Origin of the sequence: Acinetobacter sp. 12966 (genome assembly GCF_031196995.1) — a bacterium.
GTDB lineage: Bacteria > Pseudomonadota > Gammaproteobacteria > Pseudomonadales > Moraxellaceae > Acinetobacter > Acinetobacter geminorum.
On sequence record NZ_JAVIMC010000098.1, the window covers coordinates 1 to 57,671 of the forward strand.

The 57,671-nt window shown below is 38.9% G+C and carries 50 protein-coding genes, 4 tRNA genes and 3 pseudogenes; 14 read left to right on the forward strand and 43 right to left on the reverse strand.

Going from position 1 to position 57,671, the window contains the following annotated elements; genetic code table 11:
• The 3 genes from RFW85_RS15460 to RFW85_RS15470 all read right to left on the reverse strand — a co-directional run.
• On the reverse strand, nt 1–2,094 hold a 2,094-nt coding region (locus tag RFW85_RS15460), incomplete at its 3' end, for a hypothetical protein (RefSeq protein WP_309171659.1).
• Nucleotides 2,055–2,375 carry a hypothetical protein gene (locus RFW85_RS15465; protein ID WP_309171660.1) on the reverse strand — a complete coding sequence of 107 codons (321 nt, stop codon included), beginning with the start codon at nt 2,373–2,375 and terminating at the stop codon, nt 2,055–2,057. The genes RFW85_RS15460 and RFW85_RS15465, both read right to left, overlap by 40 nt.
• A 239-nt stretch (nt 2,376–2,614) precedes the next feature.
• Entirely contained in the window at nt 2,615–3,172 is a 558-nt protein-coding gene (locus RFW85_RS15470; protein ID WP_309171661.1) for a TetR/AcrR family transcriptional regulator, read from the reverse strand.
• A gap of 694 nt (nt 3,173–3,866) precedes the next feature.
• Here RFW85_RS15470 and RFW85_RS20070 point away from each other — a divergent pair.
• Nucleotides 3,867–4,283 (forward strand): NF045616 family extracytoplasmic (lipo)protein, encoded by a 417-nt coding sequence (locus RFW85_RS20070; protein WP_375143866.1) that lies wholly within the window; start codon nt 3,867–3,869, stop codon nt 4,281–4,283.
• Nucleotides 4,284–4,336: 53 nt separating this feature from the next.
• On the opposite strand, the gene RFW85_RS15480 is transcribed toward RFW85_RS20070, so the two are convergent.
• From RFW85_RS15480 to RFW85_RS15495, 4 genes are all read right to left on the reverse strand, one after another.
• A complete protein-coding gene (locus RFW85_RS15480; RefSeq protein WP_000249487.1) occupies nt 4,337–4,828 on the reverse strand; it encodes a flavin reductase in 492 nt (163 codons plus the stop codon).
• Between the two features lie 185 nt (nt 4,829–5,013).
• Nucleotides 5,014–6,057 (reverse strand): methionine synthase, encoded by a 1,044-nt coding sequence (locus RFW85_RS15485; RefSeq protein ID WP_309171662.1) that lies wholly within the window; start codon nt 6,055–6,057, stop codon nt 5,014–5,016.
• 21 nt (nt 6,058–6,078) lie between these two features.
• Nucleotides 6,079–7,065, reverse strand: coding sequence for a DUF1852 domain-containing protein (locus RFW85_RS15490; protein WP_309171663.1), 987 nt, complete (start codon nt 7,063–7,065; stop codon nt 6,079–6,081).
• Between the two features lie 368 nt (nt 7,066–7,433).
• A complete protein-coding gene (locus tag RFW85_RS15495) occupies nt 7,434–8,306 on the reverse strand; it encodes a LysR family transcriptional regulator (protein WP_309171664.1) in 873 nt (290 codons plus the stop codon).
• Nucleotides 8,307–8,561: 255 nt separating this feature from the next.
• Between RFW85_RS15495 and RFW85_RS15500 the strand changes: the two genes are divergently transcribed.
• Complete coding sequence (locus RFW85_RS15500) at nt 8,562–9,170, forward strand: LysE family translocator (protein ID WP_309171665.1); 609 nt, start codon at nt 8,562–8,564, stop codon at nt 9,168–9,170.
• 102 nt (nt 9,171–9,272) lie between these two features.
• Here RFW85_RS15500 and RFW85_RS15505 read toward each other — a convergent pair whose 3' ends face one another.
• The 5 genes and pseudogenes from RFW85_RS15505 to RFW85_RS15525 form a co-directional block, all read right to left on the reverse strand.
• The gene (locus RFW85_RS15505) at nt 9,273–10,526 is read right to left on the reverse strand and encodes a DcaP family trimeric outer membrane transporter (RefSeq protein ID WP_309171666.1); all 1,254 of its coding nucleotides are present in this window, start codon (nt 10,524–10,526) and stop codon (nt 9,273–9,275) included.
• A gap of 109 nt (nt 10,527–10,635) precedes the next feature.
• Nucleotides 10,636–11,682 (reverse strand): AbrB family transcriptional regulator, encoded by a 1,047-nt coding sequence (locus RFW85_RS15510; RefSeq protein WP_170248438.1) that lies wholly within the window; start codon nt 11,680–11,682, stop codon nt 10,636–10,638.
• A gap of 49 nt (nt 11,683–11,731) precedes the next feature.
• The gene (locus RFW85_RS15515) at nt 11,732–13,231 is read right to left on the reverse strand and encodes a tripartite tricarboxylate transporter permease (protein WP_170248439.1); all 1,500 of its coding nucleotides are present in this window, start codon (nt 13,229–13,231) and stop codon (nt 11,732–11,734) included.
• Nucleotides 13,232–13,243: 12 nt separating this feature from the next.
• The gene (locus tag RFW85_RS15520; RefSeq protein ID WP_005803309.1) at nt 13,244–13,690 is read right to left on the reverse strand and encodes a tripartite tricarboxylate transporter TctB family protein; all 447 of its coding nucleotides are present in this window, start codon (nt 13,688–13,690) and stop codon (nt 13,244–13,246) included.
• A 54-nt stretch (nt 13,691–13,744) separates the two neighbouring features.
• A pseudogene (locus tag RFW85_RS15525) lies at nt 13,745–14,796 on the reverse strand (Bug family tripartite tricarboxylate transporter substrate binding protein).
• 792 nt (nt 14,797–15,588) lie between these two features.
• Between RFW85_RS15525 and RFW85_RS15530 the strand changes: the two are divergent.
• The 6 genes from RFW85_RS15530 to tcuB all read left to right on the forward strand — a co-directional run bounded on the left by RFW85_RS15530 (nt 15,589) and on the right by tcuB (nt 22,687).
• Nucleotides 15,589–16,518: a LysR family transcriptional regulator gene (locus RFW85_RS15530; RefSeq protein WP_170248441.1), complete on the forward strand. Its 930-nt coding sequence runs from the start codon at nt 15,589–15,591 to the stop codon at nt 16,516–16,518.
• A 277-nt stretch (nt 16,519–16,795) separates the two neighbouring features.
• Nucleotides 16,796–18,106, forward strand: coding sequence for an MFS transporter (locus RFW85_RS15535; protein ID WP_170248442.1), 1,311 nt, complete (start codon nt 16,796–16,798; stop codon nt 18,104–18,106).
• Between the two features lie 91 nt (nt 18,107–18,197).
• The gene (locus RFW85_RS15540; protein ID WP_216076531.1) at nt 18,198–18,992 is read left to right on the forward strand and encodes a substrate-binding domain-containing protein; all 795 of its coding nucleotides are present in this window, start codon (nt 18,198–18,200) and stop codon (nt 18,990–18,992) included.
• 132 nt (nt 18,993–19,124) lie between these two features.
• Complete coding sequence (locus RFW85_RS15545) at nt 19,125–20,054, forward strand: LysR substrate-binding domain-containing protein (protein ID WP_170248443.1); 930 nt, start codon at nt 19,125–19,127, stop codon at nt 20,052–20,054.
• Between the two features lie 103 nt (nt 20,055–20,157).
• Nucleotides 20,158–21,564, forward strand: coding sequence for an FAD-dependent tricarballylate dehydrogenase TcuA (gene tcuA, locus RFW85_RS15550; RefSeq protein ID WP_309171667.1), 1,407 nt, complete (start codon nt 20,158–20,160; stop codon nt 21,562–21,564).
• On the forward strand, nt 21,554–22,687 hold the full coding sequence (gene tcuB / locus RFW85_RS15555) for a tricarballylate utilization 4Fe-4S protein TcuB (RefSeq protein ID WP_170248445.1): 1,134 nt from the start codon (nt 21,554–21,556) through the stop codon (nt 22,685–22,687). The genes tcuA and tcuB overlap by 11 nt, the downstream gene beginning before the upstream one ends.
• Nucleotides 22,688–22,765: 78 nt before the next feature.
• Here tcuB and RFW85_RS15560 read toward each other — a convergent pair whose 3' ends face one another.
• The gene (locus RFW85_RS15560) at nt 22,766–23,299 is read right to left on the reverse strand and encodes an HPP family protein (RefSeq protein WP_170248446.1); all 534 of its coding nucleotides are present in this window, start codon (nt 23,297–23,299) and stop codon (nt 22,766–22,768) included.
• 97 nt (nt 23,300–23,396) lie between these two features.
• On the opposite strand from RFW85_RS15560, the gene RFW85_RS15565 reads away from it, so the two are divergent.
• Together RFW85_RS15565 and RFW85_RS15570 are read left to right on the forward strand one after the other, a co-directional pair.
• Nucleotides 23,397–23,945, forward strand: a complete 549-nt coding sequence (locus RFW85_RS15565) for a TetR/AcrR family transcriptional regulator (RefSeq protein ID WP_032042435.1) — start codon at nt 23,397–23,399, stop codon at nt 23,943–23,945.
• A gap of 14 nt (nt 23,946–23,959) precedes the next feature.
• Nucleotides 23,960–24,619 carry a VOC family protein gene (locus tag RFW85_RS15570; RefSeq protein WP_170248447.1) on the forward strand — a complete coding sequence of 220 codons (660 nt, stop codon included), beginning with the start codon at nt 23,960–23,962 and terminating at the stop codon, nt 24,617–24,619.
• An 86-nt stretch (nt 24,620–24,705) separates the two neighbouring features.
• On the opposite strand, the gene RFW85_RS15575 is transcribed toward RFW85_RS15570, so the two are convergent.
• The 3 genes from RFW85_RS15575 to RFW85_RS15585 all read right to left on the reverse strand — a co-directional run bounded on the left by RFW85_RS15575 (nt 24,706) and on the right by RFW85_RS15585 (nt 28,756).
• Complete coding sequence (locus RFW85_RS15575; protein WP_170248448.1) at nt 24,706–25,935, reverse strand: CaiB/BaiF CoA-transferase family protein; 1,230 nt, start codon at nt 25,933–25,935, stop codon at nt 24,706–24,708.
• A 52-nt stretch (nt 25,936–25,987) separates the two neighbouring features.
• Nucleotides 25,988–27,310 carry an MFS transporter gene (locus tag RFW85_RS15580; RefSeq protein ID WP_170248449.1) on the reverse strand — a complete coding sequence of 441 codons (1,323 nt, stop codon included), beginning with the start codon at nt 27,308–27,310 and terminating at the stop codon, nt 25,988–25,990.
• 225 nt (nt 27,311–27,535) lie between these two features.
• Entirely contained in the window at nt 27,536–28,756 is a 1,221-nt protein-coding gene (locus RFW85_RS15585; protein ID WP_170248450.1) for an acyl-CoA dehydrogenase, read from the reverse strand.
• Between the two features lie 245 nt (nt 28,757–29,001).
• On the opposite strand from RFW85_RS15585, the gene RFW85_RS15590 reads away from it, so the two are divergent.
• Nucleotides 29,002–29,949, forward strand: a complete 948-nt coding sequence (locus RFW85_RS15590) for a LysR substrate-binding domain-containing protein (RefSeq protein WP_170248451.1) — start codon at nt 29,002–29,004, stop codon at nt 29,947–29,949.
• A gap of 105 nt (nt 29,950–30,054) precedes the next feature.
• Here RFW85_RS15590 and RFW85_RS15595 read toward each other — a convergent pair whose 3' ends face one another.
• Complete coding sequence (locus RFW85_RS15595; RefSeq protein WP_170248452.1) at nt 30,055–31,230, reverse strand: zinc-binding dehydrogenase; 1,176 nt, start codon at nt 31,228–31,230, stop codon at nt 30,055–30,057.
• Between the two features lie 402 nt (nt 31,231–31,632).
• Here RFW85_RS15595 and add point away from each other — a divergent pair, with 402 nt between their 5' ends.
• Complete coding sequence (add, locus tag RFW85_RS15600) at nt 31,633–32,628, forward strand: adenosine deaminase (RefSeq protein WP_170248453.1); 996 nt, start codon at nt 31,633–31,635, stop codon at nt 32,626–32,628.
• A gap of 158 nt (nt 32,629–32,786) precedes the next feature.
• On the opposite strand, the gene RFW85_RS15605 is transcribed toward add, so the two are convergent.
• The 14 genes and pseudogenes from RFW85_RS15605 to rpe form a co-directional block, all read right to left on the reverse strand.
• A tRNA-Pro gene (locus RFW85_RS15605) sits at nt 32,787–32,863 on the reverse strand.
• A gap of 4 nt (nt 32,864–32,867) precedes the next feature.
• A tRNA-His gene (locus RFW85_RS15610) sits at nt 32,868–32,943 on the reverse strand.
• A gap of 33 nt (nt 32,944–32,976) precedes the next feature.
• Nucleotides 32,977–33,053, reverse strand: a tRNA-Arg gene (locus RFW85_RS15615).
• A gap of 56 nt (nt 33,054–33,109) precedes the next feature.
• Nucleotides 33,110–33,186, reverse strand: a tRNA-Pro gene (locus tag RFW85_RS15620).
• A 142-nt stretch (nt 33,187–33,328) separates the two neighbouring features.
• A complete protein-coding gene (gene nadA / locus RFW85_RS15625; RefSeq protein ID WP_002115913.1) occupies nt 33,329–34,393 on the reverse strand; it encodes a quinolinate synthase NadA in 1,065 nt (354 codons plus the stop codon).
• 144 nt (nt 34,394–34,537) lie between these two features.
• Entirely contained in the window at nt 34,538–35,758 is a 1,221-nt protein-coding gene (gene argJ / locus RFW85_RS15630) for a bifunctional glutamate N-acetyltransferase/amino-acid acetyltransferase ArgJ (RefSeq protein WP_068529833.1), read from the reverse strand.
• Between the two features lie 133 nt (nt 35,759–35,891).
• The gene (locus RFW85_RS15635) at nt 35,892–36,371 is read right to left on the reverse strand and encodes a methylated-DNA--[protein]-cysteine S-methyltransferase (protein WP_170248454.1); all 480 of its coding nucleotides are present in this window, start codon (nt 36,369–36,371) and stop codon (nt 35,892–35,894) included.
• Between the two features lie 12 nt (nt 36,372–36,383).
• On the reverse strand, nt 36,384–36,704 hold the full coding sequence (locus tag RFW85_RS15640; protein WP_002115842.1) for a multidrug efflux SMR transporter: 321 nt from the start codon (nt 36,702–36,704) through the stop codon (nt 36,384–36,386).
• Between the two features lie 149 nt (nt 36,705–36,853).
• Nucleotides 36,854–37,849: a cation transporter gene (locus RFW85_RS15645; protein ID WP_216076532.1), complete on the reverse strand. Its 996-nt coding sequence runs from the start codon at nt 37,847–37,849 to the stop codon at nt 36,854–36,856.
• Nucleotides 37,850–37,877: 28 nt separating this feature from the next.
• Entirely contained in the window at nt 37,878–38,633 is a 756-nt protein-coding gene (locus tag RFW85_RS15650; RefSeq protein WP_216076533.1) for a copper resistance protein B, read from the reverse strand.
• Nucleotides 38,620–40,555 (reverse strand): annotated as a pseudogene (locus RFW85_RS15655) (copper resistance system multicopper oxidase). Before RFW85_RS15655 ends, RFW85_RS15650 begins: the two are co-directional and overlap by 14 nt.
• A 41-nt stretch (nt 40,556–40,596) precedes the next feature.
• A complete protein-coding gene (locus RFW85_RS15660) occupies nt 40,597–40,992 on the reverse strand; it encodes a hypothetical protein (RefSeq protein WP_170248456.1) in 396 nt (131 codons plus the stop codon).
• A 103-nt stretch (nt 40,993–41,095) separates the two neighbouring features.
• Complete coding sequence (locus RFW85_RS15665) at nt 41,096–41,917, reverse strand: Cof-type HAD-IIB family hydrolase (RefSeq protein ID WP_170248457.1); 822 nt, start codon at nt 41,915–41,917, stop codon at nt 41,096–41,098.
• Between the two features lie 356 nt (nt 41,918–42,273).
• Nucleotides 42,274–42,960 (reverse strand): ribulose-phosphate 3-epimerase, encoded by a 687-nt coding sequence (gene rpe / locus RFW85_RS15670; protein WP_000043044.1) that lies wholly within the window; start codon nt 42,958–42,960, stop codon nt 42,274–42,276.
• 184 nt (nt 42,961–43,144) lie between these two features.
• Between rpe and RFW85_RS15675 the strand changes: the two genes are divergently transcribed.
• Nucleotides 43,145–43,417: a DUF2218 domain-containing protein gene (locus tag RFW85_RS15675; RefSeq protein WP_000843456.1), complete on the forward strand. Its 273-nt coding sequence runs from the start codon at nt 43,145–43,147 to the stop codon at nt 43,415–43,417.
• A gap of 5 nt (nt 43,418–43,422) precedes the next feature.
• On the opposite strand, the gene fghA is transcribed toward RFW85_RS15675, so the two are convergent.
• From fghA to RFW85_RS15705, 6 genes are all read right to left on the reverse strand, one after another.
• Complete coding sequence (fghA, locus tag RFW85_RS15680; RefSeq protein WP_170248458.1) at nt 43,423–44,268, reverse strand: S-formylglutathione hydrolase; 846 nt, start codon at nt 44,266–44,268, stop codon at nt 43,423–43,425.
• Nucleotides 44,237–45,688, reverse strand: coding sequence for a C13 family peptidase (locus tag RFW85_RS15685; protein ID WP_309171668.1), 1,452 nt, complete (start codon nt 45,686–45,688; stop codon nt 44,237–44,239). Before RFW85_RS15685 ends, fghA begins: the two co-directional genes overlap by 32 nt.
• A 136-nt stretch (nt 45,689–45,824) precedes the next feature.
• Complete coding sequence (locus RFW85_RS15690; RefSeq protein ID WP_170248460.1) at nt 45,825–46,616, reverse strand: class I SAM-dependent methyltransferase; 792 nt, start codon at nt 46,614–46,616, stop codon at nt 45,825–45,827.
• 11 nt (nt 46,617–46,627) lie between these two features.
• A complete protein-coding gene (gene tsaB / locus RFW85_RS15695) occupies nt 46,628–47,293 on the reverse strand; it encodes a tRNA (adenosine(37)-N6)-threonylcarbamoyltransferase complex dimerization subunit type 1 TsaB (protein WP_170248461.1) in 666 nt (221 codons plus the stop codon).
• A gap of 134 nt (nt 47,294–47,427) precedes the next feature.
• Nucleotides 47,428–47,955, reverse strand: a complete 528-nt coding sequence (locus RFW85_RS15700; protein WP_104080176.1) for a gamma carbonic anhydrase family protein — start codon at nt 47,953–47,955, stop codon at nt 47,428–47,430.
• A gap of 22 nt (nt 47,956–47,977) precedes the next feature.
• Nucleotides 47,978–48,604, reverse strand: coding sequence for a CoA pyrophosphatase (locus RFW85_RS15705; protein ID WP_014208431.1), 627 nt, complete (start codon nt 48,602–48,604; stop codon nt 47,978–47,980).
• A 114-nt stretch (nt 48,605–48,718) separates the two neighbouring features.
• Here RFW85_RS15705 and RFW85_RS15710 point away from each other — a divergent pair, with 114 nt between their 5' ends.
• Nucleotides 48,719–49,267 carry an NUDIX hydrolase gene (locus tag RFW85_RS15710; protein ID WP_002115876.1) on the forward strand — a complete coding sequence of 183 codons (549 nt, stop codon included), beginning with the start codon at nt 48,719–48,721 and terminating at the stop codon, nt 49,265–49,267.
• 55 nt (nt 49,268–49,322) lie between these two features.
• Here RFW85_RS15710 and RFW85_RS15715 read toward each other — a convergent pair whose 3' ends face one another.
• The 6 genes and pseudogenes from RFW85_RS15715 to RFW85_RS15740 all read right to left on the reverse strand — a co-directional run bounded on the left by RFW85_RS15715 (nt 49,323) and on the right by RFW85_RS15740 (nt 57,355).
• Nucleotides 49,323–51,251 (reverse strand): protein FilF, encoded by a 1,929-nt coding sequence (locus RFW85_RS15715; protein WP_309171669.1) that lies wholly within the window; start codon nt 51,249–51,251, stop codon nt 49,323–49,325.
• 18 nt (nt 51,252–51,269) lie between these two features.
• Complete coding sequence (filE, locus tag RFW85_RS15720) at nt 51,270–52,433, reverse strand: putative pilus assembly protein FilE (protein WP_375143867.1); 1,164 nt, start codon at nt 52,431–52,433, stop codon at nt 51,270–51,272.
• 14 nt (nt 52,434–52,447) lie between these two features.
• A pseudogene (locus RFW85_RS15725) lies at nt 52,448–54,111 on the reverse strand (OmpP1/FadL family transporter).
• A gap of 18 nt (nt 54,112–54,129) precedes the next feature.
• The gene (locus tag RFW85_RS15730; RefSeq protein WP_216076534.1) at nt 54,130–55,299 is read right to left on the reverse strand and encodes a transporter; all 1,170 of its coding nucleotides are present in this window, start codon (nt 55,297–55,299) and stop codon (nt 54,130–54,132) included.
• 45 nt (nt 55,300–55,344) lie between these two features.
• Nucleotides 55,345–56,178, reverse strand: coding sequence for a C39 family peptidase (locus RFW85_RS15735; RefSeq protein WP_170248487.1), 834 nt, complete (start codon nt 56,176–56,178; stop codon nt 55,345–55,347).
• 301 nt (nt 56,179–56,479) lie between these two features.
• Complete coding sequence (locus RFW85_RS15740) at nt 56,480–57,355, reverse strand: DUF6160 family protein (protein ID WP_216076535.1); 876 nt, start codon at nt 57,353–57,355, stop codon at nt 56,480–56,482.
• Between the last annotated feature and the right edge of the window lie 316 nt (nt 57,356–57,671).

The window sequence follows — 57,671 nt, forward strand, 5'->3', positions numbered from 1 at the left end:
CACGATACTGTCTAGGATCAGCCTAATTCTCTTACTTAGAAAAAAGTCTAGACCAAAAGTTGAGTTGAATAAGAAAGCGTTTTGCAACTTTCTAACTATTGTCATTAGTAAAGCATCTGCATCACTTATTGGTTTAAATGAGGTTTCTGAACGGCCACTATCAATCATATTTTGAAGAATTTCAGAATAATCTGTATTTTCAACATGCCCTTCAATTTTCAAAAGATCCAGATATCTTTCAAAATCTTCACTAATTTCATCTATTGCCCATTTTTTAAAACTTTCAGTATCTACATGTATTCTTGATGCTGCAACTAAACGCTGCCCTTCATCCAGCAACATCCGATATCTAATCTTCATAATTTCTTGTTGATAAATTTCACTATATTTCTTATCAACTAATGTTAAATTTTCTAAAATCGTTATTCGTTCTTGGTTAACCCGTTCCGTACTACAGAGAATTCTTATTCTTGATAACTCTAGGTTACTAGGAATACAAACATTACTTAAAAAGTTAATTAACTCTTCATCTTTCTCAGAAATATTTGTTATTTCAGAAGGTAAGTTTACATTATAAATATTACATACTTGCTTTATACATCTTCTTGTATAAGTAGATAAATCATCATTGTTTAATAAAATTGAAGCAAAATGCAGTAAATTAACTTTTTTCAAAGGATTTTCAATTTCAATATAATGCTGTTCAGTAAATTCATTTAAAAGTATCTTTAGATAAGAGCTTCTCTCCTTGTATTCAGTTATTATACTTTTCTCCAAAATTAGCTTTAAAATATCATCAATATTATTATTTAAAAAATAATTATTTATTAGAACTTGCTCTTTAAAATTGTTAATTATAGAAGAATCACTTTTTATTGAATTTAAAATTTGGATAGATTCTAAATAATTCAACTTTTTAGATTGATTTATAGACTCTATTAAATTTGAAATATCAACAGCAGTCTTTTTATCATCCAGAGAAGTTTTATTATTCCAAACTCTATAAGATAATGATTCTGCATTAGTACTACACCCTTCTTCTACACCTAAAAAAGGGCTATTAAGAGAGATTTTTCGAATTTCATATTTATTACTAGGCCGTTCACCATACACTTGATCCAAAAAATTTTTTAGATCTTTTATTGATTTAATTAAATTGAAGTTAGTAGCTATTTTTATCAAATCATTATGGGTTTTACCTCTATTTCTGTTAGAGCTTAAAAAGATATAGAGATTTTTAATTAAAATATCTATAAAATCTTCTTCATTCTCATTCCCAATAAAACTTAAATAGATGAGAGACCAAACATCATTATAATATTTACTAGAAAGTAATTTATTTTTTTGTTCTAAATAATCCAACTTTCTTTCATTAAATATTTTATCTGCCAGCACTGTTTCTCTAAATTTAATTTCAAAAAAACTATTAGTTTTATTCTTTTTACTTTTTAAATTAGAAAGAATTTTTTCTAATCGACAATCTTCAATACCATCAAAATAAAACAAGCAATTATCAATCAAGTTAAAAAAGGTAGTTTTATTTTCATAAATACATTTTTGAAAAAAATTAATTAAAGTCTCATAAACATCTACAATAGAATTTGTTTGCTCTACCATAAAAATATCTGCAATATCCAAAATATCTTCTGGCCAAATATTTGCTAAGCGATATAATAAATAGTTTTGTGTCCATGGGCTTTTTTTATAATAGACATGATTGTTTAATCTTTCTTTTATATCATCTACATATTTTGAAAATATAGTTTTATCTTCATTCCTAACACTTGTGAAATACATTATAAATGAGAGAAGCCCCTGTTTATGCTTAGTTCGAATATAGTTAGAATATTTTTTTTGTGCTTGAAGTCCATTAAAATATTGCTCAACTGCTATCCTAAATTGTATTGTAGTGAATGAAGCCCCATATTTCAGATCAAATTCCTCTAAACCTTCCACTATATGAGAATAATTATTATTAAAAATATAATTTTCCAAATCAGAATTCAATTTTACAAAAGCATTAATTATATCTTTATTGTTTTTTATTAAAGAGGTTACCCACTCAATCTCTTCATGTAAAGACAGCTTCTCCATTTTTTATAGAGACCAGCCATATCACAGTAAGTAACGTTCGTAAAATTATTGTAATCTTTGATTTGTGATTTTACTTGAGTATAGGTCCAATTGATAAAGTAGTTTCTCTTACTTGCAGGCAGCACTAATCTTGCATTAAATAAAGTTTCGGAAATATTTCTTCTTAAACTTTCATTTAAAAGATCTACACTTTTTCCTTTATATGCTTTTGATGAATCTTTTCTAGTAGCAATATGCCCCCGAATTTTATTTTGAAATTTTAGGACTTTCTGATCTTCCATTGTTAATCTTTAATTAAGTTATAGTTCTCCAAATTATATGTAATTTTATGTAAATTACACAATAAATTTAACATTTAAATTCTTTCAAAAATGCTTTACATCAATAGAATTTAAAACAAGTTATATCATAAAAGCTTGAATAATATTTTTTTTGATTCAATACATATAAAAGTTCAACTCCTTTATAGCCTATATTTTCGATCTTAAAGTTTGTTTTTTGATTTTAGGCTTGAGTAAGATTAATATCTTTCCCTCCCCCAAAACCTCTCCAATACCACATCCCGTTCATCCAAACGATTAGAGCTTAAAACCTGTAGCATCAAGCCATCAATTAAGTTTAAAACCATGTTGGCATCGGGTTTGAGTTTGTTGGTTTCCAGACTAAAGACTAGATCAAAAATTTCTTTAAGTAGCCATTTTCTATATTCAATCGCCATGCGGTAAGCCCTTGGATAAAGCAGTTTTAATTCAAAAATGGCTTTAAACAAAAGATGGTAAAGACTATTCACATCGACATGTAAGCGGACAATTTCTTTGAGTTTATCGGCTGCGGTTGGGTAGCGGTGTGAATAGACAATTGCCAGCACTTCTTCTTTGAGTCGACTTTTTTGAAAGATTAGACACATTTCAACCAGCCGTTCTTTCGAGTGAAAGTAGTTATAAAACGTCGCTTTCGGTATTTTGGCTTCTTTGATAATCAGGTCTACGCCTGCACTATGAAATCCATGCGTGGTAAAGAGTTGGATGGCGGTTTGAATAACCTGTAATTTTTTGGAAGATCTTTCTAAAGTTGGCATCGTTTTACCGTTATAAATTCTTGTTGTTTCTAAATGAGATAAAAAGCCTGTGTCCTTTTTGGGAGAAAAAAAGGCACAGCAAAGCCGTAAGACGGTGCTTGGCACATCTCAAGTTTTGTTTTGCTAAGTTTTAAGTAAAAATGACTTAAAGCCTGAAAACCTTATGGCGTTCAAGCTGCTGTAAATTTTTAAGCTGTGTCGTTATAGCTTTTGGCACTGAGGGCCAAAAAATGATAGATGTGCATAGCCAACTCCTGATTTTGGGAGTTCTGCCAAAGCATTCATTTGGAATTATGGTGGCAGAACGAAAGAGGGTTGACAGACTGGCTTCGAGAACCCAGCACGCACAAAGGCGTCCCCCTTCCGTCCTACCGCTACAAAAAGGGAGACGAGTGGGTCTACATCAAAAAAACGAGTTTTTTCAATGTTCTCAAAGATCAGCCTGTCAAAGCCGGCTGGCAATGTGGCCAGCACGCAAAGCATAATCTGAGAGTTTAGAGGTGTCAATGTAGCTTTTATGCCAAGTATTTAAATTTCTTATTGTTTTTCATTAGATTAACTAAATTATTATTTTATATATTATATTTAATTGTATTTATATATTTTTTAAAAAGAGTCAAATGCAGTAAGCTAATACTTATAATTTTTTACTTTATGATTTTGATCATTTTTATAGAACTTTACGAGATCATAAATGATAAGACTATCTTCAAAGTCCATTTTAATATTAACAACTGGGTGTTTGTTAAATGGTTGTAGCCAAGGCCCTCTTCCATTAGAAGTTACGCTACATCAGGATTATGTATGTGCCTTTACCAATGACCCTAAAAAAACGAATTATTCTTTTGATAATAAATTTTTGATTTTTATAGGGAAAGTTGACTATACAAACGGCTTCAAAAGCACTTATGAGAAAGAATATTCCAATGCTCCTTTGCCAATAGAAGAAAAAGATTGTGTAAAAATTCCTCTAAAAGAGTTTGAAAAGAATGTAGCTTATGATATTACTTTGGATATATACAAAACTTTCGATACACGTATTTGTGTAGTAGAACATAACAATAAGCTAGAAATCCGAGAGCCTGAACCCGGTGAAACAACTTGTAAATAGGATTGCTCCTAGCCCCTCATTTCGCTATCTCAGAAACAACTAAACAAGTGAGATTAGACAATCTCGGTCTGCCCCACTTGGTGATAAGCACGGTTAAAATAAACCAAGCTTTGGTCATGTTGGCTTTGTTTAATCGCCACAATCGGACATATAAAAATCGTGTGTGTGCCGACTTGTTGAATTTGCTCAATCTCACAATCGAAACTTACCAAAGCATCGTCTAACACAGGTGAACCCGTTTCTAACTCAATCCATGCGCCATGTTTAAAGCGCTCTTCTGGTGTGAGTTTAGATGAAAATGCTTTTGAAATATGTTCGTGGTGCGCGCCTAACACGTTCACAGTTAAGATTTTGTTATCTAGGAAATGTGCATGTGAACTCGCAGATTGGTTCATACAGACCAATAATGTCGGAGGTGTGTCAGTCACACTACAAACAGCAGAGGCAGTAAATCCAAAACGGCCAGACATGCCTGCCGTAGTCACAACACTAACTGCACTTGTGAGTAAAGACATTGCATTTCTAAAGTCTGTTGCTTGAACCATGACATTATTCCTAAATTGAACCGTACCTTATCCTGTGTGTTTGCTATACCGCCCAACTCCATCAGGAAGGTACTATCGACATGCGATCTGATTAGAGCGACATGTAGTAAGTAAAATGAGGGTTACTTGTTTGATTATCAACCACCATCAAAAAAGTAACCCTTTATACCACTTATTGGTAAATATTAAGCAGTAAGATCATAACCAGTGAGTTCTCGGCGAACGATTTCTGCACCTGCACTTAAGGCATTTAGTTTGCCGCGTGCCACTTCACGAGAAAGAGGCGCCATACCGCAGTTTGTGCACGGGTAAAGCTTGTCTGAATCTACAAACTGAAGCGCTTTACGTAGTGTGTTGGCAACTTCTTCCGGTGTCTCAATCTGGTTTGTTGCAACATCAATCGCACCGACCATGACTTTTTTACCACGAATAAGTTCGAGTAAGTCGATTGGCACACGTGAGTTGTGACATTCTAACGAGATGATATCAATGTTAGAAGTTTGAAGTTTCGGGAAAGCTTCTTCGTATTGACGCCATTCAGAACCAAGAGTCTTTTTCCAGTCAGTGTTGGCTTTAATGCCGTAACCATAGCAAATGTGGACCGCAGTTTCACACTTAAGACCTTCAATTGCACGCTCTAAAGTCGCGATGCCCCAGTCATTTACTTCATCAAAGAATACGTTAAATGCAGGTTCGTCAAACTGAATAATGTCTACACCAGCAGCTTCTAACTCACGCGCTTCTTGGTTCAAGATTTTGGCAAATTCCCAAGCTAACTTTTCACGGCTCTTGTAGTGTCCATCGTAAAGCGTATCAATCATGGTCATTGGGCCAGGTAATGCCCACTTAATTGGCTGATTGGTTTGCTGACGTAAAAACTTCGCATCTTCAACAAACACAGGCTTTTGACGAGACACCGCCCCTACAACAGATGGCACGCTTGCATCGTAACGGTCACGAATACGAACTGTTTCGCGCTTCTCAAAATCTACGCCATTTAAGTGTTCAATAAACGTGGTCACAAAGTGTTGGCGGGTTTGTTCACCATCGCTCACAATGTCGATGCCAGCAAGTTGTTGTTCGTGTAACGCCAAACGTAACGCGTCTTTTTTACCTTCGGCTAAGCCTTCGTTTTCAAGTTTCCAAGGCGACCAAAGCTTTTCAGGTTCTGCAAGCCAAGACGGTTTTGGTAAGCTGCCAGCAGTTGAAGTTGGTAATAATTTTTTCATGATCAATGACCCGTATGTTGATTAATTAGGAGCGTAATTAGCAGACCACTGCTCAAGAATCGCTTGGTATGGTTTGATAAATTGCTCTTCAACAAACTTCCCCTGCTCAATAGCCAAACGGCTACGTTCTTCACGGTCATACACAATTCGAGTAAGTGAATAATCTTCGTGTTTCAAGCTTGGTTGATAAGATTTTCCAGCTACTGAATTTGCGTTGTAAATTTCAGGACGGTAAATCTTTTGGAATGTTTCCATCGTACTAATGGTACTAATCAACTCAAGGTTGGTGTAATCACTCAACAAATCGCCTGTAAAATAGAACGCTAACGGCGCAACGCTATTTGGCGGCATGAAGTAGCGAACTTTTAAGCCCATTTTTTGGAAATATTCATCAGTTAATGAATAGTCTTCTTGCTTGTATTCAACACCTAAAACTGGATGTTCGTTTTCAGTACGGTGGTACTCTTTAGTCGTCGAAACGCTTAAGCAAATCACAGGCGCCTTTTTAAAGTTGGCTTTGTAAGTTTCAGAGTTGATAAAACTCTTAAACAAGTTACCGTGCAATTCACCAAACTTTTCTGGCGTGCTAAAAGTCGACCTGTTTTTGTTGTGATCTAACAACAGCACACTAAAGTCATAGTCACGTACATAAGACGAGAAGTTGTTGCCCACAATACCTTCGATGCGTTCATTGGTTTTCTTATCAACAATATTGGTTTTCAATATTTCGATTAAAGGAAGCCCGCTGGTACGGTTTTCGGCATCAATGTTCATTTCAACTGAAATGATTTCAAGTTCAACGCCATAGCGGTCGCCTTTAGGGTTGTCCCAATGAGCTAAGGCATTGAAACGATTGTCGATCATCTGCAATGTATTGCGCAAATTCTCTTCGCGGCTCATCCCTCTCGCTAAGTTAGCAAAGTTGGTTGTAATACGTGTATTGTCTGCTGGACGATAGTTCTCATCGAAACAAATACTCTTAATCGTAAATGTAAATTCTTTACTCATTGTGATCAGTACCCTAATTTCTGAGATAAAACCTAAATAAAAACTTTTTGCTCTTTTTAAACTTTCCAGACTTGTCAGATTTGTGCCTTATGGTCTTATCAAAGTGAATTACTGGAGCGCTTCAGAGCATGAATAGATTTATACCGCAATCACAACATGAATAAAAATGATTTAGTCTCATTACAAACTGAGTGAAATTCATGTTTATGGTTTAATAAATAAGTAGGAAGTTAAATTTTTTTCATCTTCGGGAATTTTAGACAGCAGAAATTCAATATGCAGCGCTCACATGGCACCTTAATTATTTTAAATATTAACTATTATTTTCAGATACTTAATAGCAAAAATTTAAGTTAAAAAGAATCAATCTAAAGTAATGTGTGCTGACTCTCATTCATCTCTGCTTTGAGCCATTCTAAAAATATAGTTTTGCGTGAATCTTCCTCAAAAGCGCTATGAGAAAGTAAAAAATAGGCTGAATTATCTTGTACAACAGGTGAAATTTTTTTCAGTAAGTTCCACTCAAACTCTTTTTCAATCATATAAATTGAGATGACTGTTGCGCCAAGTCCCGCCAAACAGCCTTCTAAACATAGATAAAAATGTTCGAGTTCAACTTTGGTGTAGCCTTTTAAACTCTGCTTTAATTCAACAATGCGACTCATGCTTTTGAAAAAATTGGGTCTAGAGGTCGAAATGAGTACGTCGTTTGTTTCCGATGGCTTAGTTGCTTGAACTAGAGCGATATATTCATCGGCAATCTTTTCGCTATAAATATGTTCTTCCCAATCAAAGTCATTTCTGCGAATCGCGATATCAATATTATCTTTTTCAAAATCGACCACGCCGCCTGCTGTGAGTAGCACAACCTCAAAATCATGACCGAGCTTTTTAAATTTTGATAACCGAGGGATGAGCCATTTCATGGAAAGAGTCGGTTCACACGACAAAACCAGTTGTTTATTGTGAGTTTTAGGCTGGCTTAGCTGTATTAAACATTCATCGAGTTGACCAAACACCTGATGGCAACAACTTAATAAAATTTCACCCTGCTCGGTCATCACAAGTGTTTTGTTTTTTCGATCGAACAAAGTCATATTTAAAGCTTCTTCTAAATTATAAATCTGTTTACTAACCGCACTTTGCGTCACAAATAATTTCTTTGCAGCTAAAGTGACGCTGCCATACTTCGCCACAAAGTAGAAAAATTTTAATGAATTCAGCGATATTCTTTCAATCATTCCAAAAACTCATAAATGTGTAGTCGTTTTTATCGATTTTTATTTTTAGATTTCTGTTCAAAATAAAAATCATCTTGATTAAACCCCATTTTAGATGATGAAAAGCATATTGAATATCTATATCTATCTTCACAAATGTAAAGCCCTAATCTTTCTAACGAAGAGAATAACAGCTTTAAGTAAAACAGCTCTCCTCTCAAATACATTCCAAAAAGTACAGAGTATTCCCCTCGCTTTCAGTGAAGGTACAAGATAATGGCAGAGTTTATTGCGGTTATTCTCATTACGATTTTGGCGGTGGTTAGCCCCGGCGCTGACTTCGCGATCGTTACCAAAAATAGTTATCTGTACGGCAGAAAAATAGGTGTGTTCACTTCACTTGGAATATCGCTTGGCGTGTTGGTACATGTGACCTATACGCTAGTCGCCGTTGCCCTTGTGATGACTTATACGCCGCAAATTTTGAATATTGTTAAGTATATTGGCGCGCTTTACCTGATCTACATTGGCTATAAAACTTTTACTCAAAAACCTGTTTTAGACACTGCGGCTTTAACTTCTATAGGTACTTTGCAAGCCATAAAATACGGCTTTTTTACCAATGCCCTGAACCCTAAAACCACGCTATTTGTGATTAGCACCTATACGCAAATTGTGAGTTTAACCACGCCTAAAACCATACTTTTGGCTTATGGCTTTTTTATGTCATTTTCCCATTTTGTATGGTTTTCACTGGTGGCGGTGCTGTTTTCATCCATGCTACTGAGACAGCAAATGTTAGCCAAGCAAGTACAGATTAATAAGGTGATTGGTTCAATCTTATGTGTCTTAGGTGTAATTCTGCTTTTTACTAAGTTTCAGTAGAGGTACTTGATTGCTAAAGCGATAATAAATACAGAGCATCGCTTTAGCTTATTTTGGTCAATAAATTAAGACATTACATGACTTAACCATATAAGCGCTGATCTAAAATTCATATTTCGCCATCATCTCTATACGCTTATCTTTTCCTACTTGCTGGCTGACAGTGTTACGCTCACCATAAACATATTCAACCCCAAAAGTTAGTGGTTTATTGGGTTTAAACATCAGATTCGCCCAACTCTGTTGTAACTTTTTATTGGCATCTTTTGTTATTAGGTCTTTATCTTCATAGATCAATGCACCATGACCTATTGTGCCCCTTAGCTTTTCATTAAATTGATAAGTAAGACCCAATTGAAATGCGTCAAAATCAATTAATTCGACATCATCTCCGTTTTGGATATGACGGACATTATCTGAAGTTGCCAGTAATAATTTATTGTCTCCAGAAACATGCGAATAGTTGCTATTAAATAATAAGGATGGCGTGATTTTATAGCGAAGACCTAATGCAGCCCCCCATCCCGTTTTAGTTTCATCATTTTCATTGCGTAGACGGACTTCTTGGATCAAACCACGTGCAGTCATTACACCTTTGTCCGTGGCAAATTCATATTTCAATTTACTCGCCAATAAAGGCAGACGGTTCTCGTCATTGCCTTTTTCTAAGCTTAAGAAATAAGAGGTTGATGTATTGATTGGCCCTGAATAACGCACCATTGGATTACGATTGGTACCTCCACCTAATGCGGTATTTGAATCTAGCATTTCTGGTGCTGTTTCAGTTGAAAGAAAAGTAGACGTCGTTTGACCGATCAACCAACGATCATAATTTAAATAAACATGTCGCAGACGGGCATTGTCTTTATTTGTCCCACCACGAAAGTCTATTTCAATTTTCCCTTTTAACGTCTTTTCCCCTACAGCAGTATTAAAATCTAGACCAATACGAGAGGCATTTACGGTCGAATCCAAGCGATCTTCAGTCGATTTTTTATCAGGATCACCTTCTAGTAATACACCATTAATGCGGTTAAACATACCTTTCGCGCCTTCAAACTGATATGCAGCATCAGCACGAACAAAACCATACAAATTAACATCGGCACCTGATTTTGTTTGCCATTTGAATATAGCTTGAGTATTTTTTTCAGGCGGCGTGATAACACTTGCCGTAGGTACGTGTGGAACCTGTACGCTATTTGTAGGTATTGCTTGCTGAGCCTGAAGCATTTGTCGGAGTTCATTCACTTCTGCACGTAACTGTTCAAGTTCACTGCTCTGATTGGCATGGGTAAATGTAGTAATCGTGGTCAAGCTAACGATTAACACTGTCTTAGCTGAGTTAAATTTCATTTTGCATTCCTTTGTTTTATTTAAATAAAGCGTGCTGTTCATCCATTTACAAAAATTGTAGATATAATCCCCCCTTAAATAGCTTTTCAGCTCTTTAAAAATGTCTTAGTTACTTTTTAGATTTAAAAAACAATTGCAGACTGTATTGATAAAAAAAGCGTGTAGTGAGAATGACGAAAATTAATCTTGAGAGTTGAAAGGAAACGACGATGGGTACTGCGAGTCCGAGAGCTTTAGCCATCAGTGACATTTCTGCGATGCCTCCGGGTGAAAGCCCTAAAATCAAGATTTGTTTTTCTGTATGACTTAAATTTACCAGTAATAAAGCAACGCTGATCGATAACGCTAAAGCCAGTAAATTGAATATCAGTGTGATTCCAATAAATTTTTTATTTTTCCTTAAAAAGCTAAATGGAAATTTGCTACCTAATGACCAGCCAATACAGACTTGACCAAAGGCAGTAAACCACTCAGGCAATTTCATCTGAAGTATTCCGCAAAATGACAACAACCCAATAATGGCAAGTGGTCCCAAAATCCAAGCATTCAAAAGATTAAAAAATTGAAAAACCTGACCCACAAACAGAGCCAGACAAAACAGCAATACAACCTGAAAAAAGCTAAATTGATCCGACACTGGTATCTTTAAACCAGTCCATTCAACATGAAAATAAAGCTCCATAAAAATTGGAACCAGCACAACCAAAATCACAATTCTCAAACTATGGGCAGCAACGACTTTATCGACTTGAGCTTGATATCGTTCTGCAATATTCACCATTTCACTGGCGCTACCAATCGCAGAAGAAAACCATGCAGTTGCCCAATCCAAGGCATTAACTCGATATTGCAATCCAGCCAGCAACGTACCCAACACAAGTGACCATGCCAACCCAATTAGAATAAAGCCCCAATATGCCGCCACTGCCTGTACCAAGGCTGGTGTAAAGTATAAGCCTAAGGCCATACCAATAATGACCTGCCCTATGCGTCGCCAATGGGGATCACAAGCAAGTGGATGACCAACGCTACCGAACAATAAGGCCGTCAATAGAGGTCCAAGCAACCAAGGCAAGGGAATATGCAAATATTTGGCAATTAAAGCTCCGACAAGAGCAATTGCTAATCCTTTGAGATTTGAGCTTATTTTTTCCATAATTCTGAGCAATAATAGTCAACGAATGCTGACTATTATTGTTGTCCTATTAAGCTTGCTGTTTTTTGATAAACAAGTACTTACGAACGATTGGCAAGATCAATAATAATCCTGACATGATCCAAAGTCCTATACTAATGTTACTGCTCCATAAGACATTAAGTTCCCCTTGAGAAATTGAAAGTGCACGGCGCAGATTCGATTCCATTAATTCGCCAAGTACAAAACCTAAGATTAATGGAGCTAAGGGAAAATCAAATTTTCTGAGAATATATCCAAACACACCCAAGCCCATACATAACAGCAAGTCAAAGATATTGCTATGAATAGCATACACACCAACAAAACTTACACTTGCAATGATCGGGATCAAAATGTAATTAGGAATACTCAGCATGCGGGCAAAGAAGCCTACCAATGGCAAGTTCAATACCAATAGAATGATATTACCCACCATAAGCGATGCAATCAGTGACCACACCAATACAGGTTGCTGAACAAATAACTGTGGACCTGGTGCGATGTTGTACATAAGCAAGGCGCCCATCATGACCGCTGTCGTTCCCGAGCCCGGCACACCTAGTGTCAACATAGGTACAAATGAACCACAAGCCGCTGCGTTATTCGCACTTTCTGGTGCAGCAAGCCCACGTAAGTCACCTTTACCAAACTTGCTATTATCCTTTGCCATTTTACGTTCAGTGGTATAGGCCATCGCGCTTGCGACTGTTGCACCTGCTCCAGGAAGAATGCCCAAGAAGAAACCAATCACTGAACTGCGGATAATGGTAGCCAATGAACTGAATAGTTCTTTAAGATTAAACAAGGTACGTTTGCCTTGCTTCAATGCAACTTTACCAATTGTCGTACGTTCGAGCATTAATAGGATTTCACTTACACTAAATAGGCCAATAACCAAAGTAGTAAAAGCAATTCCGTCACTTAACCCCACACTGTTAAAGGTAAAGCGATATACACCTGTAATTGCATCCATTCCCACAGTTGAAAGTGCTAGGCCCATGAGTGCCATAATTAAGGTTTTAAAAGGCTGCGTACTGACCAGACCAGTTAAACACACAATTGCAAAGACCATCAGAGCAAAATATTCAGCGGGACCAAACGCAATTGCCCATTTCGCCAGTATAGGAGCAAACAAAACAATCCCAATAAAGGCGACAGTACTTCCAACAAAGGAACTGACCGATGACAAAGACAATGCAATCCCTGCCTTACCTTGCTGTGCCAATGGATAACCATCTAACGTGGTCATAATGGCCCCAGCATCTCCGGGGACGTTTAACAGAATCGCTGAAATACGTCCGCCATATTCACAGCCTAAATACACTGCTGCCAATAAAATCAAGGCACTATCTACGGGTAAACCCAAAGCGTAAGCAAACGGCAATAAAATTGCCACACCATTAATTGGACCTAAACCCGGTAATAAGCCAACAATTGTTCCAATAAATGCGCCAATCAAAGCAATTAAAAGATTCTGTGGTTGTAAAGCAACCTCAAACCCCATCATTAAAAAACTTAATACATCCATAGCGGGTCATCCTTAACCAAAAAATCCAAGTGGTAACGGCACATCCAAGAAACGGTCAAACATATAGTAGGTACTCATGCTCAGTACCAAACCTGTCACCAAAACCGGTATGGTTTTGCCATGGAAAAGTTTGCCCACTGCAATGGTCATCAACAGGGTTGCAACAATAAAGCCTAGCCATTCAAAAACTAATGCATATAGCGTTAAAGCCACCGCACATAACGCTAACTTAACGACTAGATGTTTTGTCCATCCCAATTCCACGGGCTCAAACATAATGGCCGGTCGAATAGTGAGATACGCTGCACTCGCTGTAATTAAGCCCATTAATAAAATAGGAAAAGCTTTAGGGCCCACTGGATCGTAGGAAATTGGGGCTTCAAAATTGCTCGCATAAATCAACAAAAATAACCCACAAACCGTAATAATGGCGGTAAGAATCCGTTCAGATTTCATCATCTATCCTCAGAAAAAAACTGAGCTGAAAAATAGCTTCTCAACCCAGCCGATTTGTTATTGTGATAATTTATATTCTTGCGATAACTGCCGCATTTCCGCGGTTTGTTTATAAACATAAGCAGTGAGTTCTTCACCTGTCAGCTGAAATGGGAGTAGATCCTGATTTTCACGGACTGCATCAAATTTCTGGTTAGCCATCATTTTATCGAAGGCATTTTTCCACCAACCATAAGCTTCATCACTGACCTTTGGTCCCATATAGAAACCACGAATCACCGGCCACTCAATGTCATAGCCTTGCTCTTTTGCAGTAGGTAATTTTGAGAACTTTCCGTCTAAACGCTTGTTAGCAAAAACTGCCAATACCCGAATATCACCAGACTCTAGGTATGAACTGATTTCACTAATATTGCCTACCCCAACTTGAATATGCTGCCCCAGTAATGAAGTCAGCACTTCCCCACCGCCTTCAAGTGCAACAAATCTTAAATCGGCAGGACTAATACCTGCTTTTTTTGCCAACATTGCTGTTTGCATCCAGTCTTGACCACCCACACTTCCGGCACCACCAAAGCTAAGTGCTTTTGGGTTTTCTCGGAGTGCTTTCATCAAGTCATCAAGGTTTTTCAATGGTGAGTCTTTATGTACCGAAACCAGACCATAATCGACGGCGACGCCAGACAACCATTTCACATCTTTTTCAGTGAAGTGTCCGAATTTTCCTTGTGCTAAGTTCAAGAGTGAACCAGTGGAAAATGCAACCACGGCATTATTATTCGCAGGATCACTGTTTACGATCTTATTATAGGCTACGGCACCTACCCCACCCGGCATATAGGTTACGCGTATTGGATCTTTGAGCTGGTCTGTTTGTTTAAAGCCAGATTGAATCAGTTTACAGGTCATATCAAACCCGCCACCCGGCTTAGCTGGGGCTATACATTCCGGACGTTTTGGCTGACCCGCCTCTTTAGAAGCATTTCCTGAACCACACCCAGCCATTGTCACACTGACGCATGTTAATGCGAGTAAAGTTAAATTTTTCATGTTACATACATCCTTATAACGTTTGCTCTATTCATATTTTGATTTTTACCAATCTCCATAATCGACCTCCTTGGCACAATCATGCTTATTGGTTTTTAGTTTTGGTCTTATGTTTGAAATGCGCTTTTCACAGCGAACTTCAGTAATGCAGCGTTACTATAAAAATTACGAATCAATCGACTGAAAGAAATAGCTAAGGAGAGGGAAAGTTAGGACAATCACCAGATCTATAATGAGAATTAAAACCTTTGCAGAAATATCTAAGAATGCTACGGTTAAATAATACTGATTAATAACAATAAGATAGTAAAAAATAATCCATTGTGTTGTCTTTTGCATATCCATGCTATGGGTAACGTTTAATGTTCAAATAAATAACCCTGTTTACCCAATCTTCCCTTCTGATCAAATGAGCGAAATACTCATATATTTTTCCAATAGTTATTGAATCAGTTAATCTTCTTCATAATTTGAAAATCCATCATATTTTTTAATGCATCATGCATTTAATGCTCTCCTTTTCTCATTTGAAAAGATTAAAGCACAGATCAAGAAAACATCGTGATACCAATAAATTAAAGGGGGCATTAGTAAAATTAAATAGGTTAAAACTCTAAGAAAAGAGAATGGGAGAGACTGAAAATTTAAGGGTAAATTTATCGTAATAATAAATAAAAGTTAGAGGAGAAATTTTAATATTAAAGTTGAAAAAGATCGTTTTTATTGTTTTTAGAATATCAAATTAAAGATCTTTTTTATGGATTGCTGTTAATATTAAAGCACATGATAGATTTCCCAATCCTTCATATCTGTACAAATTAAATCAAGGATGATGAGCGAACACATTTATTATGGAAATCAAACAAATAAAGTATTTTTTGACTGTGGTTGAAGCAGGTAGTATTGGTAAAGCTGCCCAAAAACTCGATGTGGGTGCTTCTGCTATTAGCCAGCAAATTAGTAAATTAGAACAAGAGCTAAGCATTCGCCTATTACAGCGTAATGCCTTTGGTGTAACCCCTACTCCAGCAGGTCTCGCCTTTTTAAAACATTCTCAACTTATTTTACGTCAAGTGAACTTCGCGGTAGATGCTGCTCATTCTGCACGACTATCTGGACATGTCAGCCTTGGCTTTCCACCGACCATTACTGCTTTGATTGGTATCCCTTTAATGAAACTAATGTCTGAACGTTACCCAGATATTCGTTTAGAGATTGTGGAAACGCTATCGGGTAATCTAATTCAATCCATTAACTCCCGTCAGCTCGATATCGCCATTATTTTTACCAATGAAATTGATAAACAGTGGTCGATTCAACCCTTGGTACGCGAGCAAATGTATTTAATGGCACGCAAGGAAGTGCTAGAAGAATATGGTCTTGCCGATTGCATCAAAAGTGGTGTGATTCAGTCTCAACAAATTGGAGACCTTCCTTTAGTACTACCACGTCAACGCCATAGCTTAAGAAAGTTGCTTGAGCACAAGATTGGTCAGCTTAATGTCGTCTATGAAATTGATGGCCTACACTTACTCATGGACAGTCTAATTCACCTCGACCTTGCCAGTGTCCGCCCAGGTAGCGCTTGTCTACAAGAGTACAAACATAAGCTTCAATTACTCAAGTTAATAGACCCTGAAGTTGAACGAATCAATTACTTGGTAAGCCTTGCCGAAGAAGAATTATCACCTGCCGCACTTGCCGCAAAGTCAGCCATTAAGGCTTGCGTGAAAGATTTGATTCAAAACCAGATTTGGCCATGTTCGGAAATTATTTTATAAAGAGTCATTAATTTTATTAAATACCTAATTAATTTTGCCCTCTCACTCCCTCCTGCTTTTTGAGATTACATTTTCGTCCGAATGATAAGTGGTTTGCTGCTTATCGAAATATAGATGTGTAGTTTGAACTGGAAACAAGGCATCACATTTTCTGCAAAGGACCTCGCTAAATCTCATCTCTAACCCATTTGCTCTTTAGATTTATTGATTGAATCAATTTAGGTCCAGCCTCGAAAATCGTGAATGTTTCCATTTTGTCAGGCCAAGGAGGTCTCCAATGGATGTCGTGAATAACCGTAGGGCTACTTTTAAAAAAATATTAAATGTAACAAGTGGCAACTTTTTAGAGCAGTACGACTTTTTTCTTTTTGGTTTCTATGCCACTTATATCGCGGCAAAATTTTTCCACTCTGAAAATGAATATGTCTCTTTAATGATGACATTTACCGTATTTGCTGCGGGTTTTCTGATGCGTCCTCTCGGCGCTATTTTCTTGGGCGCTTATGTCGACAGAGTTGGTCGACGTAAGGGTCTTATTGTTACTTTAAGTCTTATGGCCATCGGAACCATCTTAATTACCTTTGTACCAGGTTATGAAACCATAGGTATTATTGCCCCGATTTTGGTGGTGATTGGACGTCTATTACAAGGCTTCTCGGCAGGTGTTGAATCTGGCGGTGTTTCTATTTATCTAGCAGAAATTGCAACAGATAAAAATCGCGGATTTATCACAAGCTGGCAGTCTGGCAGCCAACAAGTTGCTGTTGTGTTTGCTGCATTACTTGGCTACTGGCTCAACACCATCTTAACTACGGCTCAAGTGGGTGAATGGGGCTGGCGTATTCCGTTCTTGATCGGTTGTTTGATTATTCCGTTAATCTTCTTGTTCCGTCGTACTTTAGAGGAAACTGAAGACTTTAAATCGCAAAAGACCCATCCTTCAACAAAAGAAATTTTTAGCACACTGGCGAGCAACTGGCGCATCGTCCTTGCAGGCATGATGATGAGTGCAATGACGACGACCACGTTCTACTTTATTACGGTTTACACCACAGTGTATGCAAAACGTAATTTAGAAATGTCAGTAACAGACAGCCTTTTAGCAACAGTGTTTGTTGGTTTGTCTAATTTCTTCTGGTTACCAATGGGTGGTTTGCTTTCAGACAAAATTGGTCGCCGTCCAGTTCTAGTCGGTATTACCACACTTGCTCTCTTTACAAGTTATCCAGTTTTAAATTGGTTAGTGAGCAACATTAGCTTCTCAAACCTTCTAATTACGCTTGCTTACTTCTCGTTCTTCTTTGGTATGTACAACGGAACCATGGTCGCAACGCTTGCAGAAGTGATGCCGAAACGTGTGCGTACAGTTGGTTTTTCTTTAGCCTTCAGCCTTGCAGCCGCTATTTTTGGTGGTATGACCCCAATGGCTTGTACCTTCCTTGTCGAAAACACAGGCAACCCAAGTACCCCTGCTTTCTGGCTCATGCTTGCTGCGGTCTGTAGCCTCATCTCAAGCTTGTATCTATGCCGGGGTTCTAAACAGAAAAATACTGACGCGATTGCTGAACCTGCAAAAATTAGCGCTTAAAACAACTACTACTTAACCTGAAATTTTAATGAACAGTACGGCAGATCTTAAATCTCCGTACTGTGTTCTCCTGTCATTAAAGCGAGATACTATGAAAAAGTCCCCTATCTTCATGACCATTTGCCTAGCTAGTGCTGGCTTAGGCTCAACTCTTGCTAACGCAGATACTATAGAAGTAATTAGCTCAGGTGGTTTTTATTCATCTATGGAAAAGCTCATTCCATTATTTGAAAAACAAACAGGCCATACCGTGCATCTCTCGTCTGGTTCATCAATGGGTGCATCACCGACTGCAATTCCAAATCGACTCGATCGTGGTGAACGTTTTGATGTGGTGGTCTTGGCTGCTCCTGAACTCAACAAGCTCGCAGAAAAGGGTTATGTAGACCCAAATTCACAAAGTGCATTAGTGAATTCAAGCATTGGTATGGCTGTGCCTAAAGGTGCACCAAAACCAGATATTAGCTCTGCGGCAAAATTTGAAAAAGTTTTATTAAATGCCAAGCACATCGGCTATTCAGCAAGTGCGAGCGGTACGCATCTTGAAAAAGATGTTTTCCCAAGCTTCCCGCCTGTCAAGTACAAAGTAATTTCGAGTAAGGCAGAAAAAGTAGTTGGTGATCGCGTTGCAAAACGTATCGCCGAAGGCCAGTTTGATATTGGTTTCCAGCAAATTAGTGAAATCAAACCTTTTACAGGCAAATATGGTCAAGTTGAATTAGTCGGCCCAATCCCTGCACCTTATCAAAAAGTGACGGTATTTGCGGCAGGCATTGGTAAAAACTCGGAACATGCAAAAGTCGCAAAAGAGTTAATTAAATTTGTGAAATCGCCACAAGCAACACAAATTATTGAAGAACAGGGTCTTGAGCAGGTTAAAGAATAAAAGCTCTAAAAGGCAACATCTTGAGGTGATGTTGCCTTTACTCTATTGCCAGTTTACTCAAAGCAATAGAGTAAAAACTATAGCGACAAACCAGTGTAGAATTAATCCATAAAGGTTAATGTAGTATTTGCCGTGGAACTGAAACAATTAAAGTATTTTATTGCAGTGATCGAGTCAGGAAGCTTGGGTAAAGCTGCAAAAAATCTCGATATTGGAACTTCTGCATTAAGCCAGCAAATCTCAAAATTAGAAAGTGAACTTTCCATTCGCCTTTTACAACGTACCGCTTTGGGTACGGTTCCCACCCCTGCGGGCTTAGCTTTTTTTCAACAAGTGCAACTGGCACTTAGACACCTAGACCATGCTGTAGACTCTGCGCATTCTTCGCGTTTAAGTGGTCACGTCACCGTCGGTTTTTCGCCGAGTGTTGCAGCAGTTATTGGCACACACTTTTTAAAACTGATGAGAAACCGTTACCCCGACATTAAAGTCCGTTTAATTGAAGGTTTATCAGGTGATCTCAAAGCCTTGGTGAATGCAAGGCAGCTCGATGTTGCCATCATCTTTAGTGATGATGTTGACCCACAGTGGGCTATACAGCCTTTAGTCAAAGAACAGATGTTTTTAATCTCGCCTAAAGAAGTGCTGAGTCAGTACGATCTTGAAAACTGTATCGACACTCAGACCATTAATCATTCACAGCTTAAAGAACTCCCTCTGATTTTACCGAGTCAACGACATGGACTGCGCTTGTTGCTCGAACAGCAAATTCATCAGCTTAAAGTGGCATATGAAATTGATGGGCTGCATTTGTTAATGGAAAGCATTAGCCAACTCGAAATGGCAACCATCCAACCTGCGGGTGCATCGTTAAACTCGCGGCAAGACCTATGTTTGCTACGCGTTGTAGAACCTGCCATTGAACGTATTAACTATTTAATTAGTCTCTCTGAAGAAGAACTCTCGCCTGCCACCTTAGCCACGAAGGTGGTGATTCGTGCCTGTGTAGCAAACTTGATTAACGAAAAGCGCTGGCCCGGTGCGGAGCTCATAAACACTTAAGCCATTAGTGTTTATTTTTACTAAACACCTATTCAAGCCTAGCCTCTCACTTCGCCTTCCCTTTTAAAGCTACATTAGCCCTAGCTGAGAAAGGGAGAAATCCATGCATGATGTGATTGTAATTGGTGGTGGGAATGCCGCACTGTGTGCCGCGCTCACGGCAAAAGAAAGCGGTGCTTCTGTGCTTGTCATAGAAGCAGCACCTAAAGAATGGCGTGGTGGTAACTCACAACATACTCGTAACCTTCGCTGCATGCATGATGCTCCTCAAGATGTATTGGTTGATGCCTACCCCGAAGAAGAATATTGGCAAGACCTACTTAAAGTGACTGCGGGCAAAACCAATGAGCACTTAGCCCGTCTGGTCATTCGTAGCACGGCGACCTGCCGCGACTGGATGCGTAAACATGGTGTGAATTTTCAGCCGCCGTTATCGGGTGCTTTGCATGTTGCACGTACTAATGCTTTTTTTATGGGTGGTGGTAAAGCCCTCATTAATGCGTACTACCGTAGTGCCCAAGGACTTGGTATCGAAATTTTATACAACACAAAAATTAAAGATCTAAAGTTAAATCAAGGACATTTTGAAGCTGCAATTGCTGAAGATGGCCGTGTATTTAAAGCAAAAAGCTGTGTATTGGCCGCAGGTGGTTTTGAGTCAAATCTTGAATGGTTAAGAGAAGCATGGGGACAAAATGAAAACGGCGAATGGCCTGCCGATAATTTCATTATTCGTGGTACCCGCTTTAATCAAGGCAACTTGCTTAAATTTATGATAGATCAAGGCGCCGATATTATTGGTGATCCATCACAATCGCACTGTGTCGCCGTAGATGCACGCGCACCCTTATATGACGGTGGTATTTGTACTCGTATTGACTGCGTTTCCTTGGGAATTGTGGTCAATAACAAAGCTGAACGTTTTTATGATGAAGGCGAAGACTTCTGGCCAAAACGTTATGCGATTTGGGGCCGTCTTGTTGCCAAACAGCCACAGCAAATTGCTTATTCGATTATTGATTCAAAAGCCATTGGTCGCTTTATGCCACCTGTATTTGCTGGCGTAAAAGCAAATAGCATTCAAGAGTTAGCCGAAAAAATCGGGCTAGATGTCAAAACCTTATGCCATACCGTAGAAGAGTTTAATCAAGCCTGTGTGCAAGGCACCTTTAACCATACCGTTTTAGATGACTGCACCACCGAAAATATTGTTCCCAACAAAACCCATTGGGCTGTTCCTCTCGACCAGCCACCCTTCTATGCCTATGCGCTTAAACCCGGCATTACCTTTACCTATTTAGGTTTAAAAGTCGAAGATGAGGCTGCTGTACGTTTTAACAATAAGCCAAGCCGCAACCTGTTTGTCGCAGGTGAAATGATGGCAGGTAACGTACTTGGTCAGGGTTATACCGCGGGCGTTGGTATGTCGATCGGAACGACATTTGGGCGAATTGCCGGAAAAAATGCCGCCCGCTATGCACTTTCACAAGGAGTTGAACATGAATGCTAATAGCAAAGCCCTAATTCCAGTTGTTCAGCTCTCAGACCACGAGCAAGAAGTCCAAAGAGCCCTACAGATTTGTAATGCTTGTCGCTACTGTGAGTCATTTTGCGCTGTTTTTGCGGCGATGACTAAGCGTCTTGAGTTTAACCAAGCCGATATTCATTACTTAGCAAACCTATGTCATAACTGTGGGGCTTGTTTACACGCTTGCCAATATGCTCCACCGCATGAGTTTGGCGTAAACATTCCTAAAGCGATGGCACAAATACGTTTAGAGACTTACCAAGAATTTGCGACTCCTCAGCCTTTAGGTCGACTTTATAAATCTGTGGGTATTCCTTTTGTCTCGGCTTTAACACTTATTTTCTTTTTTTGCATGTTAGCCGTAGTGTGGTGGAAAGGCACTGACTTATTTGCAGGTTACCAAGGTAATTTCTATGCGATTTTCCCGCATAACTTTTTAGCACTATTGTTTGGAACGACCTTTACAGTTGCGATTGTTTTGCTCGGCATTGGAATTAGCAAATTCTGGCGACAAACTTCTAAAGTCATTCATGGCAAAGTTGAGAAACCCGATCTGGTTCAAGCTACCCAAAATGTATTAACGCTTAAATATTTAGATGGCGGTCATGGTAAAGGCTGTAATGAGCAAGATGACCGTTACACACAAATCCGCCGAGTGTTCCATCACCTGACGTTTTATGGCTTTATGCTCTGCTTTGCAGCTACAGGTGTAGCGACTTTATATCATTATTTTCTTGACCTACATGCGCCTTATCCTTACCTAAGCTTGCCTGTAATTTTAGGAACTTTGGGTGGAATTGGCTTAGTGATTGGACCATCCGGCTTGCTCTATTTAAATCTTAAACGCCATCCGTTGCATGGTGACCGTGAGCAAAAACCTGTAGATCGAGGCTTTATCTTCCTTCTGCTTATCGTTAGCGCTTCAGGGTTAGCACTCATGGCATTTCGCAATACCCCTTACATGGCACTTTTACTGATTTTCCATTTAGCCACAGTCATGACCTTCTTTATTACCATGCCATTTGGAAAGTTCGCACATGGTTTTTACCGCAGTGCTTCTTTACTCAAATTTGCCATCGAAGAACGTATTTCTAAGAAGTCATAATTTCATTCAAAAGTATTCACTATCTTGGCATAGTGAATACTTTTATTATTTTTAAGCTCAAAACATTTCATACCGTCTCTACTTTTTACTATTTAAAATTCCTAAGCCATACATCGGCCATTTCGTACTCGCTTTAATATTATTAATGAACATCGCCACTAAAACTAAAGACACTGCACCGACCAAAACAGGGAAAATTAAGAAATTCCACTCGTAATGTATGCTGCTTGCGGTGAGCAAAATAACCAAAGGATTAGCTCCAGCAGGTGGATGAACGCATTTAAAAACCTGCATGAGCGCAATTGCACAGCCCACTGAAAAAGCAATTGTAAAAATGGAAACACCGACAAATTTTAGAAAAAACAAACCCACAAAAGCCGAAATAAGATGCCCAAATATAATATTTCTGGGCTGTGCCAAAGGTGACTGCGACACGGTATAGAGCAATACACAGGTTGCACCAAACGGCGCCATGATAAAGATATTGTGTGTGAGCTTACTCAACCACAACAGTATAAAAATACTGAGCGTCCCCCCAACAAGGCTTCTTAAGACATCAACTTTAGTGGGCGACGGAGCCAGTTTTTCTTTGCCATAAAAGATCGAGAACATGGTTTTATTCCTTAAACAGACATTGCTTTTTAAAAAGCATATAGATAAAATTTCAAATAGTACAGATCTGTACTATTTTATTTTTTGGAAAAGACACATGTCAAAATCTGCCTTAAAAATATTAGATACAGCCGAGAAGTTATTTAATGAAAATAGTTTTGTCGGGGTTGGCGTTGACCTGATTCGCGATGAATCTGGCTGCTCTAAAACCACCATGTACACGTACTATAAAAATAAAAATCAACTGGTTAAGTCTGTGCTCGTTGCACGTGATGAGCGATTCAAGCAAAGCCTTTTGGGCTATGTGGGAGATGCAACAGGGCTAGAGGCCATCAATAAAATTCTGGATTGGCATACCAACTGGTTTAGACAAGATTTTTTTAAGGGCTGTTTATTTGTAAGAGCTGTCGCTGAATCTAACCAAGATGATCAAGACATTATTTCTATTTCTAAAGCCCATAAACAATGGATTAAAGTATTGATTGCACAAAACTGCAATATACCCAATGGTGAAGCTTTATCTGAGCTGATCTATACGGTGATTGAAGGGCTAATTAGCCGCTTTTTAGTCGATGGTTTCGATGAAACACTTGCGACAAACATGAAAAACTCTATTAATCAATTATTTAATATTCATAAACATTAGCATGAGAACTTAAAATGGAAGTGGACCATATTTTTATTTGTGTACAATCAGGCGCTCCCGAAGCTGAAACTTTAAAAAAATTCGGTCTAACAGAAGGTTCATCCAACAAGCACCCGGGTCAAGGTACCGAAAACAGACGATTTTTCTTTAAAAATAGCTTTATCGAATTAATCTTTTTAAATAATCCAGAAGAAGCCTCAAGCGATCTCACCAAACCAACTCTGCTTTTTGAACGACTCAGTGCTCAAGATAATATCGCATCCCCTTTTGGAATTTGCTTTAGACCTAAAAATAAAGATGATAACGGCGCAAAATTTCCTCATTGGGTTTACAAGCCAAGCTATTTACCAGCCAGCTTAGAAGTAAATGTTGCCAAAGATGCTGTGGTATCTGAACCGATGTGGTTCTTCCTTTCATTTGCTTCACGACCAGACCTTGCTGTAAAAGACAAACAACAACCACTTGTGCATAGCAAAGATTTATCAGAAATCACCGCGATTAAGGTTTCTGTTCCAAACCTTAAGCAGCATCCTACTTCATTACTGTTCAATACAGTTGATAATTTTGAAGTAACTGATGGATCGGAGCATTTAATGGAAATTAGTTTTGATCATGAGCCTCAAGGAATGATTCATGATTTCAGACCAGAGTTGCCGCTTATTTTTAAATATTAAAGCTCTTACTTTTTAATAAAAAAACTGTGATTTATTGCGAATCACAGTTTCCATTTAAATTGAATCACATTAAAAGCGACAATAGCTTAAGCAATTTTCCCATCAATAATGCCCTTCTCCTTTAATGCAGCCAGCTCTTCTGCTGTTTTAAATCTCGATAAGATTTGAGCGGTATGTTCACCTAGTTCTGGTGGTGCATGATGATATTCAACTGGAGTATCAGACAGTTTGATGGGTGAACCAATCGTTTGAAAGTTTTCATTTAAACGATGAGGAATGTTCACCACCAAATTGCGATGTACGATTTGTGGTTCAGCCAAGGCATCTTCAATAGAGTTGATAACACCTACGGGTACTTTTAAAGCATGAATCATCTCAACCCATTCTTTGGCAGTTTTCTGCAGAAAGTGCTCCGACAATAAAGGAATCAGTTCATTTCGATATTTGACACGATCTTGATTGCGTACAAACTTTTCATTTTCGAGTAACTCTGGATAACCAATCGCAATACACAAATCTTTAAACTGTTTATCGTTACCGCACGCAATAATAAATTCTTTATCTTTAGCCTTAAAAGTTTGATACGGCACAATACTCGGGTGTTGATTACCCATGCGCTGTGGGGCTTTACCCGAAGCTAAATAGTTCATTCCCTGATTTGCCAGTGCCGCGACCTGTACATCAAGTAAGGACATATCAATATACTGACCGCGCCCCGTGTGCGAGCGTGCAATCAATGCTGCCTGAATCGCAATGGTAGAATATAGACCAGTTTGAATATCTACCACAGCCACACCAACCTTTTGTGCACCACCACCAGCCACATCATCAGGCTCGCCAGTAATGCTCATTAAGCCAGACATACCCTGAATAATAAAATCATAACCGGGTTCTTCTGCACGTGGACCATCTTGCCCAAAACCAGTAATCGAGCAATAAATAATATTTGGGTTTAACTCATTTAAGGAAGCATAATCCAAACCATATTTAGCCAAAGATCCTGTCTTATAATTTTCAATTACCACGTCGGCAGTCTTGGCAATTTCATAAATTAAGGCCTGACCTTCAGGTGTGGTTATGTCTACCGCAACCGAATATTTATTGCGGTTGGTACACTGAAAATAGCCAGATTCACGAGTCATGTTACCGTCTTGATCGGGCATCCATGGTGGACCCCACATGCGGGTGTCATCACCGACTCGAGGACGTTCAATTTTAATCACTTCCGCGCCAAGGTCTGCCAAGATTTGCCCACACCATGGCCCCGCAAGCACACGACTTAAATCTAAAACTCGAATTCCTTGTAATGCGCCCATAACGATACCCTTATCTTTTTAGAAAGTACTCAACGCACCTTCTTTTCATTGTTTATGATTGTCTTTGTGGATCGTACTGACGATCTTTAATAAATAAGCCCGGCAATACACCCGCAACAAAATACGCAGCTCCCATCACAATAAAGGCCATGGTAAACGTACCTCCCGACGCTAAGAATCCAATGGTGGCTGGTGCAATCGCTGCCCCGACACGACCAATGTTATAAGCACCGCCAATGGCTGTTCCGCGCACATCGGTTGAAAAACTTTCAGCCATATAAGTCGCGTTCACACCATATGGAATGCCGTATAAAAAGCCAAAAGTGATCAATAAATACAAAATATTGTCAGGGGTATTGAAGAAAATAATGATTGGCAAGAATACAGCGCTGGCAATTGTTCCAAACACAAAAACAGCACGGCGGTTAAATTTGTCAGCAAGATAACCCGCTAAAATTTTGCCTAGAATCATTGCAGTATATGAACCCACCATATAACTGGTTAAGTTTTTAAAGTTCATATGTACTTCTGTTTCTAAATAACTTGGCATCCAGTTGTTAATGCCGTAATAACCAAACTGCAAGAAGAATGCTGTGGTCATCCACAACAAAAACATTTTACGGTGCTTAAAGTTATTAAAGATTTGTTTGTAAATACTGCTACTTTTTGGCTTTTCAGCCACGACCATTTCTTTAGGTTGTCTGTTGCCTTGTAAGCTTTCAATTTTGGTGAGCTGCCAAGATTTTGGCTCTGGCACAAATCGTTGTAGGAAAATATTAACAAAAGCAGGCACTACGGTCAGGAAGAACAAAACACGCCAGCCATGATCTGGAATAATTGCACCAGCTAATAACGTCGCAGCAATATAACCTACGGTCTGCCCCGTCTGTAATGTGCCCAAGACCGTTGTACGGTAAGTTGTCGGCACATATTCAGCCATTAAGGTATTACAAGCCATATAGAGTGCTCCGATTCCCAAAGCACCAATAAAACGTAAAGCCATAAATTGCTCGAAGCTTTGCGTAAAGCCTAACAAACAAGTCGCTACCGAAAAGAAGGTTACCGAGTTGGCAATCGTTCGTACACGGCCAAACTTATCACATGCCCAACCACCCAAAATACCGCCAATCCCCATACCTGCCAAAGAAGCACTGCCTAAAGCACCCGCTTGAAAGGTACTTAAACCAAACTCTGCCTTTAAACTGGTCAAGCTATAAGACAGCAGCATAATATCAATGCCATCGACCACCATCGCAAAATAGGCAAATAACAACGCCCATTTCCATGTATGAGGTCCAATTTTTTCATATGTTCCAAGGTTACTTGAAAATGTATTTCTTAATTCTTTCGATATTACTTGAACGTCATTGTTCATCTTTAGTTCCTCATTTTCCCAAATGAGTCATCGATAGCTTACTTATGTTTTCTGTATGACTTAATCTTCTTTACTTTTCATCGTCTTACATTTACTTTTAAGTACACAGAGGACATCTTCACATGAGTATCCTTACGATGAATCTTGTCATTTTCCATAAATTTTTGCGTAAAAATCCCTAAAGGTGCTCCCGAAAGAACACCTCTATTTTTAAAAATGAGTGAGTTAGTTACTAAATGCGGCTATGCCTGTTTGTGCACGACCTAAAATCAAGGCATGAACGTCATGTGTGCCTTCATAGGTATTTACGACTTCAAGATTGACCAAATGACGTGCCACACCAAACTCGTCACTAATACCGTTTCCACCCATCATGTCACGTGCCATGCGGGCAATATCAAGCGCCTTTCCACAGTTATTGCGCTTAATTAGGGATGTGCCTTCAACTGATGCAATACCTTCATCTTTCATACGGCCAAAACGTAAAGCTGCCTGTAAACCCAAAGCAATTTCAGTTTGCATATCTGCGAGTTTCTTTTGAATCAACTGATTTGCAGCCAACGGACGACCAAATTGTTTACGGTCCATGGTGTATTGATGTGCAGTATGCCAGCAGAACTCGGCAGCACCCATTGCACCCCATGCAATACCATAACGGGCACTGTTCAAACAGGTAAATGGGCCTTTTAAACCTCGAATTTCAGGGAATGCATTTTCTTCAGGTACAAAAACGTTATCCATTACAATTTCACCTGTAATCGATGCACGTAAACCAACCTTGCCATGAATGGCAGGCGCAGATAGCCCTTCCCAACCCTTTTCTAAAATAAAGCCGCGAATATCACCCACATTACCTTCAGCAGAAACTTCTTTTGCCCAGACGACAAATACATCGGCAATTGGGCTATTAGTAATCCACATTTTTGCGCCAGTTAAACGGTAACCACCATCAACTTTTTTAGCACGGGTAATCATACTGCCCGGGTCTGAGCCATGGTCAGGCTCGGTCAAACCAAAACAGCCAATGTATTCACCCGTAGCTAGTTTAGGTAAGTACTTCTGCTTTTGTTCTTCACTACCAAACTCATGAATTGGAACCATCACCAATGAGCTTTGCACGCTCGCCATAGAGCGGTAACCTGAGTCAACATATTCAATTTCACGCGCAACCAAACCATAACTCACATAGTTCAAACCCGCGCCGCCATATTGCTCAGGAATGGTTGGCCCCAGTAAGCCAAGCTCTCCCATTTCACGGAAAATAGATGGATCTGTTGTTTCATGACGGAATTGTTCAAGTACACGTGGTTGCAAACGTTCTTGGCAATAGGCATGAGCCGCATCACGAATCATGCGCTCATCTGGGCTAAGCTGTTGCTCAATTAAAAATGGGTCTTGCCAGTTAAATTGAACTTTTGCTTTTTTTGTTGTCACCATGTGATTCATCGCATCCTCTGCATGATTTGATCTTCTTTATTTAACTCGATGTTATGCGTGAAAAATGCAGTAATCAAACGATAAATGTTCATGCAGATATGCGACTTACGCATATTTAAAATAAGACGCATAAACTTTAGATATTTAATTCGTTGTATTTCATTAAAAATGGCTTATTTTTATACTAAACTTAGATACCTGCATGTAGATCATATGCTGTTTTGAAATATGACGACAAATAAAAGGATTTATTTATGCGAAGAAGCATCCCTTCCATTCAGGGTCTAATTTGCTTTGAAAGTGCAGCAAAACATCTAAGCTATACCTATGCTGCGCAAGAGCTATGCATTACTCAAAGTGCAGTTTCGCGCCAAATTCAGCAGTTAGAAGACTTCTTGGGCGTTGAACTCTTTATCCGTACTCGGCATGGTGTTGAACTGACCATTGCAGGACAACAATATTTTAAAAGCATTAAACCCTACTTGTTAGGGCTAGAGAAATGTACGGCCGATGTGATTTCTCATAAGGGTTTAGGTGGAACATTAAAGTTAGGTGTGGTTCCTACCTTTGCAACGCGATGGTTATTACCCAAGCTCCATCTTTTAAATCAAAAACACCCTGAAATTACAGTTCACTTAGAAACTAGTACCAAGCCCTTTTTATTTAATGACAATATTTTTGACGCTGCCATTTTTGCAGGTACGCAGCAGCAAATTGACCACTGGCCCGGCATACAAGCACATTATTTAATGGATGAAGAAATTGTACCTGTATGCTCACCAAGGCTCATCGAAAAGTATTTTCCAGATGCTGTGATGATTAATGAAAATACCTATGATCTAAGCTGCGAGGATTTACTAAAAATTCCCCTACTACAACAAACCACTCGGCCTAGCATTTGGCAAGAATGGTTTCTAACCCATCAGATGAAACACCCTAAGCCTTTTGATGGACAACGCCATGAGTTATTTTCAATGCTTGCGGTTGCCGCGAGTCATGACATGGGAATGGCTTTAATTCCACAAATGCTGATTGAGTCTGAACTACAAAAAAAAGAACTGGTGATTGTTTCCAATAAGAAACTAAAAGGTAGCCGAAAGTACTATCTCATTCATTCGAGCCAAGATATCTCACCGACTATTCAAAAATTTGTTGAGTGGATTTACCAAGAGTTAGAGCAGCTAAAGAGTAATTCAAATTAGCCCAATAGCCTTTATTTATGCCCAATAACGCGAACTATACTCATAAAAAAAGATTGTGATTAATCAAATCACAATCTTTTTAGTTAAGTGTAAATGACTTTGAAATTAATGACTCATTAATTGAATATCTGAACCGCTACGTTTCGGGTCAATCAAAATTTTTGCATGCTGTTCAGGATCACGTAATGCTTCAAATGCATTAGTTACGCCTTCTAGGCCAACAACACCAGTAATGAGCGGTGAGCAATTTACTTTACCTTCTGCAATCATATGTAGTGCATCTCGGAACTCAAGCGGTGTATAGCCCAACACGAACTGAATTTCTAGCTCTTTATTAATCGCAAGTGCTGGTTCTATTTTGTCACTTTGCATGCATACGCCTACCCCGACAATTCGGGAAAACAAAGGCGCCCCTTCAATAATTTGCTGCAAAACACCCGGTACACCGACACACTCAAAAATAACAGGGCGTTTTGGCAGAGCACCCAATTTATCAATCATGCGCCATCCATGCCACCACGGTAAGCGAGTCGCTTGTAACTTATCAAACAGTCCCATCCCCATGTTAATGGCATCAGAAACATTACCAAGCAAACCAAACTCTTTCCAGTTGGCAAATGGCGATGTCTCTTTAGGGTCTACCACAATATCTGCACCACATTGCTCGGCAAGCTTACGACGGTTTGGTGAAAAGTCGCTGGCAACCACAGTTTTAACCCCAGCCGCTTTAAGCATTAATATGACACCTAGCCCGACAGGTCCACAGCCAATCACAATAGCAGGTTCACTAGTTTTTACACGGCTACGGCGAACAGCATGCAATGCAACCGCCATAGGTTCAGTCATGGCAGCACTATCCGCATCTAGACCATTCGGGACTTCAAACATCAAGCTTGATTGAGCCAATACTTGCTCGGCATAACCACCCGAAGCATTTGGCGAAAGTCCCGTAGACAAATAACCATGCTGATCAACGTTTAAAAGCGGCATTGCGCAAACAAGTGTATCAGCTTTAAATTTGTGACGTGTTTTTGGGCCGTAGTCTAAAACCCTGCCACAGAACTCATGCCCCAATACAAACGAATCTGTAGACTTGGCTAAACCATTAAACCCGACACGTGCAGCTAAATTATGCATGTGGTCGCAGTGGTGCTGCATATGTAAATCTGAACCACAGATCCCGCATCGCACCACTTCCAATAAAACCTGCCCTTTTGCAGGCATTAAGTTCGGTTGGTCCACGACTTGCAACGTTGCTTGATGACAAAGTACCGACTTCATTTGAGCGCTTCCTATTTCTTCTTTTTCATTTACTTGCCAGAAATAGATTTCTACAGATAAATTAATCGCCTTATCAGTTTGGTCTTTAGCAAGCCTTTATTCATCTTTACAACTAAAAGGCAAAATACCAATGACCATTCTTCAGCCAATCCACTCTTGAAGAGTCAACAAAAAAAGGCTCAGCGAAATTAAAAACAATAAAAATCTTGGTGCTTGTATCTTACACAGGCTGCGTTGTCTTCTTAGGCCAGAACAATGTCATCAAAATTAAAACTTATACAAATATAGTAAGTTCAAAAAACTCAACTCAAAGCTTTTCACAAAAACATAGCAAATCCAAACTTTTATCAGTGCATCTAAACAGGCATGATAAATTAAGATGAACAGAGTAAGAAGAAATCTATGATTACAAAAACGCTCCCGCTTACAGATATACACCGCCACCTTGATGGCAACATCCGCATTCAAACCATTTTAGAGTTGGGGCAACAATACAATTTAGATTTGCCTGCTTACGACATTGAATCTTTACGACCACACGTACAAGTGATGGATAACCAACCCGACTTATTAAGTTTTTTATCTAAGCTCGATTGGGGCGTAAAAGTATTAGCGAGCCTAGATGCCTGCAAACGCATTGCTTTTGAAAACATGCAAGATGCAGCACAGCAAGGCCTAGACTATGTAGAACTGCGTTTTTCACCGGGTTATATGGGCATGACACATCAACTCCCCCTTGAGGGCGTTGTTGAAGCTGTGATTGCTGGAGTAAAAGAAGGTAGTCAAGCTTACGGAGTAAAAGCGAATTTAATCGGCATTATGAGTCGTACTTTTGGTCAAGAAGCCTGCGAAAAAGAATTAAATGCCCTACTTGCCCATAAAAATGATATTAAAGCGTTGGATCTCGCTGGAGATGAGCTTGGTTTTCCGGGCAATTTATTCATTGATCACTTTAAAAAAGCGCGTGATGCAGGTTGGCACATTACAGTACATGCAGGCGAAGCTGCCGGCCCAGAAAGTATTTGGCAAGCTATTGAAGAATTAGGTGCTGAACGAATTGGACATGGTGTTAAAGCAGTTCAAGATTTAAAACTTTTAGATTATTTGGCTAAACACCAAATTGGTATTGAATCTTGCCTCACCTCAAATATTCAAACCAATACAGTTCCCTCTTTAGCAGAGCACCCATTAAAGACTTTTTTAGAACATGGTGTACTTGCCACTATTAATACAGATGACCCAGCAGTAGAAGGCATTGAGATACAACATGAATATTTAACTGCTGCCCCATTGGCAGGATTAACCCCTGAGCAAATTTATACAGCTCAAGAAAACGGTCTTAAAATCGCATTTTTATCAGATCAAGAAAAAGATGAGTTAAGGCAGAAATATCAATAACAGAGCTTATATGTATATAAGGAGACGAATTCAAATATTGGAGGCGTTTGAATTAAAATTTAGATATATAAAACAAAAAAATTCCTTCTATCAATAAGACAAGAAGAAATTATTTTTAATATTTGGGATATTTTATAAAGCTTGAACGATTTTAAATATGGTCGGAGCAGTAGGATTCGAACCTACGACCCCCTGGTCCCAAACCAGGTGCACTACCAGGCTGTGCTATGCTCCGAAATTGGGGTGAATGACGGGATTCGAACCCGCGACAACTGGAATCACAATCCAGGGCTCTACCAACTGAGCTACATCCACCATCAAATAAGTTCTATGTACCAAGCTACCGAATGGCGCGCCTGACAGGATTCGAACCTGTGACCATCCGCTTAGAAGGCGGATGCTCTATCCAACTGAGCTACAGGCGCTTAACCGATGATGCTTATCATGCGATACTTCGCCGATCTTAAAATATTATTTTAAGTGGTCGGAGCAGTAGGATTCGAACCTACGACCCCCTGGTCCCAAACCAGGTGCACTACCAGGCTGTGCTATGCTCCGATCTATCTCAGCTTTTGCTGTATCGCACATCGTGCGGTACGGTGTGCATTCTAGGCGCGACGCCCTCAGACGTCAACACCTATTCTCAAAAAAAGTTAAAAATCCTTATCAAATGTATATTTAACAAGCATTTTGAGGTTTTTTAACGTTTTAACGATGCACTAAAGGCTAACATTCGATCTAAAGGCATTTTGGCACGTTCAGCAAGTGCTGGATCGACGTGTATTTCCTGATCACCTTTTTGTAAAACTTCTAAAATTCCGTCGAGTTCATTCATTGCCATCCACGGACAGTGAGCACATGAACGACAAGTTGCCCCCTCACCCGCTGTTGGCGCTTCAACTAAAATCTTATTGGGAACCGCTTGCTGCATTTTGTAGAAAATGCCACGGTCAGTTGCCACAATCAGTCTTTCATTTGGCAAAGTCTGCGCAGCTTTAATCAGTTGAGAAGTACTACCTACTGCATCTGCAATTTCTACAACCGATTCTGGCGATTCTGGATGTACCAATACAGCAGCGTCTGGGTACAGTGCTTTCATGTTGGCAATGCCACGTGCACGGAATTCTTCATGCACAATACATGCACCATCCCAAAGCAACATATCTGCACCAGTTTTCTTTTGAATATAGCGACCTAAGTGCTGATCTGGCGCCCAAATAATTTTTTCGCCTAAGCTGTCTAGATGTTCAACAATTTCAACAGCACAGCTCGAAGTCACGACCCAATCGGCACGTGCTTTAACAGCAGCCGATGTGTTGGCATAAACAACTACGGTATGGTCAGGGTGCTGATCACAAAATGCCGTGAACTCATCAACAGGACAGCCCAAATCGAGTGAACAGGTTGCTTCGAGTGTCGGCATTAAAATTGTTTTTTCAGGAGACAGAATTTTTGCTGTTTCTCCCATAAATTTGACCCCAGCAACAACTAGTGTTGAGGCAGCATGATCTCGTCCAAAACGGGCCATTTCTAAAGAGTCAGAAACGCATCCACCTGTTTTTTCGGCAAGTTCTTGTACTTCAGGGTCGCAATAGTAATGAGCAACAAGGACAGCATCACGTTTTTTGAGCTCTGCTTCGATCTGTGCAAACTTTTGTTGTTTTGCTTCTTCACTTAAGCGATTGTCTTTTGGCTCACCTAAACGGTCTAAATGCGCTTGTACAATGTTTTTTGCATCGTTGGCAATTAAAGTCGCATCACTCATAAAACGTCTTCTCTATCCTTCATGCTGGCATACCTGCTCGCATATAACGTTACTGCTTAAATGATTTATGGATTGAATCATTTAATATCAAAAGATGGGGCTAATAAAAAAGCCTCTTTGTCGAGGCTTGATTATAACTGATATTTAAGAACGGTAATCAGCATTAATTTTGACATAGTCGTAAGATAAGTCACAGGTATATACTGTGTCTTTGGCCTGACCACGTCCTAAATCAACACGAATGGTAATTTCGGTTTGAGCCATAACACGCGCGCCCGCTTCTTCGGTATAGTCCTCAGCTGCGCCACCATCTTTACAAATTTGTACATCGTCTAACCACACTTGAATTTTAGACACGTCTAAGTCTTTAACCCCTGCATAGCCAATCGCAGCTAAAATACGTCCCCAGTTCGGGTCCGATGCAAAGAGTGCAGTTTTGACAAGTGGTGAATGGGCAATGCTATAAGCAATATCACAACATTCTTGAGTATTTGCGCCGCCTTCTACAGCAACAGTAATAAATTTCGTCGCCCCTTCACCATCACGGACAATTAACTGTGCTAAACGATTCATTACACGAGCAAGAACTTCTAACACTTTAGCGTAGCGTGCATCGCTGTCTAATGTGATTTCAGTACCACCTGCCTGACCTGTTGCTACGAAAATACAAGAGTCATTTGTTGAGGTATCACCATCAATCGTAATACGATTAAATGAATGCTCAACCGTGGTCTTTAATAGCTTTTGTACTAAATCACGGCTAATAGGTGCATCTGTTGCCACAAAACTTAACATAGTTGCCATGTTCGGGCGGATCATGCCAGCGCCTTTACTAATACCTGTCATGGTATAAGTAATGCCATCAAGCTCAAATTGTTCAGATGCGCCTTTAGGTACAGTGTCTGTGGTCATAATGCCAGATGCAGCATCATTCCAAGCCGCGTCTTGCAGGGTATTTAACGCAGGCTGAAGACCGGCAAGTAAGCGCTCCATTGGAAGCTGCTCACCAATCACACCTGTAGAAAACGGAAGTACTTCAAAACTGTTAACTCCTGCAAGCTCAGCTAACTTCGCGCAAGTATCCTGAGCATTTTTCAAACCTGTAGGTCCAGTACCTGCATTGGCATTACCCGTGTTAATTACTAAATAGCGCGGATTACCTTCGGCAAGATGAGCTTTAGAGACATGAACAGGCGCTGCACAAAATGCATTTTGAGTAAATACACCAGCAACATTTGAACCTTCTGCAAACTCAAAAATGACTAAATCTCGTCGGTTTTGGTAACGTACATATGCTTCTGTTGAGCCAATTTTTACACCTTTTACCACATGCATTTGTGGCATTGTTACGTCACCGACAGCCATTTTTAGAACATCCAAAGTTTGTTGAATAAGATCAATATTTCAAAAAAAGCAATGCAGTAAAGCACCGACCTTATGAAATATCATAGTGGACAGCTTAGTAGAAAAGTCTAAAAAAATCGAGCGCAAAAACGGCTCATTGTTGCTCTAGTTTTAATAAAATATCTTTCTTATCAAGCCCACCAGCAAAACCAACTAATGCCCCACCCGCACCAATGACTCGATGACAAGGTGCAATAATGGAAATCGGGTTTTTGCCATTTGCCGCGCCAACTGCTCTCACCGCTTTTTCATTGCCAATTTGAACAGCAATATCTTTATAACTTCTTGTTTCACCATAAGGGATGGTCAGTAAAGCAGCCCATACTTGTTTTTGAAATGCAGTCCCTTCGAAATCTAACGACAATGTAAATTCACGGCGTTTGCCTTCAAAATATTCTTTTAATTGTTGTTCGGTCTTTAATAAAACTGGATGCTCAAGTTGTTCGACCAGCTCGGCCAGTCGAACACGTTTTGGATTTTCATTGTCCCAAAGTACTGCCACCAAAGCATTTTCATTCGCAACCAGCTTTAATTGCCCAACAGGCGAATTGATATACTTATAAGACAGCAACATAGTTTTATTCTCTTAAGACGGCGATGAAATTTTCATTAAAACCAAACCTGACACAATTAATACAGCGGCAATCATTCGCATAGCTCCAATAGGTTCATGAAGAAAAAATATACCTACAAGAAATGACCCAATTGCGCCAATGCCTGTCCAAACCGTATAGGCAGTGCCAAGAGGTAAAGTTTTCATTGATATTGAAAGCAGTACTACACTCAAAATCATAAAAACTACGGTAATAACACTAGGGGTTAAACGTGTAAAACCTTCAGACATTTTCATAGAATATGCCCAAATGATTTCAAATACACCTGCTAAAATTAAAATAGCCCAAGCCATAACATTCACTAATTTTTATAGCGTCAGGTCGTCCCGACATGATGTCCCATTATGGGGGAGGTCGTTCCTCCTTTATGTGAGGACTCAGTTTACTTTAAAATAAAAAATGAAGGCAAACCCTGACACAGGCTTGCCTCTATCAGAAAATATTATTCATTTTTTAACTGTAAAATTTTTCGTGCACCATTTAAAACAAACAAAACAATAATTAATCCAATCATTAAATCAGGATAACGCGAACCAGTAATGGCAACCAATATCCCTGCAATAATGACACCTAAGTTAACGATGACATCATTTGCAGAAAAGATATAACTCGCCTTCATATGTGCCCCGCTCTCCTTATGGTCTCTCATTAAATAAAGGCAACTAATATTGGCCGCAAGAGCTAATCCGCCAATTAAAATCATGAGAATTGAAACAGGTTCACTGCCATAAATAAAACGGCGCAACATATCGATTAACACAATCATGGCTAAGCCAAACTGCAACCATCCTGAAAGATGCGCAGCCTTTAATTGCGCATTTAGATTTTCACCCACCACAAATAAAGCAATGCCATAAATTGCAGCATCAGCAAACATATCGAGCGAATCGGCAATTAATCCTGTAGAGGAAGCGATGATGCCGGCCATAAACTCAATGACAAACATGACGCCATTAATCAGTAACAACCATTGTAAAACTTGCTTTTGTGCTGCATTGGTTGAAGAACTAGCTCGAACCTTTTTAGGTTTTTCAACAGGTTCATAATGTGGCTGCGTTTGTTGTAACTCTGCTCCTAATCCTAGACGCTGTAAACTTTGAGTAATCATTTCAGCCTGAACACTGTGATAAATCGCCAAATGACGCGCTGGTAAATCAAAATGAAGTTCTTGAATATCGTCATTGTAAGAGGCTAAAGCCATCCGTACCATTTGCTCTTCGGCTGCACAGTCCATTCGGGGGATATGGTAATAACTTACCCATTGACTCTTTTTAGCCACAGGTTCACTAGGCGTGAAACACTCCTGAGACGTCGTGCTTGAGCACCCACAGCTAGAGCTAGTTTTACTTAAATGTATTTGATTCTCTTGTTTTTCTAAAGCCATCTTTGCACCATAACTGACACAAAAAACAATGCAATTAGTATAAACCAATGGCATATGTTTAAGCTTACTTTTTGTTCGTAAATTAGAATTTTAGCGTTAACCCTGCTCCATAATACCAACCATGTTCAGAGTCGGTTCCAGTTTGCCAATCAGTTTGTTTTAAACCTTTCTCATAGCCATAACCGACATCAACAAATGGCATGACCTTTTTGTTGATTTCATAACGGGTTTGAAAACCAGCTTGTAAACTTGATAAACCTGTTTTACTGGCATATTGAGATTCATCTTGCAAAACAACATCTGCTTTTAAATAAGGTTTACCAATTAACTTTTGGGTAAAGAGTAAGTCCCTTTCTGTTTCTAGACTTAACTTCCATAGCTGGTCTTCACCTACATAAAGATAAGCATCGGTTTCAAAAAAGTAAGGTGCCATGCCATGTAAACCCACTACACCGGCCCAGCGATCTTGCTTTTCATCTTCTCTTTGTAAACGTTCGTAGTTTACACCGGCCTGTACATCCCAATAGTCAGCTACATTTCGGCTATAAAGTACTGAACCGCCGTAATTAGCATCTTCTGACTCTGCTTTTTCAACGTGGGCTTTAATGAACAATTTGTTTTCATCCGTTCCCACCCAAGTTTCTAATTCCGAAGAAAAACTACCTTCTCCCTCTTCGTTTTGAGTCCATCCCGTATCAATCGTAGTTGCTTGATAGATCTGACCACCGTGTTCGCGTAAATGATCATGTGTAAAAGGTTCTTGAGCAAAAGTAAATATAGATATACTCGAGAAAGCACTGCAACATAACATTTGAGAAAATAACTTAGTGATGCGCATGACTAGCTCCTTTCTCATTTTTAGATTGAACTGGTGGTTGAGCTTGAGCAGGTTGTTCTCCATCATTTACTTGAGCAACAATCAACTTATTCATCATTCCGGCACTCATGTGATAGAGCAGATGGCAATGAATCGCCCATTCTCCTAAGGCATCGGCTGTCAATAACGCAGTAACCGTCTTTCCAGGTGGAACAATAAGGGTATGTTTATTTGGTAAGTTTTCAGCTTGTTGGCCATTTTCTAACTGCATAAACATGCCATGTAAATGCATTGGGTGAGCCATCATGCTGTCATTCACAAACTTCAAGCGGATGCGTTCGCCATACTTAACTTGTAATGGTGTCGTATCACTAAATTTCTTGCCATTAATGGTCCAGATATAACGTTCCATGTTGCCACCTAAACGAATGACTAACTCACGTTCCGGTGCACGAGTATCTGGTTGAGGTGTTAAAGATTGCAAATCGCTATATTGGAGTGCCTTCATACCCGCTGGTGTTGAAGCATTTGCCCAGCCATAAACTGGCTCATCCCTTTTAGTCTTATTGTCAGCTTGAATCGGCATCTCATGATTCATATTCATCATAGCGTGGTCATGCTCGCTAGCTGACATTGCCTGCATATCATGCTTCATTTCAGGCATCGCTGACATGTCGTGCTTCATTTGCATCATAGAATGGTCGTGTTGGCCAGATGACATATTTTTCATGTCATGATCCATTTTCATCATTGTAGAATCATGATTAGCATGGCTCTCTTCTTTTTTCATTTCAGGCATGGACGACATGTCATGCTGCATGTTCATTTGATGGCCAGCATGTTCACCATTTCCATCCCCATGACTCATGCCCATATCTTCCATGGTTAACAAAGCGCGTGGACGTGGTTCTGGCATTTGAACTGGGCCTACAGCCTGTGCACTTTCATTATGCAAAGTACCGATAGCAAAACCACTACGGTCAATAGACTCGGCTTCAATCTGATAATTTGCTTGTTTAGGCTCTACAATGACATCGTAGGTTTCAGCTGTACCAATACGAAACTCATCAATTGCAACAGGCTTAACTGGCTGTCCATCTGCACTCACAACAGTCATTTTCAAATTTGGAATTCTGACATCAAAAAATGACATGGCCGATGCATTAATAAATCGTAATCGAACCTTATCACCAGTCTTAAAGTTACCTGTCCAGTTTTGCTGAGGTGTTTTGCCGTTGACTAAGAACGTATAGCCCGTCACATCAGACATATCGGTTTTTAACATCCGCATCTGATTCCACATCGAACGATCTTGCCAAGTTGCTTTTAAACCTTGTGTTTTAACTTGCTTCAAAACATCAGATACGGTTTCACGGCGGTTTTGATAATACTCAGCAGATTTCTTCAAATTCTTCATAATGCTATCGCTAGAAGAATTATGAAAGTCTGAAAGCATCACTACATAATCACGATCAGTTTTCTCATGAGCAGCAACAGGTATTTTTTCCTTTTGGATAAATCACGAGCGGGCCATATAAACCATCTTGCTCTTGGCCTTTACTATGGGCGTGATACCAATACGTGCCGTTTTGTTTCACCTTAAAGCGGTAAACAAAATCTCCATTTGGAGCGATTCCTTTAAAACCATTGAAACCCGGTACACCATCCATTAACCCTGGCAGTAATAACCCATGCCAGTGCAAAGAGGTATCTTGATTCTTTAACTGATTATGAACATGAATAACAGCGTCATCCCCCTCCTCAAACTCAAGGAGTGGTGCTGTAAACTTGCCATTTACGGTAATTCGTTTTAAAGGTTGGCCCGTAACATTGACCTGTTGTTCATTAATATTAAGGTGATATTCCTTAATTGCTGCGAGTGACCATGGTGAAACCAATAGCCCAAATACAGCGACTAAGCTGCTAATTGTTTTATGAGACATTGCTGTGATCCTTTTTAATTAAAAAAATAAGTAAATAAGGATCAAGCTTTAGGAGGACGTAAAATTTCTTGCCAGTATCCGGCTAAATGTTGAGCCTGATAAATACTGCTAAATTGATATGAAATAGGAATAAATGGGGATTCAACGTCTGGTACAGCTTGCTGCAGAGCAAAATTCACCATTTGGCAATGGACAGGGTTACAGTCCTGACAATGCTCTCCATGCGAATGAAGAGACTGTGTTATCTTTTGATTACATACAGGCTGATCATTTGCTTGAGTATGCATATTGTTATGCGAAAATTTTTCGCTATGACACGGCATAGTATGAAGATCATGTTGCATAGGCTTCTGTGCAATAGACACACCACTCCACCCAATGACGAAAGCCATTAGGAACACAAACCAAGCATACTTGCGTAAGTGTTGTAGAGCCATTGTGATTTATCGCCTAGAGCCGATGAGTGATCTTAATGCCATTAGCATAACGAAGTTTTAAAAGAGATACAATTTTCTATCTTAACTGCTTGTTATAGAGCAATTAAGCAAATGGGGGTTGATGCTGAAGTACTAAATCAATCACCTCTAATGCACCTTCTTGCTCATTACTTACAGTAGTATAAGGCGCCACTGCTTTTAATGCTTCTACTGCATTTTCAACTGCAAACCCATAACCCACAGCTTTAATCATCTGCATATCATTGTTGTTATCACCAATCGCAACCACTTGATTAGTTTCAACCTGCCATTTTTGTAGTAATAAGTTCAAACCGTGTGCTTTATGCTGGTCGGGAAGAATCAAATCGATAAAATTAAAACCACTTGAAACAGGTACCAAAACTTTATCTGCTACAAAACTTTGCTTCTGAAAATGCTCAAAAATCGCAAAGCTCTCGTTTTCCTGAGCCGTAAAAGTAATTTTGCACACTAAGTCATCTAGTGCATAAAAGTCATCTACAACTGTCAGCTTTTCAAAATATCGGGCAACCTTGGCATAGTCCTCTGCGTTCATGCTGCTATGCACATAAGCACTTTTTTTTCCACAGATCACCATGGTTGAGGTATACGCTGGGTCAATCGCTTTTAAAATTTCAACGTATTGTTGCTGACTTAAATGAGCAAAAGCTAATTCTTGCCCAGCATCTACAACATGTGCGCCATTTTCTGCAATAAAAGCAATCTCATGATTAATTTCTGGAAAATAGGTAACAAGTTTTGCAAGTTGATTACCACTGGCTACCACAAAATGAATATTATTTTGTTTTAGTTGTTCATATTGTTTTAAAAAACGTGCTTTGTTGTACTGCTTTTTGGAATTAAGAAAAGTCCCATCCATATCTACCGCTAAAATTTTTACTGTCATTAATAATCGAGGTCTCTTACTAAAAACTTATTAAACCAAATTTAGCTTTATTTTTCATGACACTTTTACAGTTTTATACGTATGCATGCACAAAAAGTTTTACACAGAGATGCATTGTTTTTTGCACAGGTTATTTTTTAGCAAAGCTTAATAAAAAACTAGCTAATAAATTATTCAACACGCATAAAAAAAGAACGCCAAAACGTTCTTTTTTCATAGTTTTTGTCTATAGAATAAACGGTTGATCTAATTTTGTTTATTTTACCAACATCTTATCCATACGGTTATCAACACAGTTATCCATACAGTTATAAACAAAGTTATCCACAGGTTTATTTTAGATTAACTCTATCTTTTTAAGCATCAACACTGCCTACTTTCGCAAGCTCTGCACGCATTTGGTCAATCACAACTTTATAATCGGGTTGACCAAAAATTGCTGAACCAGCAACAAACATATCTGCACCAGCTTCTGCAATTTCACGGATATTTGCAGGACCAACACCACCATCAACTTCTAAACGGATATCACGGCCACTTGCATCAATAATTTTACGAGCTTCACGTAATTTTTCTAAAGTCATTGGAATGAACTTTTGTCCACCAAAACCAGGGTTTACACTCATTAATAAAATTTGGTCAACTTTATCAAGTACATAATCTAGATAATGCAATGGTGTTGCTGGGTTAAAAACCAAACCTGCTTTAGCACCACCAGACTTAATAAGCTGTAATGAACGATCAATGTGGTGAGATGCTTCTGGGTGGAATGTAATAATATCTGCCCCAGCTTCTAGGAAATCGCCAATAATACGATCAACTGGAGATACCATTAGATGCACATCAACAGGAGCTGTAATCCCATAGTTTTTTAAAGCCTTACATACACCTGCACCAAAAGTTAAATTTGGAACATAGTGGTTATCCATCACGTCAAAATGCACTACATCTGCACCTGCGGCTAACACTTTGTCTACATCTTCGCCTAAACGAGCAAAATCGGCAGATAAAATAGAAGGAGCAATCAAATAAGGCTTGGACATAGGTGGATGACCTGGCTAGAAGTTTAAGGAGAGGCTAAAAATTATAACAAAAAAGAACCTACTTGGCCCGCCCTTCCTTGCTTAAATGACAACATTTCAAACATGAAACGTAACGTTGCAACAATAGAATGCTAATGGCCAAATGAATTTGTTAAGGTACATTAAACCAATGTGAGGATTGATAATGAAAAGCACAACTCATCTATTAACAAACGATGGAAAACGCATTGCAAAACGTCTAGTTAATCATTGGAAACACAAATTTGAAGTACAAGAAACCGAACAAGATTTTAAAATCTTAATGCCTACCGCAACAATTACGCTTGCACCAGAAACAGAGCAGTTAAACGTTGCTATTGATAGTCAGTTAGATGACCACAACCACTTAGAAAAAGTTGTTCTTGATCATCTAAACCGTATGGCTCAACAAGAATTTCAAGTTGAATGGCAACACTAAACTAATTAGCCAGATACTTTTTCTAACTGGATTGCATGAAACTGCAAATGCTCATCCATAAAGGTCTGGATAAAATAATAGCCATGATCATAGCCAGCATGTTGTCTTAAAGTTAAAGGCTGTCCTGCCTTTAAACATGCTTGTTTAAATTTTTCAGGGTGAAGTTGTTCATAAAATTGGTCATCCAAACCCTGATCCACCAAAATTTCGCTAAATACTGCACCATTTTTTAAAACCAAAGCGGTGGCATCATGAGCCAACCAGCTTTCGCGGTCTGCACCCAAATAATGACTAAAGGCTTTGTCACCCCATGCACATTCGGTTGGTGCACAGATCGGGGCAAAAGCAGATACCGACTTAAACTTTTCAGGATATTTAAACGCTAAAGTTAATGCGCCGTGGCCACCCATTGAATGCCCAAAGATACCAACTTGTTGAGCATTTACAGGAAAGCTTTTTAAAATGAGTGGATATAGCTCATCTATTAAATAACTTTCCATTTGATAATGCTCAGACCAAGGTGCTTCTGTGGCATTAATATAAAAGCCTGCGCCTTGACCTATATCCCAATGATCCCCTGCCGCAACCTGTTCGCCACGTGGAGAAGTATCAGGTGTAATCAAAATAAGACTAAGTTGTGCTGCCAGATGCTGAGCATGTGCTTTTATGGCAAAAGTTTCTTCAGTGCACGTTAAACCCGCTAAGTAAAACAAAGTTGAGCAAGCTTTACCTTCTAAAGCTGCCGGTGGTAAATAAACACCAAACTTCGCTGCTCCTTTTAAATAAGAAGATTCAAATTGGTATATACGCTGCTCGCCCTCAAAGCAGCGGTTTTTTTGCAGGAGTTGCATCGTTTTTGGCCTCTGTTTTTGTTTGAGCAATATCTACACTACCCGTATTTTGCTGAGGAAATAGATACTTTTCCAATTGAGGTAGCATAAGTTCCATATTTTTACCGATCATCCACTGAGGTTCTGAAGGTTCAACACCTTGAGCCACTTCCCATTTGGTTACCGTTTGCTTAGCGGTGTTAAACGAATCTTTCATTGACGATTGCTCTCGCATAGCTAAATCAAAGAAAGCTCGTCCAAAATAGGTATAGTCAGCTTCGTTATTACACCCAAAAGAAGTTTTATCAGCAGCCGATGCAGTAATAATTAAAGTATCAGGAGACTGTAAAGCAGGAATAAAGCTTCCTGAATAACAGGCAGAAATGACAATCACACGCCAGCGAATGCCAGATTTATCCAGTGTTTCACGTAACCATTTCGGGTCTACTTGCCCTAAATCTAATGGCGCATTTTCAATTTCGAAGTGATTTTGTTCACCGTGTGAAGTCATATATAGAAATAGGACATCGCTATCACGGTTCATTTGCTGGCCCATACGGCGTAGTGCCAGTTCAATACTGGTTTTAGACGCAATCGGAATTTCTGTTCGCGTATCTGGATTATTGACCAGCATCATCGAACGACCAATCGTTCCGAAACGTGTATCAAACTGCTCTTTAATACGGACCACTTCCGATTTAAAAACATCTTGATAACTATCGCCAGCAACACCTAAAAAGTACCAATGGCTTTTGGCGAGCTCACCATATTGAACTTGCTCTAAAGAATCGTTCAACAACTTACTTTGCGCATAAAAAGCATCTTCAGCAAATGTAGGAGCCGAATCTTCTACTTTCCAAATCGGTTGATCTTTTACAGAAAGTTGCCAAACCACCATCGTTGCAATAGTCGCAACCATAACCAATGCACGTTCCCACCATGGCCATTTAAGCTCACGTGAGAAAACCCAAATTACCGCTAAACTTTGCCACACGAATAAAGCTACAAATAAGCTCGGTAAAATTCCGTTATAAATAGCATCGGGAATAAAGTTGAGATAACCATTAGACCCCAAATACTGAATTAAACATTGAATTAATAAGATATTTGTATCTAGAACTAGCCAAAGTAAAGCAGGAACTAGCATTAAACGAGGTTGGTTAGTTCGCTGTGATAAGAAAATACCAACAATTAAGGCAATGAATGGCCAAAGTGCATAACCAATTAAACCTTGTGAATTAAAATCACCGATTTGACCAGCGACAAGCCAACTATAAAGAGAGTTAGTACATCCTCCTAAAATTCCCCAGATAATAAGCTGAAGAATAGATGGATGCACAATCTGTAAAGAACGTCTTGACCCCAAAAACAGCCACATTCCGGCAATTTGGTTGCTTTTAAAATCATGCCAAAAGTTAATGGAGGGTTTAAGATCAATCATAAAAGGTTTTCAAAAATTTCGTTTTTGACAGGCATCTTAAGTGTATGCCTGCTAAGAATTTTAGCAATCATGCTTTTGAACTATATCACATATATTTGTGCATTATTCAAGCAATAAAACCTAACCTTACATAAGCCTACTGAAAATACGCATCAAAACGACAAGCATCCCCTTGCCATTGATGAGCTGGCTCTTGATTTGCCAAGAAAATAGCATGGCGTGGCCGCTTAACCACGACACGCTTAGCAACTTTCTGTGCCAAAACTAGCAAATTATCCCCCAAATCCATCTCACCATCTTCGGGTAAAAGGAGATGTAAAAGCTGCATCTGCTTTTTGACTTGAGCTTGTTTTTTAATTGCTTGTTGATTCTGGTCGCGCTGTGGGAACATCGGGTCAAGATAGACTACATCAACCGTTTTTGCTTCTTGATGTAATTGCTGTAAATAGCTTGCAGAGTCAGCAAAGATCAGTTGAATACGATCCATAAATTGACTTAAAAATGGATCACGTTCCGCCTGAGCTTTTGAATCTTCAAGTAAAGTAAATAAAATCGGATGGCGCTCAACGAGCTGGATTTGGGCACCTAGATAAGCCATAAGTAAGCTGTCATGGCCTAAACCCGCTGTAGCATCAACCAGTACCGGCTTTTCACCTAACTGACAAGCACGGGCAATCATTTCCGATTTAAGACTTGCACGTTTTAAACGTGGAATTTCAGCTTTCCAATCGGGTTGCATTTTCATGCCATTAGCAGATAACCAAAGTCCGTTTTCATCTACACAAAGGGCAATTTCAGGGTTGAAGCGTAAAAACCGCGCATTCAGCTTTTCAATTGGCTGTAAATCGACAGTCACACCTCTAGAACAAAGCACAGCTTGATAGTGCTGTGCCTGTTCTTGAAAAACTACTTCAAAATATATATGCATGAGTACTGCCTTTATTTTGCTTTACCCTGATCCGCTATCTTTTTCCACGCATCATCACGTAAATAAACTGGCAAAGCATGTTCGGCATCCACCCATTGCTTTTGTGCAGCATAAACACGTGCAATAGAAGCAATATCCTGTGCAGTTGCAGTGATTGTTTGATGCTCTGCATCAGCTTGAAGTAACTTTGCGCCCGAACCAATTAAGCAATGTTTTGCATAAGCTGCTGCTGGCTCATAGCTCATTAATTTTTCTTCATCAATACACTGCATAATTCCTTGTTCATCTAGAATAAAACTTGCAATGTAAACTTCATTCATACGCGCATCGAGCACCGCAGTCACCTGTTCCAAACCTTCAAGTCGGTATGCCGCTTGTGCTAAAGCTTGCAATGTAGAAACGGGAATTACTGGTAAATCTTGTGACCAAGCTAAAGCCTGAGCAACAGCAGCATTAATTCGAACACCACTAAAAGAACCTGGCCCACGGCTAAAGGCAATCGCATCCAGACCTGCAACCTCAAGACCTGTTTGTTGTAGCCCTTGCTCAATCATAGGCAAAATGGTCTGGGTTTGTGCTTTCGTCCGCGTATCGAGTTGAAAAAACAGTTCTTGGGTTTCATCGACTAATGAAATAGAACACTGCTCATTTGCAGTTTCCAACGCCAGCAATTTCATGCACAACCTTAGTATTAAATCAGATTAAAAACGAAGGTTATGATACCCCACTCGGCTCTGATAGGCGAGTTGTTCTCTCTCTAAATAAAAATGCCAAGCTTGTGCTCGGCATAGAAAATAACTTATTAAAATTTTTAAAAATTGAACTCTTTCAAATCTGCATAGTTCTTAAAGTGTTCAGCATAATGCAGTGCACTCAATCGTATTTTGGCCGCGCCATCTTCATCTAATGTTTTGACAATTTTACCAGGTGAGCCCATCACCACTGAGTTATCTGGAATTACTTTCCCTTCAGGAATTAGAGCATTAGCGCCAATAATACAATTTTTTCCAATCACAGCCCGATTTAAAATTACGGCGTTCATACCAATCAAACTATTATCACCAATCGTACAACCATGCAGCATGACTTTATGACCGACTGTGACATATTCACCAATATTTAGCTCAAGTCCAGCATCGGTATGCAAGACAGAATTTTCTTGAATATTAGAAAAATCACCAATTCGAACTACGCAGTTATCGGCACGAACTACTGCACCAAACCAAATACTGACCTGACGACCTAACTCTACTTGTCCAATAAGCGTTGCGGTTGGAGCAACCCAGCCATCCCATGGCTCATGTAATGCTTTTGGGTGCTGTCCTTGATAGCTATACATCATAATTTATCAATCCTGATCTTTATTTTTTATGAGAAAACTTTGGCATTCCAAAGGTTGGGGAATTAAGTAAAAATGGCCAATCTTTTTGATAACCCAATCCATATTTAAACAGAGCAACCAACATACGAGCAGTTAACCCCCAGATAATTTCATTATCAATCTGTAAGCTTGGGAAATATAAAGACTGATGAGCATACCGTACTTCATAAGGTGTCGGACGCGTTTCAATAAGTTGCTGTAACGGGACAAAGAAAATTCGATCAATTTCAGTAGGCTGAGGTATTAAAGTCACCTCAGGAGGAATAAGTCCAACGATCGGTTTTACAGACAAACCACTTCTTGCACGCTGCATCGGCAAATCACCTAACAACTGTACATCAAACGGATTTAAAGCCGTCTCTTCTTGAGCTTCTCTTAGCGCTACAACAATATTACTCGTATCACTGGGGTCACGCTTTCCACCAGGAAAAGAAACTTCCCCCGCATGGTTGTTCATATGTATTGAACGGCGTGTAAGCAGTACCTTTGGATCATTTTCATTCGTAATTGCAATGAGTACTGCTGCTTGTGCTTCTTGTATGCGGGTGGAAAAGCGCAATCTTTGCTGTAACTTTTGTGTTAGCAAGTGCTCTTCCATACCATTCACCTATTATTCTGTCTCTCTTTGCATCATATCTGAAAATCAAAGTTAGGGAATAGAGTTGATGCGTAAGTCTAAAAATTCAGTTATGCTGAGGCATCTCTATACTCGATGATAATTATGAGTTTCTGTGTAGCGTGTGGGCATAAAACCGAACAAAAAATTCCTTTAGGTGATCATAAAGTACGCCGTGTTTGTACTCATTGTGGAAATATTCATTATGAAAATCCCAAAGTAATATGCGGTGCCTTAGCGTTATGGGAAGACAAAGTATTACTCTGTCGTCGTGCGATTGAACCTCGTTATGGCTTATGGACATTACCTGCTGGTTATATGGAATTATTTGAAACCATGGAACAAGGTGCAGCACGTGAAACTCGTGAAGAAGCAGAAGCCGAGATAGAAATAGAACAACTTTATTGCATGTACAATATTCCGCGTATTGGTCAAATTTATGTTCTTTTCAAAGCACAGCTGAAAGATGGCATTTTTGGTGCAGGTGAAGAAAGCATCGAGAGTCGTCTATTTGAAGAGCATGAAATTCCATGGGGAGAACTCGCCTTTCCTAGTGTTGAACACACTTTAAGACATTATTTTGAAGACCGTAAAAAACAAGTGTTCCCAACACATCTTGAAACTTTAGGCACTCGCTTAGACCATACTGGTTAATTAATTAAACAAATAAAAAAGACCGCTAAGCGGTCTTTTTATTTGTCTCTTATTTTTAAGATTTAGTCTTAATCTGATAACAATCAGCTGTTCTAAGTGTCACAGTTCCAGCCATACGCTGACCTAAAGCTTTTTCAGTCTCAGTCGGAGCAGGGGAAATATCTTTAATATTATTATAAACCTGTTGATAAAAAGCATACGGATTTAACCATGAAACTGTCTTGTTATCGTAGGTAGTAAGATTCGCACCACTGGTCTGCCCTTGTAATAAGTTCGCAACGTTAATTTTTGCACCACTTACAAGTAAAGTTTGGCTACCAGTTTGAGAAGTACTTTGAACAACATTTGAATTTAGGCCGACTACAATACCATTTAAATTCCCTAATTGAGGCACTCCAAAAATCATTCTTACTGTAATTGACTTATCATTGGTGGCCGACTCTGTTCCTCCAGTTGTGCCAATTCTGTACTGCTGAACCCCATTGTTATCAATTAAACTGGTATTTGAAACCACTCCACACTGACCAGACATGTCTGTCGCAGTAGCATTAGGTTTAATATCTGTTCTAATGTCTCCATTTTCATCAACTACAATACCCAAATCAATAGGTGCAATCCCTGCTGTATCAAATTTAAAGTTTAGAGTTGCATATAATGGAAAAATATAAGTTTGACCAGATTTGACATTATTAGCTGTTTTAAAGATCTGATTAGACAAATAGCTCGCAGGGCTTACCTTATAAATATCCATAGAACCATTATAATTTTGGTTATCAACACTCTGTTTCCATAAAGCATACTGCTGAGGATTAGGAGTTTTAGTATTCGTTAACCCGAAATATGAACTATCACGTCCTGCAATAAGTGAATCATTTAATAATTTGCCTTGATAAATCACTAAATCTTCATTTGTATTGCTAGAAGTTTTTAAACGGAATGGTTGTGTTGATTTAATTTCTGTCTGTATTGGATCAAGCCAAGTAGTTTGCGAGTCTGCAACCATTTGAGTTGGCTTAGATTTCGTCAAGACATTTAATACTGCACTAATTGCTAACTGGCTTGTAATTGTACTCGTTCCTTTCCATTGTAAGCCATAACCAAATGTATATCCCCGACGATCAGATAGTAAGAATAAATTACCAAACATATGTTGGGTATTAGCGCTATTTTTTGGACAATCTGCTAAATTAGTTAAATTACATCCATAAAAATTTTCAGATATTAAATTAGGCTCAGCCAAAGTAATATAATCTGATTGATATAACCCTACTAAACTTAAGTGTGCCAACTGGGTTACCAATTCAAAAGCTTGCGTATCTGATACTGGACTTACATCTAACCATGGTTTCAAAATATTGGCATAAGCACCATTTTTCCATTCTGTAGCTGTAATATTTTGAACTAAAATATTTAAAGTATTTTTCTTCTCATCGGTAAATTGGGTTGGCTGCAAATCACCAGCAACATGATCTCCCCTCTCTAAGCCAACGCTTTGAAAGAGTTTTACCAATGCCATTGCAACCCGCACTGTAGGATCATTCTGGTTAAGTGATGTTGGTGTTTGCCCAGTTAATCCAATCGCCATATCCATGACTTTCAAACGTGGCGGAACAGTCATCTGAATTTTTGAAACAGTGTCTAACTTAACAGAACCTAGTTCAATTTTTTTTGTAGCTTTAGCATCTTGCAAATAAAAACTAGCAGTATCGCCGGCTTTACAAGATCCAATAACACTATTTCCAGAAGCCTTAGTAACAAAGCTTAGATTCGCTGCACTACTACAGGTAAAATTAATACCCGCTATTGGGTAGTCTAAAGAAAATTGTAGACAATCACTGTTTGTTACGGAACAACTTCCGTTAGCAGTAGCTCCTCCTGATCCATTTGTAGGATTCTCATTTATTGTGGAACTACCACCACCACATCCGTTTAGCATCAGAGCCAGTGTGGTAAGTGCAAATGGCCATAAAACTTTTTTATTCATTAGATATCCTACTTATTTTTAACGTAATACCGAAATTTGAATTTGTCCCTGATTCGTTAACTCATTTTCTGCAACATCTACAGCAGAGGATAATGGCGTTAACATCATGTAGTGCGCAGAAGGGGGTAATTTTAAAACACCTTGAATTGATGCGTGTTGTAACAGAGTAGAAGGATACGATTTACTCTTAAATCCGCTCACTCCCTCTAAGATACACCCTTTATCATCTAAAAAAATAACCAAAGGCCAATAATATAAAGGTCTTTCATTACTAGCAGCGAATGACATAAGTTTTAAATGTTGAATTGAAGGATCAAGCTTTATCAACTCATACTCAAACTTTTCTTTAAGAGGTTTTCTTGGCCACAAATTTACTTCTTTATTTATACTGAGCTTTTTAATTGATTTATTATAATTTCTAATAAAACATTTATCCTGTTCAAAAGTTGCTTCTAAATCTTGAGAAGATAAACGTATATACGTCGGCGCTAATACTACTGCCGACTCTGTATCTTGAGTATGACGATTAAAAAGCTGATCCAATGTTGATCGACTTAGACCTTTTTTCCGTTCTATTGGCTCAGTTCTGCCTAATCCATCTGGCACGATATAAAAACGCTTTTTTCCTTCTAAATTAAACTCTTGGTCTTCTAGATATTCACTATTTACATATTCTATGCCATCAATAGTAGTAAATTTAGACTTATCTTTTGAAGAAGTTGGCTCAGGGGAAGCCTGTGAAGTACTTTTGATCGGAGGTGGAATTAAAAGTAATTGTTTCTGCCATTCATTATTAGACGCCGTTTGAAGTTTTACATTTTCATTAGGTGTTTTTGATTCATGACTATTTACTGAAGTAGGCTGAGTATTTTGGGCTTTTTGCGGTGCAGTCGGTGCAGTATTTAATTTCTTTTGTGTGGGTTGCACGATTTTTTTTGATGAATCTATAGTTTTTTCTTTAGAAACTTTTTGAGCTGGATCAATTATAGTTTGATTAGATGGATTTTGGGATTGTGTTTCCATTCTAGGAGGTATCTGTCTTTTTTGATCAACTTTTTTACTCGGAACAATCATAGGACGCCCATCGGGGCCTATAATCGTATAAAAACCGTCTGCATAAGATGCAGAAACACTTGCCATCGCAACAGATAAAATTGAGATAGCAAGTTTAGGGCGAAACATCCATTTATATTGTCTTACCATTTTGTTCTATAACTCAAACCAAGCACTGTAATTTTAGTATTTGTTTTTACATCTAAACCCGCATAAGGATTTAATAAGATATTATCGACACCGCATTTATTCGATAAAGTACTTGTACAGGCTGGTATGTTGTCTCGGCTGCGTAAGAAACCAACTGAAAGGTCTAAATCCGTATCTGCATCAAAACGATATCCTAATCCTAAACCAAACAACTGTGCATTGTTAATTGGAACCATAGTATTTCGTTTGTCATTAGGAATAGCACTGGCGCGCGGCTCATAACCAGCTCGCAATTTTAGACGATCTGTTGCTGAATACTCTAAACCAATTCCCCAACTCCACGGTGAGGTAAACTTTAAGGGTAATGCTAAAGAGCTATCGGTCACATCATTAGATAATAGTTTTGCTACTTTAAGTAATGAGATCTGACGATCAAACTCAAATTTAAATTTATCCCATGCCGAATAATCTGTCCATCCAACATCAAAGTTCACTTGTAGGTCTGGCAATATCTTGTACTTAATACCTGCCTGAAAATGTGCAGGGTACTCTAAATCCATTGCAACTAAACCTGATTCAATATCAGGTACATAACCAGGCAGACCTAAAATTCTAGCTAGAATTTGACCAGTAGCAGATGAATTCAATCCCTTAATCAATTCTTGAGGTGCTTTAGCATTATCAATTAAGTATTTGCCTTTCATACGCATCTTGGCTGAACTTTGATAAACCATACCAAAGCCAAAATCATCTGTTGGTTCCCACAATAAGCCCAAGTTATAGCTTGGACTTAAAGACTGCTCCAATGAAACTTGTAAAGCTCCCATTTTATTAAATGGGTTCATTCCTTCCTGAGCATTACACATACCAAATAATAATAAGTCGGTAATCATGTCATTATTATTCTTAAATGGTGCGCAAACCACTTCATCAACCATACGCAAGACACCAATCATCTCATTTGGAAAGCGAAGATCAGTTTTCAATGCTAGTGCGTTATAAGACATACCAATTGAGGCACCAATTGATAAGTGATCATTTACTTGAAAACCAAAAGATGGGGATAAATATGTGATTCGCTCTACTGCAACTTGCTGCCCCATATAGTTACCAGCATTTCCATTTTCTGCACCAAAACCAGCAACCAATGGTGCATATATCGCTGTTGCATAAGTTACTTTTGAGCCAGGTGGTTTGTAGGCAATTCCTGCAGTAGGAGCAATAGTGGATAACCTTCACCTAAATCGACCATTTTTTTAAGGATAGGGACATACAGGCTAGCGTATTCAACGTCGCCACGCACTGGCCCTTTAAAATCTGTACAAATATTAGCAGTAACTTCTGGTCCATCATTACAGACAAGAGGATCATCCGAATAACCAAAAATATTATATCCAGGGGGGGCTGAAAACTCGCGTTGGATATCAAAATTAGCAAGAATACCCTGTACATCAGTTTGTAGCCCATCAATCTTGGCTAACGCTGCAGGGTTAAAATGAACAGCACTAATACCTGGTGGATCTGCTGTTACAGCATTCCCCATCGATAATGAACGAATATCTACAGCTAGGTTTTGTCCTAATTGAGCATTGGCAAAGCTAGAAAAACCAGAGATCACAATTGCCACTGTTAAAGGACATAATTTAGGATATTTCACCTGCCTATCTCCTTATTTTTATTTTTTGCGCAAACCTAAGATATCTAGCGGGAATGACAAACCAAGTGAAACGTCTGGTGCATCCTCTGTTAAACCAAAGCCAACTGTACCGTTAACAATCGTATCAGGTGAAACACGTACCCCCAAAGCAAAAGCCATCACAGCACTACTCTGATCTGGCGACTGATATGATTCACCATTTGCAAACTGAAACTCTGAATTTAAGTTAAAGCTTTGTTGGTAAGACATGGTTAACGACACATCATAGTTAAATGAATAGGCAAAACCGAAAGAGAAGCCACCACTGATTCCAGGATCAAAAGATTCTAAAATACGATTACCACGTACCTGATTTAAACCAGTCTCTTTAAAACCATAATTGGCAGATGCTGAAGCAAACAAAACCACCGGGTCGATATATTTACGAGTACTTGCTCCTAAACCTACAGAGTAATAACCTTTACCAGTTGAAAGTTCATTTTGAGCAACTTCATATGGACTATCCCCAGTTTTAGTAGAAACGCTACCAAACAAAACTAAAGGTAAGCGTCCTTGTTTCAATGGGAAAGGTTCCCAACGCGCCCCTAAAGAAATATCCCCCAACCCTGCAGTATCTGAATCGCTAGCAATATCAGATTTAGCAACGAGAGGTACAGTTGCTGAAAGTGTTAAATTATCTAAAACACCATATTGAGCTGTAAAACTGTTGGTCAATGTATGCTGAGCATCTTCCCTAATACTCAATCGACTAATACTAGAATTATCATCTCCTAATGCTAAATCTAAAATACTATCGCGGTAATAGGTGTAATCGAGATCATAATATGTAGAAATTTCGCCTTTTTTTATTAATGAATATTGTCGTTCATTCGAGGTAAAAACTTCTTGTAAATTTGTCTCTTGGCTCGCATCTCCTTCTTTTTTCTGTAAAGCAGTCGCGGCTTGATTTGCTTCTGGATTAGCTGATGTAGGTTCAGATTCAGTGGTTGTAGAACCATTAGTCGGATCTACTGCGCCTTCTTGCACTGAATTTGATGTTGGCGTTATGTCTGATACTGTAGTCGTTTCGGAAACAGCTGTACTATTTTGTACGCCTGCTTGTACAACTTGATCATCCGCATAAAGTGTACCTGTAATAGCACTCATGCTTAATGCCAATACACTCATCTTCATCCATCGATTATTCATATTTCTTCCCACCCAATTTATTTATTTTACTAAATCAAATTTTCATTACTTACGCTTGTAGTAAAGACGCATATAAGTTTCTATCGGCTGATTATGATTGGAAGAGTGACTATCATTATCCAGAACTCTTCGCATTGTTGAGGCTTTATTTGCTAAACGATCATAATTAAATGTTGGATATTGCACATCCACAAAGGCATAACGGTTAACAGTTGCATCTTCCACATGACGCATATCAGTATCTTTTAATGTCAATAAGTCTTTACGTTGCGATTCAGGGACAGAAATAACAAATAAAGTATTATTATCCCAAACTTCTTTAAAACGATTTTCATCAAAGCTGATATTGCCTAAAGCAGGATCGGCTACATATACTCGTCCATCTTTATAAGCTTTATATACGACAAAATGTTTAAAACCAGCATATGAAATAGGAACAATTGCGGGTTGACCTAGTTTAACTAAATCAGAAAACTCACCACGATAGCCGCCACTATCTAAACCAATAGCAGTTACAAAACGCTTCATATCAAGTAGTGAAAAGCTACGGCGTTCAATAATCCGCTGATATTCACCATACTGAAGTAAACCACTCATTGTTTGTTGCTCAGTTAAGCTTGTACCCACATAACCATTCAATAAAGTTGTAAGTGCAGCTGAACCACAGCTATAGTCATATGCTTGTCGAACAATACCGCGAAATTGATCTTCTATCGCAGGTCTAATCGTAACTGGTTCAATATGAGTTCGGCGAAATGACAAATTACGTGAATCGGCCGTCTCTGTATAATAAACAGTTCCCGGTGGCTTTTTTTCTATTTCGAAGGCTTCTGTCGCAAAGTAGTAAATCAATGCTGAGCCCAAAGCAATCTCTAACATAAGCACTTGTTCTAAATGGTGGCCTAAACCGGCCTTATTCATTTTATTCTTAGAGCAATAGCTCTACATCCCTGTGTGTTGAAGATACCTTTTTTTTCTGTAAAAAACAGCCTTTTTTTAATTTTTTTTGATGAACGTTTAGTTTTATAAAAATAGAGAGACTTTTATGCTTAATTTAAGTTGATTTTTAATTTAATAGCTTGTTTTTATCAATTAAAATATATTTTTATATAATAAAATTAGATGAGTTCATAAATAAAAAAGCGCGTATTAAACGCGCTTTTTTATTAAAACTTTTAAATTAGTGACCAGAAATTGTAATTGTAGAAGTACCAACATTAATACCTTGGATTTCAACATCACCAATTGAAGCAGCAGTGTTTGAACCCAAACGAATACCCTGTGCGTATACGTTCATACCTTGAGTACTATTATTTTGAATCTTCAACCCAGTCGGTACAACAGAAATGTCGGCATTCACATCTAAGTTACCAGTTGTATTACCAGCACCACGGACCATAACTTTATCTAGGACAATTTTACCACCGCCAGCAGCATCATTAATACCTAGGTTAGATAAAGTTAAACCACCCTGTAAGCTTGAATTCACTTTAATCATTGCACCTTGTGGTGTAGCACCCAATTGAACATTAGCTGAAATTGCACCTAAAGATAAATCTAAACCAGAAAGAATTTCAGTTGGTGCAGTTTCTGTAATACCACGTACGGCAGTAGTTTCATTCAAAGTGCCTGAAGAACCCACACCAATAGAACCAACTTTTACATTAACTGCACCTACGTTTGCAGCAACGTTTAAAAATGCGCCATTTGTACCTGAAGCACCAACGCTATCAATTTTAAGGTCTAACAAATTAGCAGTTTGATCAACCTGCGTAACAGTTATCGCTTTACCATTAGTTGCATCTGTACCCGTAATTGTAATTGCACCGGCAGTTGCTGCAGCACCAGTAATAGCTGTAGCAGGATCTAAACCATCGTTATCGTGAATATATAATTTGTCGATAGAAATACCGCCAGTACCTAAAGCGATACCGATATTAATACCATCTTGACCTGTAGCAGCACTAAGCGCAGCATCGTCCATTGACTGCATTGCCATTGCATTTGCGCTGATAGCTAAAGAAGAAACTAAAGCAAGTTTAGTAAACATTTTCATTGAGCACTCTCCCAAGAGCATTTATTTTTTGACTTAACCACTCTCATTGTCTCAAGTTGCATTTTTCTTTATATGGCAACCGAAACTTCCAATCCTTGAGTAGTTTTGCTTAGCAATTACTAAATTACATCTACGTTAATTTTTGTTCAACTACTGTTGTGCATTTTTTGCCAACTACCCGACAAACGGTACGCTCAATTTTTTCTTAATAAACTCTGCTAAAAACCATAAACCCTAGGCTAAATTTTCGTTCATTTTATCAGCAAAAAAGATTATCAGTTAAAAGACTTTCTCCTGATGAACTACAACTTGTAGT

Bases quoted from the DNA above. Each gene is read 5' to 3' on its own strand.
- RFW85_RS15515 (WP_170248439.1), bottom strand. From the start codon at position 13,231: ATGGATGTATTAAGTTTTTTAATGATGGGGTTTGAGGTTGCTTTACAA.
- RFW85_RS15565 (WP_032042435.1), top strand. From the start codon at position 23,397: ATGTCAAAATCTGCCTTAAAAATATTAGATACAGCCGAGAAGTTATTT.
- RFW85_RS15585 (WP_170248450.1), bottom strand. From the start codon at position 28,756: ATGAATCACATGGTGACAACAAAAAAAGCAAAAGTTCAATTTAACTGG.
- RFW85_RS15665 (WP_170248457.1), bottom strand. From the start codon at position 41,917: ATGACAGTAAAAATTTTAGCGGTAGATATGGATGGGACTTTTCTTAAT.
- RFW85_RS15530 (WP_170248441.1), top strand. From the start codon at position 15,589: ATGGAAATCAAACAAATAAAGTATTTTTTGACTGTGGTTGAAGCAGGT.
- RFW85_RS15465 (WP_309171660.1), bottom strand. From the start codon at position 2,375: ATGGAAGATCAGAAAGTCCTAAAATTTCAAAATAAAATTCGGGGGCAT.
- RFW85_RS15540 (WP_216076531.1), top strand. From the start codon at position 18,198: ATGAAAAAGTCCCCTATCTTCATGACCATTTGCCTAGCTAGTGCTGGC.
- RFW85_RS15500 (WP_309171665.1), top strand. From the start codon at position 8,562: ATGGCAGAGTTTATTGCGGTTATTCTCATTACGATTTTGGCGGTGGTT.
- RFW85_RS15480 (WP_000249487.1), bottom strand. From the start codon at position 4,828: ATGGTTCAAGCAACAGACTTTAGAAATGCAATGTCTTTACTCACAAGT.
- argJ (WP_068529833.1), bottom strand. From the start codon at position 35,758: ATGGCTGTCGGTGACGTAACAATGCCACAAATGCATGTGGTAAAAGGT.
- RFW85_RS15535 (WP_170248442.1), top strand. From the start codon at position 16,796: ATGGATGTCGTGAATAACCGTAGGGCTACTTTTAAAAAAATATTAAAT.
- tcuA (WP_309171667.1), top strand. From the start codon at position 20,158: ATGCATGATGTGATTGTAATTGGTGGTGGGAATGCCGCACTGTGTGCC.
- RFW85_RS15490 (WP_309171663.1), bottom strand. From the start codon at position 7,065: ATGAGTAAAGAATTTACATTTACGATTAAGAGTATTTGTTTCGATGAG.
- fghA (WP_170248458.1), bottom strand. From the start codon at position 44,268: ATGCAACTCCTGCAAAAAAACCGCTGCTTTGAGGGCGAGCAGCGTATA.
- RFW85_RS15570 (WP_170248447.1), top strand. From the start codon at position 23,960: ATGGAAGTGGACCATATTTTTATTTGTGTACAATCAGGCGCTCCCGAA.
- RFW85_RS15580 (WP_170248449.1), bottom strand. From the start codon at position 27,310: ATGAACAATGACGTTCAAGTAATATCGAAAGAATTAAGAAATACATTT.
- RFW85_RS15715 (WP_309171669.1), bottom strand. From the start codon at position 51,251: ATGAATAAAAAAGTTTTATGGCCATTTGCACTTACCACACTGGCTCTG.
- RFW85_RS15485 (WP_309171662.1), bottom strand. From the start codon at position 6,057: ATGAAAAAATTATTACCAACTTCAACTGCTGGCAGCTTACCAAAACCG.
- RFW85_RS15740 (WP_216076535.1), bottom strand. From the start codon at position 57,355: ATGAAAATGTTTACTAAACTTGCTTTAGTTTCTTCTTTAGCTATCAGC.
- rpe (WP_000043044.1), bottom strand. From the start codon at position 42,960: ATGTCCAAGCCTTATTTGATTGCTCCTTCTATTTTATCTGCCGATTTT.
- RFW85_RS15640 (WP_002115842.1), bottom strand. From the start codon at position 36,704: ATGGCTTGGGCTATTTTAATTTTAGCAGGTGTATTTGAAATCATTTGG.
- RFW85_RS15690 (WP_170248460.1), bottom strand. From the start codon at position 46,616: ATGCATATATATTTTGAAGTAGTTTTTCAAGAACAGGCACAGCACTAT.
- RFW85_RS15505 (WP_309171666.1), bottom strand. From the start codon at position 10,526: ATGAAATTTAACTCAGCTAAGACAGTGTTAATCGTTAGCTTGACCACG.
- RFW85_RS15650 (WP_216076533.1), bottom strand. From the start codon at position 38,633: ATGCGCATCACTAAGTTATTTTCTCAAATGTTATGTTGCAGTGCTTTC.
- tcuB (WP_170248445.1), top strand. From the start codon at position 21,554: ATGAATGCTAATAGCAAAGCCCTAATTCCAGTTGTTCAGCTCTCAGAC.
- RFW85_RS15730 (WP_216076534.1), bottom strand. From the start codon at position 55,299: ATGAATAATCGATGGATGAAGATGAGTGTATTGGCATTAAGCATGAGT.
- RFW85_RS15575 (WP_170248448.1), bottom strand. From the start codon at position 25,935: ATGGGCGCATTACAAGGAATTCGAGTTTTAGATTTAAGTCGTGTGCTT.
- RFW85_RS15470 (WP_309171661.1), bottom strand. From the start codon at position 3,172: ATGCCAACTTTAGAAAGATCTTCCAAAAAATTACAGGTTATTCAAACC.
- RFW85_RS15590 (WP_170248451.1), top strand. From the start codon at position 29,002: ATGCGAAGAAGCATCCCTTCCATTCAGGGTCTAATTTGCTTTGAAAGT.
- RFW85_RS15685 (WP_309171668.1), bottom strand. From the start codon at position 45,688: ATGATTGATCTTAAACCCTCCATTAACTTTTGGCATGATTTTAAAAGC.
- RFW85_RS15675 (WP_000843456.1), top strand. From the start codon at position 43,145: ATGAAAAGCACAACTCATCTATTAACAAACGATGGAAAACGCATTGCA.
- RFW85_RS15495 (WP_309171664.1), bottom strand. From the start codon at position 8,306: ATGATTGAAAGAATATCGCTGAATTCATTAAAATTTTTCTACTTTGTG.
- RFW85_RS15520 (WP_005803309.1), bottom strand. From the start codon at position 13,690: ATGATGAAATCTGAACGGATTCTTACCGCCATTATTACGGTTTGTGGG.
- add (WP_170248453.1), top strand. From the start codon at position 31,633: ATGATTACAAAAACGCTCCCGCTTACAGATATACACCGCCACCTTGAT.
- RFW85_RS15660 (WP_170248456.1), bottom strand. From the start codon at position 40,992: ATGGCTCTACAACACTTACGCAAGTATGCTTGGTTTGTGTTCCTAATG.
- nadA (WP_002115913.1), bottom strand. From the start codon at position 34,393: ATGAGTGATGCGACTTTAATTGCCAACGATGCAAAAAACATTGTACAA.
- RFW85_RS15710 (WP_002115876.1), top strand. From the start codon at position 48,719: ATGAGTTTCTGTGTAGCGTGTGGGCATAAAACCGAACAAAAAATTCCT.
- RFW85_RS15735 (WP_170248487.1), bottom strand. From the start codon at position 56,178: ATGTTAGAGATTGCTTTGGGCTCAGCATTGATTTACTACTTTGCGACA.
- tsaB (WP_170248461.1), bottom strand. From the start codon at position 47,293: ATGAAATTGCTGGCGTTGGAAACTGCAAATGAGCAGTGTTCTATTTCA.
- RFW85_RS15635 (WP_170248454.1), bottom strand. From the start codon at position 36,371: ATGTTGCTGTCTTATAAGTATATCAATTCGCCTGTTGGGCAATTAAAG.
- RFW85_RS15645 (WP_216076532.1), bottom strand. From the start codon at position 37,849: ATGCCATTGGTTTATACTAATTGCATTGTTTTTTGTGTCAGTTATGGT.
- RFW85_RS15510 (WP_170248438.1), bottom strand. From the start codon at position 11,682: ATGGAAAAAATAAGCTCAAATCTCAAAGGATTAGCAATTGCTCTTGTC.
- RFW85_RS15700 (WP_104080176.1), bottom strand. From the start codon at position 47,955: ATGTATAGCTATCAAGGACAGCACCCAAAAGCATTACATGAGCCATGG.
- RFW85_RS15595 (WP_170248452.1), bottom strand. From the start codon at position 31,230: ATGAAGTCGGTACTTTGTCATCAAGCAACGTTGCAAGTCGTGGACCAA.
- RFW85_RS20070 (WP_375143866.1), top strand. From the start codon at position 3,867: ATGATAAGACTATCTTCAAAGTCCATTTTAATATTAACAACTGGGTGT.
- filE (WP_375143867.1), bottom strand. From the start codon at position 52,433: ATGTTTCGCCCTAAACTTGCTATCTCAATTTTATCTGTTGCGATGGCA.
- RFW85_RS15560 (WP_170248446.1), bottom strand. From the start codon at position 23,299: ATGTTCTCGATCTTTTATGGCAAAGAAAAACTGGCTCCGTCGCCCACT.